This window comes from Pseudarthrobacter sp. P1, assembly GCF_050156935.1.
Classification (GTDB): domain Bacteria; phylum Actinomycetota; class Actinomycetes; order Actinomycetales; family Micrococcaceae; genus Specibacter.
The window spans coordinates 1-56,501 of sequence record NZ_CP189585.1; the positions used below are offsets into that span (position 1 = coordinate 1).

Sequence of the window (56,501 nt, forward strand, 5' to 3'; positions counted from 1 at the left end):
ATACAACAGTTTTTCGAGATACGGAGGTCGTGTCGTGGAGGATCGAAGGAATCGACGTCGTGCGGGGCCTCCCCGTGTCTTGGAAAGATGGCTCACCGTGGATCTGTCGTTTTCGAACTCGACCGCACTGAGAGTTCGAAGTCCTCTGCACCCCCACCCTGCCCGGAAGGGAACCCGCAGCGGGACGCGGCAGAAGATTTCACCCGCGAGTCGGCTCCTCGTCGTTGGCGACAGCCTCGATCCAATCCACAGCCTCGTCGGAAAGCTGGGGACCGTCTGCTGATTCGCCAGCCCACCACTCCGAATCGGTCGTGCCGCCCGTAACCGCCATGATGCCGGCGATTACATTCGGCGGCAGCGGCTCGCCGTTGTGCTCAATGAGCCAGTCGCGTGTTTCCGCATCGACCAGAGGCCACCACTCGAGGATGTTCATCAACGCAGTATTGCACCGACGAAATCGTGCGTACAGATTCCGCCGTAGGACGAACTCCGGCGGAGGCACCGGTTAACGAGCACAGCTTCCCCGTTAGCGACGCCCCAGAGGTGTCCCGTTGGGGATCCTCTACCGGGCGCTAGGCGCGCCGAGTCTAGGCGGCCGTCTGCTGGAGTGCAGCTGGGATATACGACAGGGTGTTGAACAGTGCCCAAGTTGCAAGTCCATAGCCGAGAACGAGGGCAACTATCGCCAGAGTGCGACCCTTTTCATTTTTCAGCTTGATCTGATTCAACGAGACATGTCCGGCTCCCACAGCAAAAACGGCAAGAACCCCGACGCCGAAGAACCAAATACCCGAAGCGGCGATGGCTGCCAGCACCACGGCTGCAATAGCTAGCTTGTTAATTCGGCCGGTGGCCAGCGGTGCCTTAGCGGTTGACATACTCACAGTTTCCCCATTTCGTAAGCGTCAATTTAGTCTAACTGCAGTACTGGGAGGGCCAACCGCACGCCCGATTGAGAACCCTCTACCCGGCGCCGCACCGGTCAACGGCAGTATTCTGGTGGGCAAAAGGTTCGGGTTCACCGGTCTTGCTGTTCAGGCTCAAAGGAGATGCCGAGATGGTTGAACGTCAGATGCTGACTGTTCCCAATCTTGTTGGGCAGCCTGTGCATATTGCACAAGAGATGGCGGCGAACATTGGGTTTGGTCTCGCAGCCGGGGACCCTGACGGGCCGGGGCTCCGTTCGCGTACGTGGCCGGGGGTGTTCTGGGTGACCTCCCAAGATCCGTACGCAGGGTCGGTCCTTGAGTCGGGGAGCCAAATTAGGATTACTTTCGTTCAGGACGGTCAAGCCCGAAGCGACGTGCCGGAGCAGACGGGCGGGCCGACCCCCTCATTGCAGAGTCATGCGGAGGCTGAGAAGGACGAGTGAGAGATGTCCGGTGAGGGATCCATTTCCGGACGCCACCAAACTCGTCGCGACGGAACCCGCGTTGCAGTTTCGCCCCCCACCGGTTCTACCTGCAGCTCGGGTTTGTCGGCTCCCATAGAGCCACTGCCGTTCATTAGCCGATCCGTGTCCCAATCAGTGACATCGCCGTGCGCCGGACGCGTTCCAAGCGCGCGCAGAAGCCTGCCGGCACTTGAGTTGGCAATTCGTTGATCGGGAACCAGCGGACGTCCTCGCTTTCATCACTCACGGAGATCTCGACATCTGGGGTGATGGCCGCAGCGAACCCCACATCCCAATGAGCGGTACATGAGAATCCCGCATGCAGATCGTGCCGGTCAAGATCCACGATCGCGGGAGAAAGTAGGACAAGGTCGCCAATTCCGGACTCCTCGCGGGCCTCCCTCTGTGCGGCTTCCGCCACCGATGCGTCCTTCGACTCGAAGTGACCGCCGAACTGCACCCAGAACTGCCCCTTGCGATGGAAACACAGGAGAACACGATCGAATGCAGGCGAAAACACGAAGCAGGACCCCGTGACATGCTCCGGGCCGCCATCTCGACGCAACGCGGCGTTCCCCGCTAAGTTCAGGAACCGCAGATACTCGTCTCGCGGTCCTGATTCAGGAAGTGCCCTGAGGCTAGTGAGCAGATTGGCAAGAGGCATCCTGCCATCTTGCCGCACGCGGCAACGAACAACTCAATGCCACGACGAAGGGACAGGTTTCGGCTGTCGAGCCGCGCCCGTTAGCCGGTCCTCCAACGGCGCAAGCGGCACTCAAAATTTCCAGATTGTGGATTTGATGGCTCCGTGGCGTTGTTCTGTGATCGCTCGGTGTCGCTAATTGCCGATGACCAGGATGCTTGCTGCAGCTTCAACGACGTCGTCGGTGATGGTGTCGAGCTGGTTGATCTTCAGTACCCGGTTGATCTGGGGGAAGAGCCGTTCGAGGAGTCGAAAGTTGCCGCGCGTGATTCTTTCGATGGCGGCGATGGCTTGGGCGTCGGTGAAGTCCTCTGGGTCGAGGGTTTTACCAAGGCGTTTCCAGTGGCGGTCTAGGACGAACAGGATCTCTTCTCGCCCGAGGGCGCGGTAACGGTGTGAGAACCCGAGTCGGCTGTAGAGCTGTGGGTAGTGGCGGAATCGTTCGTCTATGCCGGGCATGCCGATAAGGATCATTGCCAGATGAGTGCGGTCGTGCTGGTCTCGGAGGAGTTCGAGGGCGGTAGGAGTGAGGCGTTCGGCTTCATCGACGATGAGGAGCTCAACGAGCCGAGTGACATCCTTGCGCCTGACCGTCTTCGCCTCAGGCATGAGGGAGCTAAGGTGTTCGTCGGCGCAGATCCCGACTTTGTACTGCCAATGCTCGATGTCGTGCATGAGTTCTTTGGGTCGGCAGAGGACTTCGGGTGTGTAGAAGACGGTGCGGGATCGGTTCGCGAGGGCGTAGTGCTTCGCGTCGTGATCTCCCCTCGGCCCCCACTCGTTGATGTAGGGCTCAAGGGCATCCCAGTTGGCGTAGCGGCGGGCGGAATTCGTTTTCCCAACGCCAGCCGCGCCGTGGCAGATCCCGATGGTCTTTTCCTTCCGGACGGCATTCGCGAACTCGGTGAAGCGTCGGTGTTCCTTGGTGACGATGAATGCTTGATTCATCACTCGTCCTCTTCGTAGGTGCGAAGCTTTGGCCGCCGCTTTGTCGGTTCCGGGGTGCGAGCTTCATCGCGGGTGACGACCATCGGAATCCGATCGTTGATGACTCGGCGCAGTTGCTTGCGTCGGGCACGGCGTGCCGTTTCGATGTCCCGAAGACTGAGGCGAAGGTTCGGGTGGGCCTCGTCGATAGCGGTGCAGACAAAGGCATCCCGGTCGTAGACGCGGATCTCGGAGATATCGCGAGGGTCGTACCGGATGGTGATGGTGTGCCCGACGAACGAAGCGAGAGTTGGAGAGAGATAGCGCTGGCCTTGGAAGTGAATGCCGTCACGTTGCACGACCCGGTTCTTGGGAACAGTCAGGAGCAGCCCGTCGAGTTCCTCAAGACTCTCCGGCATCCGGGGCAGCCAACCGTCAGCGACCCACGCGTCCCGCGGCGACATCCCCAACTCGCTGTGGGGCCGGTCGTTGTAGGTGGCGATAAAGTCGCGGACCGCTCGATCAAGGCCTGGCAGATCAAGCACAGGGGCGGGTGAGCGCGCACCGGGTCCGAGGTGCCCGGGGAGGATGCTGAGGAGTTCGGTGTTTACTGTGCCGAAGAACCGCTCGACCTTCCCGCGGCCCTGGGGCCGGCCAACGGTGGAGTGGATGATCCTGATGTGCAGGGCGATTGCGGTGCGCTCGAGGTGGTGGCTGATGAAGTCGGAGCCGTGGTCCACGTGCAGGATGTCGGGGATCCCGCACATCGCCCAGGCAGGGTCGGTCTTGCGCCAGATCGCCTGTCGCAACGCGAGGGCCGTGTTCAGGGCTGACGGGGCGCCGGTGAAGACCATGTACCCGCAGATGGAGCGGGAGTAGTCGTCCATGACGGTGGTCAGCCAGGGTCGGTCAGGTTTCCCGTTGGCACCGACGATGAGGATGTCGAGTTCGGTGTGGTCGGACTGCCACGTCTGGTTGGGTCGTTCGGCGCGGCGACGGAACACGAGCTCGTGTTTGTCCCGATACGACACCGGCCCTTCGAGGGCGAGAGTGACCAGGGCCGGATCGAGGGCGCGAACGATCTGCCGAATGGCCGCGTAGCTTGGCGTCGGGAGCTCGCGTTGCTGCGCGTCGGCGACGGCGAGGCGGTGCAATGTTGCAAGAGCTGGGCGCGGCCGGGTCAGTGCCAACCGCTCGATGAACGCCACCGTCCCGGGGGCTGTTCGCCGGACACCTTTGTCGGCGCGGGGACGAGGATCAAGGGCGGCGTCGCCGCCCTTGCGGTAGAGCTGGTGCCACCGGTGCAACGTTCGGGCCGAAATACCGGTCTCCCTCGCCAGGACAGCGATCGGGATCTGGTCTTCGACATGCAGCCGAAGAACACGCCATCGCTCGATCGCGTCCACTGGACACCTACACTGTCGTGCTCTCGCGCGCCGCGAGGGCCTGCTGGTGGCGATACAACGTCGCGCGACTCTCACCCTACGAGCTTCGCCGCGTCCTCCGCGGTCCGACCCTTGGCCCTGGCTTCGGAGACAAGCTTAAGCTTGTCGGCGACGACGACGGGATCTGACAAGGGACGGCCGAACCGGGTGCCGCCTTTTCGGGCGGCCGTAATTCCAGCGTTCACTCTTTCAGTGATCAGCTCGCGTTCGTATTCGGCAAGCGTGGCGAGCATGTTCAGCATCAGACGGCCCGACGTCGTCGATGGGTCGATGCCGTCCGAGATGCTCTTCACCTGCACTTCCCGCTCCCGAAGCAGCTTCACCGTGTTCAACACGTCGATAAGGGACCGCCCGAGCCGATCGACCCTCCACACGACGACGGTATCGCCAGGCTTGGCGTACTCGAGGAGCTTCTTCATCCCCGGGCGCGAAATCGCGGTCCGGCTGCCAGAAGTGACATCGGCGAAAATGTCGCGCTCTTGGACGCCTGCTTTGACGAGCGCATCGACCTGAAGCTGCGCGTCTTGGCTCTTGGTGCTGACCCGTGTGTACCCGAGATGTCTCACAAGCCTATTCTGCCTCAAAAACCGCTAGAAGAGACCGAGGAGAGACGAATTTCGGCAAGACATGTTTACGAGACAAAGTGAGTGCCGGAAAGTCGCCACTTTTGTTCGGCCGTTTTCGCGCCGTCCGAGTGCCTTGGAAAGCTTTAGATTTCCAAGACGCACCTGGCCCTCATGCCGGGGTCCCGCCTCCCCAGGTCTGATGGCCTGTCTGTCGGCGTTCGGTGGTGCGAGGATGATCTGATGACGCCACATGGGGATGTACTTCTGGAAGGACCTCGGGGGCGTCGTGTGTGTCTTGAGCTGGCGATGGCGCTGGATCCGGAAGTCAGCACCTTGGTGTTCTGGCTGGGGTACGAGATGGACAGCGGGGCGGGGACCTCAAGGGTCCTGCTGACCCTGGGATCGTCCGGTGAGACCGCGGCGCCGGTCCCTGCTCCGTCGCTGGAGGAGCTGGCGGGAAGACTCGCTTCCCTGGACTTCACCGGCCTCGACAGCGGGCTGGTGCATGGGTCTCTTGAACGGTCGGTTGATACTGCACGGTATTGGCAGGGGCCCGATGGTGAGGATGTGCTTGCCGGTCTGCCGGCTATCACCGCGGCTCTGTCTCCGGTTGCTGAACAGCTGATGGCATTCCCTGACATCCAGTGGTGGGGGCAGTCCCGCCGGGTGGAGCAGTGGGCCATCGACTGGGACCCGGGGCAGGGTCCGGCGCCATGGCCGCAGGATCCCGGTCGCACGCTGAGGCAGTGGGGCCGCACGGAACGCGCCGAAGAAGCCCGGGCGGTGCGCGAGCTCCCGGACGATTTGCGCGCGAACGTCTCCGGATCGTGGTGGTCGCTCCCGCACGGGATGCTCCGCACCGTCGGGCACCTTCCGGCCGGGTTGGGTCTGGTGGAGGATTCCCTGGGCTGGGAGCAGGCGGTCACGGTTCCGGTGGGCGGAGCAGGCCGGATCCTTGAAATCCGTACGGCGGAGGACTGGTCTTCGTTGTGCTGGCGGTTCCCGCTGGAGGTCACTGCTTCTCGGCGGCACGACTGGTTCCGGGCCACCGGATACCAGGGCCGGTGGGTGATCCCGGATTGGGAACGCGTGGCAGACGAGTGGGATGCGGTGCATCTAACGGTCTTGGGGTATCTCAACGGCGCAACCCGGGCCTTGCCGGTGGATACGAACACGGCAACGGTCATCGCCGGCTGGGACCCGGACAGCACGCTCTGGCTCACAGACGCCGCACGCGAAACCGGCGGGCCCCGGCAAACCTGGCGTCGGGCCTCGAACCGCGGCCCCTGGACCCCGGTACCGGACTAGCCGCACATTGCTGGCAGTCTCCAGATGAGAAGACAGACCGCCGAATACCCCTGCGAATTCCGCGCCACTTAGCGGGTTCTGGCACGAATTTCGTGAATGGTGACGGATCGTAGCTGCGGGCGGTGTTCCCGCACCCGAACAAGGCGCTGATGAAGCAGGTGCGCCGTATGGACGGAACGGCTTGGGTCTTGGCCCGGACCTGCGCGAGCATCGCGTTCCCGTGGCCGAACTGCGGGGTGTTGTCGCGGCGGGCGCACAGCCGATACTGGCGCCGGACCGCGGACACCAGTCCCCGATTCACGAAATTCGTGCCAGAGCCACCTAGCGCTGCGATCCACAGGCCCGAGTTCGCAATGATGCAGGTCAGAAGCGGGCGTGTCCGGCGGAGGACCGGCTTACGGGCGCCCTCAATAGGGAGAGTCGTCCCGAGTTTGATCTGGAAGCTGCGAGCGTTGGACATACCCGGACTGTGATTGCGTCGGGAGCGCGGCGATTTCTCTGCCCGGTTAGCATGAGGCGCATGGCACATCTGGGACCAGTCGCGTGGCCGCCACGCCCCATCAAGACCGGGCGCCTCGTGCTCCGCGAGTCCGAGGCCAGGGACCGTGCGGGTCTCATCGAGCTGTTCAGTTCCCCGGACGTGGGCACCTACGTAGGCGGCGCTCAGCCACGCGAGGAACTCGAACGCACGGTGCCGGAGACGCCCGGACGACGTGCCGGGTTCTTCGTGGTCGAACTGGATGGAACGATGATCGGCATGGTCACGTTGGACCGGCGCGACGCCGAGCGCCCGGGCCACGTCCGTCCGGAGGCCGGTGAGGCCGAGCTTGGCTATATGTTCCTGCCGCACGCGTGGGGACGCGGATATGCCACCGAAGCGTGTGCCGCGGCACTCCAATGGTTCGCCAGCGCCCTCCCCGGCGAACCGGTAGTCCTCTCTCTGTTCTCAGAGCGCCAACGACCAATCAGTGCGCGTCGCGGCGAAGCTCGGGTTCACCGAGGCGGACCGCTTCGAGGAGTATGGCGCCCAACAGTGGTTCGGCTCGTGGCCGGCGACGACTGCAACCACTAAATCGGCCGCACTCAGCGATCGCTGGACGCTATGAGAACCTGATCGTGTAGCGTCCGACTTCGCCCCGGTCTGTCGTGACGATTCGATCCAGAACGCCTCCGCAACGTTCAATAGTCCTCACCGAGGGAATGTTGTCCACAAAACATGTCAGCAGCACTCGATTCATGCTGCGGGCCTTCGCCAGGCACAGCATTTCCCGGAGCGCGGCAGCGGCGAGGCCGCGGCCTCTGGCAGATGGCCGGAGGCCGTAGCCCACGTGTCCCAGCACCTCCACGTTCTGGGCGGATTTGTGGCGCAGAGCGATTCCCCCGAGGACTTCGCCGTCCTCGACGATCCACCGAAAGGTGCCGCCGTCGTAGCCAGGCGACGCTTCCTTGGCGAGGAGTCGATCGACGAACATGCGGAATCCTTCTGACGATCGGACGTCGTCGGTCTCCAGCAGACCGAAGCCATCCTCGTGGAGGCCCTCGCCCCATTCCTCGTGTGCCTCTAGCCACGCCGGATGCAGGGCAATCGAAGGACGGACGAGCAGAGACATAGTCCAACGCTACCGTCCACGCGCGGCACGGTGAGGGATCCCCAAACTGGACGGAAATGCCCCAAGACTGCCGGTCGTGCAAGAATCGCGGCATGGATGAGGATGAGCGGCAGACGAGGGAACAATTGATGATCCACGAGGCTCTGGTGCAGGCGATGGATCGGCGGGACGAGGTCTTCCAGGTGATTGAGGATTCAGAGGACATGGACGAAGCAATCCGTCGCGTGGGTCAACTGTTGGGCGTGGGAGAAGTGCGCAGCCGGGCAGTCCTCGACCTGCAGGCCAGAAGATTCACCCGCGACCAGCGTCAGGCCATCGCTTCCTATGCAGACGAACTTAGATCAAGGTTGCCCGATGGGCGCTGAACTGGTCGCGTGCGATCCGCTTACGGTTGATCGTCCTGGCCTCGCTCCCCAGCTTTCAGCGCCATGAAGTGCATTATGAACTCCGTGGCGGCGATTAGTCCGCGTCCGGCACGACGCACGCTCGACACGACTACCCGCGCAGCACCCTACGCGCCGCTGCCAAGTCCCTCTCCCTGTTGGGCCACGGACCATGGCAGCCCTGGCGTGCTAGACCCGCCCCCAAAGTGTCCGTTGAGGGATCCCCTTGCGGGCATGGGCCGCAGTGCAGACATGCGCACACAATGTTCATGGTCGCCACCCAATGCTTGGAGCGTAGCTAAAGGGACAATTCTACGATTTGGGTCACCTGTAATGAGGCGGGACAAAAGCTGCCTAGTCTCGTTGCACATGAACCATTAGGCGAATCATCGGAAGATGGGGCACCCTGGTCACCTCATGGCATCATGGCCACATGGGGGAACATCGGCAGGCCACCGCATCAGCGTCCAGAACTCTTCGCACGGGTAGCGCGCGACCGGTCGCAATCATGATCTGGGCAATCGCGGCCGCGCTCACAGCGTGGCTTGCGGTGTCGGGGAACTGGTCCGCGGAAGCGACAGTTGTCCCGTGGCTGGCACTGGCGGCCTGGTTGGTCTATGCGACACAGTGGCGGCCCTGCCTGGTGGTCCACGAATCCGGTTTCGATGTGGTCAACCTGCTGCGCACACACCGGATCCCGTTCGCTGCGATCACGGACGTCGAGATCCGCCACACCGTGGCCATCCGGGCCGGCGCCAGGAGGTACGTCAGCTGGGGTGCCCCACCCCGCCCAGCGCCTTCGGCGCCGGCATGGAACAGGTACGTGACTGGAAAAACCCGTCCGTACGGGATGTTCCCCTCAAACGAACGAATGACCCAGACCGGTCCGACCAGCACCGGTCGCGACGCCGTCGTCGGCACCTGGGAAAAGTCCCGGCATGCCGGTGCATCCACAACCGTCGCAACGGTAACCACGACGTGGAACTACGTGGCACTGATTCTCGGAATCCTCAGCCTTGCCTGGTGCGTGGTCTCCATAGCCCCATAGGCCACCACCGGTTGGCCGTCTACTTCTGGGATCCGGGCAGGTCCTCCTCCAACAGGCGGACTACCTTCACCCAATTGTGGCTGGGAACACAGTTGCTCAGCTCGGTCCACCCTCCGCCCGTCCAAGGTTCCCTCTACGACCAACCCACTAAGGTCGGACATCAAAACACCGACGAATACAGACCACTTGAATAACGGCCAGTACCAGTATCAGACCCCCAGGCTCCCGTGAGTTCAGCCAAATTGAGGGTTCATCGCCGGGAACCCAAGGGTTCGTTCCGCGCAGGATCAGGGTCGGACCCTTGGGTTCGCTCAAACCGAGGTGCTGGCCTCGAGGTGGGTTTGAAGCAGTTGCCGGGCAGATGATGCGTAGCGGATCGCGGTCTTCTCGTCCAAGCCGAACACGACTTCGAGGTGCAGCGGGTCGGGGCCGTGGATGAGGGCTTCCTCGAGTTGGCGGTCCACGCGCAGCCGCTCGAGGGTCGCGGTGTGGCCCTGCAGCATCCGGCTGGCCCACTTGGGGCTGGGCGGACCGGTTTCCGGTGCGGTCTGCTGGTTGATGAGCAGGTAGGGGTTGGCGGTGTTCGGCCAGCGGTTGCGCCGGTAGTGAAGCCAGGCCAGGAGAACACGGTGGGTGAGCTCGTCCAAGGGTCGGGCGCGGCCGGCGATGATGAGTCGGCGGTTGCCCAGATCGATGTCGTCGAGGCGAATGTCGAGGATGGCGCCAACCCGGGCGGCATGCACGGCAGCGAGGGCCAGCACCAGGCGCGCTGCCGGGGTCTGTGCGGCCGCGACGGCGTGATCGACGTCGGCGGGCTGGAGCGGTTGGATGACGCCGTACTCGTGTTGGCCGACCTTCATACGGCTGGTGGGATTGCGGAAGACCAGACCGTTTTTCTTGCAGAAGGTAACTGTTCAGGGGGTGGCGGGGATCCAGGGGTTCCCGCAGAAGAGGTCCCTGAGGGCACCACCGGCGTTTTTGCCCTGTTTCCGTGCGGTTCCGACGTAGGAGCGCACGGCCAGAAACGCTTCGGCGCCCTCCCATGACCGCCAGGATCCGGAGACCTTCTGCTGCAGCTTGACCATCCGGACGTCACGCTCCGCGTGGTTGTTATCGAAGCTGACGGTGAAGTCGTGGGCGAAGCGCAGGACATCGTCCTCGTAGGTGTCCAGGCGTTTGAGCAGGGAACGCACCGGGCCCATCGCGGGCCGGCCGCGCTTCCCGGTCGGTGGCGGGAGCGGATTCAGTCCCACCCCGCGGGCAATCAGGCGCCGGTACCGGCGCCGGTATCCGCGCAGCACCCACTTGTTCAGGCTGGTCTTGCCTGCCGCTTTGGCCCCGTCCACGGCCACGAGCATCTCCACCAACAAATCGGCCATCCGCAGCGGCCAGTCCTGCCCGCCGGCCTCGGCGATCCCGGCCAGTTCCCGGAGGTGGTGCGCGTTGCACAACCCATGCCGGACCGGGTAGCGGCGGTAGGCCGGAAGCCCGGCGTGCACCGCCACCCCGTTGAAGCCGTGCCCCAGGATCCCGCCGGCTTCAATGGACCCGCCGCTGCGTGCCGGGGCCAGATGCAAGAGCGTCACCGCCCCGGTGGAGGCCACATGCACCCAGGCCAGCTTCCCCTGAACCCGGGCCCCGGTCTCATCAAAGTGCGCCACCCCTGCGTGGCGCACCCGGGCCCTGGCCGCTTCCAGGAACGGTTCGAGCAGCTTCTTCGCCCGCGGTTGCAGGGAGGCCAGCCACCCGGTGGAGACCGGGGCACCGAAGGCGTCGGCCATCAGCTCGGCGGTGCGGGCCACCGGCAGGTGGTGCCGGCCCATCAGATAGATGAGTAATTCCAAGGGGTCAGTGGTCGTAGGCGGTCAGTGAGCGGCGGACGGCCTGCCCGGTGCGGTCGTTGTGCCAGATCGCCGCGGTCATGGCCATCAGGCGCTGGATGACGCGTGCGGCGACCCCGGCCGGGGTGCGCCCGCCGTGTTGTTCGAGATCGAGCTGGCCCTTGAGGGTGTCGTTGATGGATTCGATGACCTGGCGCAGGGGTTTGAAGAACCGGGCCCCGGGCCGGGGCTTTTCGCCCTTGCGGGCCGGGCGGAGGAGCTCGATCCCGGCCTCCTCCAGGACGGCCTCGAAGTCCCGGCCGTAGTAGTTCCTGTCCGCGATCACCGTCTGCCGGTGCCCGTCGGCCAGCACCCGGGCCATGGCGGGGGTGCCGGCGAGGATGTCCAGGAATGTTTGGCGTTCATCGGCCGTGGCCCCGGTCAGGGCATAGCCGGCCGGGAGGCCGTGGAGGGTGGCGACCAGGTGCAGGCGCAGCCCCAAAACCAGCGGGTGTGGGAGGGGCAGTACCCGTATTCGGCCCACCCCGCCAGCTCGGAGCGGCGGACCGTGTCCTTGGAGCGGGCGCATTCGACCGGGGTCGAATCAACCACCCACACGTCGTCGCAGCAGACGTCGCTGCGCTCCGCGATGACGCCGATGAGCCAGTTCATGGCCGGGACCAGGCGGCGCAGGCGCTTGTTGTACCCGGATTGGCCCGGCAGGTACGGGAACATCGGGCGCAGGGACGCGTGTGCGTACCGCAGCCACCTCGCCTCGGAGGTGTAGCCGAGCAGGGCCTGCATCAGCGCCAGCGTCATGAGTTCGGCATCGGTGATCTTCGGGCTGATGCCGATCCGGGGACGGTAGGGAATCCGTTCCGGATGGGCCTTCAACAGGTCGTCGGTGGCGGCAGAGAATGCCGTTGCAAGGGTGTCCAGATCGGCGTCCACGTGAGCCTCCAAGTTCGACGTTGGATGGATAACGCCGATTCTGGGCACCCTCGCATCATGCGTCAAGACGTGGCGACCTCCCGACACCCCTTGGAATTACTCATCTAGGCGCCCAGCCCCTGGATCCTTGGCCCGTAGCAGGTGGTGGCGGTGGCCTCGGCCGGGAAGGGCGCTTCGCACTGGTGCCCGCAGGAGCATTGGCGGGTGCGTGCCCGGTGCTCGGTGATGTGCAGCCGGATCGCGGGCAGGTCGAAGACCTGCCGGAACCGCTCTCCGGTCACCGGTCCCTGGGAAACATCCAGCCCGCAGCGCCCGCAGCGGTCCGGTTCGTGGATCGGCACCACATCGGCGGTATCGACCGGTTCCGGGCGCATCCCCGGATCCCCGGACTGCTTGCCCGGGGAACGGCCCGAGGGCCGGCGCAGGGACCGTGGCGGCGGTTTGGTGAACGCGTCGGTGCTCGGTGGTTTGGAGGAGTTCTGCGAGTTCTTTTTCAGGCGGCCTTCGAGGGTGGCGACCCTCGAGCGCAGGGAGCCGACCCCGGTTTTCAGGGCCGTGATCAGCGCGTCGGATTCTTCCAGCCGGGCCAGCAACGACCCGACCGTGGGAACAGCGGATGAATCGGACATGTGAACCAGCCAACCAGGGAAGGTGCCTACCTGCCTGCGAACCTCTTCAGAATCCACCCGGCGGACGCCTAAACCGCGTCAACACGCCACACGCCCCCTGAATAGTTACGAAAAACCGGGCTTGCACGGTCCTAGATGTTTGGATGCCCCGGTTGGGGGAATTGTAAGGGTGAGGCTCGAGGCGCCCCTGCCGCGCAGCCCGTGAAACAGACCGAAGAGGAAGGGCCTGTCGGCCCTCCGTGCTTTTCGTTCTCTGAAGGAGATAGCAATGGGTATCGCAGACAAGTTTGAGAACAAGGCCGAAGAACTCAAGGGCAACGCCAAGGAGAACGTTGGCGCTGCCACGGATGATCGGGGCCTTGAGGCGGAGGGCAAAGCGGACCAGGCCAAGGCCGGCATCAAGCAGGCTGGCGAGCATGTCAAGGACGCCGCGAAGGACGTCATAGACCGCTGATCCCGGCGGATACCACCTGGACGGTGCCTTGGGCCCGTCCTCACTCGACCTGAGAAGTCGACCCAAGAAGGAGTTAGTTCATGAGTTTCATTGCGTTCCTGGTGCTGGGACTGATCGTTGGTGCGATCGCGAAAGCCATCCTCCCAGGCCGTCAAAGCGGCGGCATCGTTATCACCATGCTCCTGGGCGTCGTGGGCGCCTTGCTCGGAGGATGGATCGGAGGAGCGATCTTCGGCGTCGGGCTTGAGAACTTGTGGAGCCTGCAAACGTGGCTTGTCGCGATCGTAGGATCGCTCGTTGTTTTGGGCATCTATGGTGCCGTTGTGCGACGCCGCGCCTGACACGACCTGACAAGACGGGACCGTTCACAACCACTTGGCACGAAGGCTTCGCGACGGCCAGTCGTGGCGTCAATTTCCGCCTCGCCGGGAGGTCCAGTGTCCTAGGGTGTGTCTCCTAATCAGTGGTTTTGCGGTTTGGCATGATTGATGGGTGCCTTCTCGCTATTCCGTGTTGTCCGATGCCCAGTGGGAGTCCATTGCCCCGTTGATGCCCGATTCGTCGGGGAAACCGGGCCGACCCTTCAACGACCACCGGCTGATGACCGAGGGCATCATCTACCGCTACCGGGCAGGGATCCCATGGCGTGATCTCCCTGCCTATTTCGGGTCGTGGAAGACCGTGTGGAAGCACCACCGCCGCAACGCCGCCAACGGGACCTGGGACAAGGTCCTGGCGGCGTTGCTGACCCGCGCGGACACGGCCGGGCTGATCAACTGGGAGGTCTCGATCGACTCCACGGTCAACCGTGCCCACCAGCACGGCACGAACCTGCCCCGCCACACAGGGGGACCTGTCGAATTACAGGAATCTGCTCGACGAGCCTGAGGACCATGCCATCGGCCGGTCCCGCGGCGGGCTGACCACCAAGATCCACGCCCTGGTGGATGGCAACATGCGTCCCCTGGTCCTGCTGCTGGGGCCGGGCCAGGGCGGGGACTCGCCGATGTTTGAGAACCTCATGGAGGCCCTGAAGGTAGAAAGGCCCGGTCCCGGCCGGGCCCGCACCCGCCCGGACCGGGCCATGGCCGACAAGGCCTATTCCTCCAAAGCAATCCGGGCGTACCTGCGCGGGCGGGGCATCGAGTGCGTTATCCCGGAAAAGGACGACCAGAAGGCCAACCGGAAACGCAAGGGCTCCGCCGGGGGACGCCCCGTCAGATACGACAGGGACGCCTACAAACGGCGCAATGTGGTCGAGCGCAGCTTCAACACCCTCAAGCAATGGCGGTCCCTGGCCACCCGCTACGACAAACTGGCCCTCACCTACCGCTCAGCGGCCGTCCTGCACGCCGTCGTCATCTGGAGCGCCGCATTGGGAGACACGCCCTAGGAGGGCGCTGAACAAGGGGCAATTCGGGGCCGCGGGTTTGGCTGTCGCACCTTTCCGGGGCCTTTGGCGGCCCGCTGGGGGTCTCCTTTCTGATCGCCGGAGATCTGGTTCGTGATTTTTGCGGGCCTTGTACCTCCGTTCGTGGCTCCCCGCGGCTGGGATTTGGCCCAGGACCGGGGTGGGGGCCCTTTCCGGGTCTTATCCCAGGGCCCAGGCCCCGTTGTGGCGGGTGAGGCCCAGTTTCAGGAGTCGCCGGAGGTTCAGCGCGGCGGTGCGGACCTGCAGCCAGGCGTTGTTCTTTTCAACTCCCCGGTATCTCAGGGCCCGGTTGCCTCCGGCGACCAGCCAGCCGATGGACCGTTCCACCAGGGGCCGGTGGGCCCGGTAGTCGTGCCGGAACCCGGGCTCGAGGGCGGCGGCCCGGTGGGCGCGCTGGCGGGCGTGGTGGACGGTGATGACGACCTTGCGCCCGCCCTTGGCCGTGGTGCATTTCTCCCGCAGCGGGCAGGCCTTGCAGGCGGTGCCGAAGTTCACGTTGCCTCTGGCGCTGATGGTGCGCACCTCACCTTTGGGGCAGGTGAGCGTGTTCTTTGCTTCGTCGTGGGTGAAGTCGTCCAGGTCGTAGCCGCCGGGCACTGCCGGGCGCAGCGGCCTGGGCTTGACCAGCCCCTGGTGCCCGGCCCCGTCGAGGTGTTCGAGCATGGGCCCGGAGCCGTAGGCCGAATCGCCAAGCATTTGGTAGTCAACCTCCGTATCCTTCATGGTCGGATCGGCGGCGGCCAGCCCGATTCCGGCCTCCGCGTCGCTGGAACCGGGGCCGGCGGCCCGGGTCATCACGGCGCTGGTGTAGAGCCCGGTTTCCGGTTCGGCAATGATGTGTCCCTTGAACCCGTCCATCATCACCGAGCGGGACTTGTGCGCGTGCCTGGCCTCGGGATCCACGATGGAGACCATCCGGTCCCGGGCGACCTTCCGGGCGATCCGCCACCGCCCGTCGGTGCCGTCGGAACCCTCGGCCGGCTCCACGTCCTGGCCCGAAACCAACGCCAGCAGCACGTAGGCCTGCGCCTGCGGCGAGTCTTCTTCCAGGGTGTCGGGATCCACCGCGCCAAGCAGGGCCAGGGCGTCGGTGACCAGCCCCGAGACCAGGGCGTCCTTCGCTTCCTTGTCGTCCCAGGCGATGTCCGGCTTGCCCACGTGCGAGTAATCGTAGGAGGTGGCATGGACCGCCATGAGCGTGGCCCCGTGCTCCATGGCCCTGCCGAAACGGCGGATCACGGCAATCAGCTGGGTGATGGTGTCCTGCCGGGCCACCGCATCGGCGAACACGGTCGAATCCACCGCCCGGCGGTGCCGGCCGGTGAGGACACCGGTCGCGGTGATGACCTGGGCGACGGCTTCGGTGATGCGGTGCGGGTTGCTGCTGCCGCGCAGGCGGTTGCGCCAATGCACCAGCGCCGTGGGATGGAACGCGGTCTCGGTCAGCCCGTACCCGCAGGCGGCCTTCCACCGCAGGTCAAAGGTCAAGGCTTCGGCGGCGGCCCGGTCCGAGAGACCCTCCAGGGCCTGCAGGACCAGGACGGTGCCGATGACCGCGGCCGGGATCGAGGGCCTGCCCCGGGTGGAGGGAAACAGGTCCTCCATCATCGAGTCCGGGAAAAGCTCCGAGCGGTGCCCGGCCAGAAACGCGTAGGCACTCCCCGGGGCCAACAGCTCCCCGGCCAGCGCCTCCACATCCAAATACCCGCGCTGGGCCTCTTCAATTCCTTGCATGCATCCAGTCTTAAGGACCAGGACCCGAAGTCCAGCAGGCGCGCCTTAAACCACCCAAATTGTTCAGCACAGTCCTAGCCCGGATTTTTCATCGGACGGCGGTCGGGGCGTTGGGTGCGGGTTTTGCCGTCCCGGCGGGCTGAATCGGATTTCGGGTGTGGCTGATGGACCCGGGGGCGCCGGGCTGTGCGCGGGCTTCCACTGTTCCCGTTGGTGTTCTTCTTTCCTGCTCGTTGGTTGACGGGGGGTTGCGGTGTCAGGCCCGCAGGAGGACCGCGGGGCGGTTCGCGGCTGCGGCGATCCGTTCAATGGCTTCGAGCAGGGCGCTGATCAGGGGTTGCTCCGGCGCGGCGGCGGGCAGCAGCAGGTGGTTCCGGCGGGCGCGGGTGATGATTTTCCCGGCGGTGGCGAAGAGCCGGTAGCGCCAGCGTTTGATGTCCCAGCCCCGTGCTTTGTGGCCGTCGGGCAGGGCGGTGAGCTGGAGCCAGGAGACCAGGTTCGCGGCCAGGACCGCGAGGTTGGCCCAGGCCTGGTTGGCAGCGAAATCGAAGAAGGGGAGCTTTCCGAGCCCGGTGTTCTTTAGGGTTTTGATGCGGTTCTCGGCCCGGCCGCGGGCCCGGTGCCGGGCATCCAGAAAAGGTCCGTGCCAGCGCGGGGAGTTCGTCAGAAACGCTGTCACACGGTGACCGTCGATGTCGAGCAGGGTCGGTGTCGCGCCGGGGTGCAGCGGTTCGGCGCGCAGGAAGATCTTCGTCCCCGGCGGGTAGTCATCGAGCGGGATCACCTGCGTGGCGTTGATGACCCAGGCGTCATCGCGTTCGACCCCGTCCTGGTCCAGGGCCGGTTGCCAGTATTTCTTGTCGTTGATCCAGTCGATCATGTGGGCCTTGCCGACCGGCACCGGGTACGAGGCGGAGAACTGCACGCCCCGCGAATGCAGGTACCAGAGGAACTTCCGGGACGCGCCGGCGCTGTCGGTGCGGACCAGGATCTTCTCCCCGTCCAGTTCCCCGGTCCCACCGTAGAGGGAGTCGGGCAGGACGGCGATGGCGGCCTCGAAGATGCGGATGTGGTCCTCGGCGTTGTTCGCCGTGGCCCCGCCGTGACGCAACAGTACCGCGAGTTCCTCCCCGGTGCCGCTGCCGGCACCGTAATCGAGGCTGGCGGTGAACGGGGCGAATCCGAACCCGCCCTTGTAGTTTCCGGTGGCCTGTTCCTTGTCCGAGTGCGAGGTCACCAAGGTGGCGTCGAGGTCGATGAGCAGCGGGTCCGCGGCCGTCGCCTTCACCGCCGGGCTGCGGTCTCCTGCGGCTTCCCATGCCCGGGTCCGCAGTTCCTTGGCCAGGGTCGAAAAGCCGTAATCGAAGACGTCCGGGTTCTTCACGGTGCGTTCGAAGAACCGGGAGACTGTTGCGTTCGAGGGCACGTTGCCGAACACGCCGGGCTGGGCGCGCAGGATGTCCAGGTCCGAGGCGTGCTCGCCGCCGGCGGCGAGCATCACCGCCAGCGACCCGAGCAGCCTCCCGGGCCGGTGTGAGGCCATCGCGGGGACGAACTGCCCGAGCCGGTCCTCGCACAGGTCCCGGAACCCGAGGGCGTCGATGAATGAGGTCAGGATCCGTCCCCCGGCATGGGAGACCAGCGACTGGCCGGTGAAAGTGACCGGGAGGGACGGGAAGACCTTGGTAGGCTGATGCATCGAAAAGGTGCTCCTTCAAGACACGGAAATAACGGCGTAGACACCCCTATTTTCCCTTGTCAGAGCACCTTTTCGTGTCTTAAACACACCCCTCAGCCCAACCCTGATGAAAACCCCGGGCTAGGGGGTGTGCCGGTGAATCGAGGGCGGAATTTCCGCACCGTACCTTATCTTCCCGGAAAATGTGGACGGGCCCGCCCCCCTGCCTTATCCAGTGGTGCCCTCCACCATTTCCCGGGGCTCGGTGAGGCGGCGCCCGAGACGGTCGAGCAACTGCTTGAGCAGCCGGGAAATCTGCATTTGGCTGACACCGAATTCCAGGGCGATCTGCCCCTGCGACATCTCTTGGACAAAGCGTAGATGGAGCAGCCGCCTGTCTTCCTCGCTCGCGTCGGAGAGGGCGGCTTCCAGGGATTGCTCTTGGTCGATGCGTTCATACCCGGGGTCCTCTTCGGCCAGGATGACGCCAAGACCTCGGCCCTCGACCCGCTCCGGCGGGTCATTGTGCTCGATCTGTTGGGCGACCATGGCCGCCTCCGCGAGCAGGGCCTGGGCGGTGTCCATAACCGATATGCCCGCCGCCGAACTCAGTTCGGCAGGTGAGGGGTCACGTCCCAGTCGCTGGGTGAGTTCGGGGCGCACTTGCCTGATCGTGAGCCGTACTTCCTGGATGGGCCGGGGTGGCCGCACCACCCAGGAGTGGTCCCTGAGATATCGTTTGAGTTCCCCGGTGATGGTCGGCACTGCATAGGCCATGAAGCCATGGCCCCTTGACTCGCGATACCCCCTGGCAGCCTTCACAAGCCCGAGCCTGGCTACCTGTTGCAAGTCCTCGGCCTCGCAGCCCGGGGCGCGGTAGCGGCGCGAGATGGCGTCGGCTACCCTCAGGAACTGGAGCACTAGCTGTTCAACGCTCTCGCCAGGTTCTGCAATTGCGGGTCCCGACGAGAGCGGGAGGCCGGAAGGAGCATGCTCAGGCGCGATGGCTCGGGCAACTGAATCCTGCACAGCCGTGCCGGGATTCGGGCCGCACAAAAGGGCAGATGCTCTGGCGTTGCCGTTCATTGCCGCCACATCCTTTCCCGGGATCCCGGTCTGTGGCTCCGCGCGTACTTCCAGTCGAGTCCGTCCGGCGGGCTCAGCGGGCAGCCTGGCCGATGACACCGAGCCGCTCAACAGGGATGAGGTATCCATCCCAGCGGCAGTCTTTGCCTGGAGGGAAAACCGCCCCGGCACCGAACGTCCTGTGGCGGTGCCGGCCGGAGGCTACAGCCCACACCACGCGTACCCGGGCCCCCTCGCGGGAAACAACGTATCCATGGATCTGGGCGCCGGCATCACTGACAACCACCTTTCGTGCCATTGACTTCATTCCCGTCGATGACCGGGCAAGAGCGGGGCAGGCCAGAGACGGTATGGCTTGTTGTGTGGCCGTAGCCCTCATTTCTGGACCGCCAGGTCTTCAGGGGAGCAGGGGGCTGTCAATGGCCTCGGGGGGTTTGGGGTGCCCGGGAATTTGGGTGCGAGTTGGTTCCGGTGCAGGGCCGCCACAATGGCTTGCTCGCGCCGGGCTAGGGCCGCGATCCGTCCGGGGTTGGCGGCGTTTCTGTGCTCGTCCTCGGACAGGGCCAGTTGCACGATCAGTTCCCGAACGGTTGCCTGGCCGAGGTCATCATCCTCCGGCGCGACACCGTCCGTGGGTTGGGTTGAATTCATCCCCGTAGCCTAGTTCCCCTAAGGGTGAACTTCTTCACCCCTAGGGGTGAAAATGCGTGCCCTATAGTGAGGGAATGGAATGCCTTCGCATCGCACTGGTGGATGACTATGAAATCGTGCTTCGGGGGCTGGAGATGATGCTCCGGTCCTACGGGAATACCCTGGAGGTCGTCGAACTCGACCTCAATCGCAATGTGGACAAGCCCGTAGATATCACCCTCTACGATACGTTTGCAGCGACCCCGGGAGACCGAGAGGACGTGCACGAACTGGCAACAAATCCCCTTGCCGGCAAGGTGGTTGTCTATTCGTGGGACCTCGAGGAAACCCGGGTCAAGGCTGCGCTGGCCAACGGAGCCAGTGGGTATCTGTCGAAAGGTCTTCCCGCGGCCCGCCTGGTCCGCGCGCTCCACGACATTCACCGGGGCGAAGGCCAGGTTTTCCACGCACCCGGCGGCCAGGCGAAAACGAGCCTCGGTGACTGGCCTGGCCGTGAAGAGGGCCTGACCCAACGGGAGGCTGAAGTGCTCGCACTCATCACCCAAGGCCTCAGCAACGCCGAGATCGCCGAGAGGACCCAGCTATCAGTCAACACCGTCAAGACGTTCATCCGTAGCTGCTACCGCCGCATTGATGTCACCAACCGCTCCAACGCCATCCTCTGGGGCCTCGAGCACGGATTCTTTCCAGACCACAAACGGGTCCGACCGCGACAGTGAGAAGGCCATGCAGGAGCGCCGGCACGGCATCCTGGCCACCTGGCACAACCACACCACCAACACCGTCGCCGTCAGCCGAGACGTCCCCTACGGGGAGACCCACGAACGATGCCAGGAACCAGAGCGCATCTAGCCGGCCGCCCGGGTTGTGACTATCGGTTCAAAATGACGGTTCCTTCACAGCTCGATTTGGCGGTTTCGGCGCCGCGTAAGCCGGTCCCCCACCGCGCCACCTTCCGGCCACTCCCCCACCCCGAAAAATCTGTCGTTTTCAGAATTCGATTGCACAGGCACCCGCGGAATTCCGGGTTGTGCAGACGAGTGTTCACACGAAGGTTTCAGAAGTCCTCTGCACGGAACCCCATTCTGCTCAAGAGTCCCGCGCACAAACCATCACTCTTCCGTAGGCGTCTGCTGTTAGCTGCAACTTTAAACTGACCGTAGACGGCATTTTGGATTGACCGTTCCGGCAGGTTCAAGCGGTCATCGCAACGCCTTGATGATTGAAGGATGTTGATGACTGATTGCGCCGATCGTTTTCCGAGCGTCTCGTTGTCGAGGAGAGGGACTGCCCCGGCTTTAGTTGACTCGGCTGCGGCTACTTCGGCGGCTCAGTGGTGTCTACTTTGAGGTACTGGTAGAGGGTTTCCCGGCGGATGCCAAATTCGCGGGCTAGGCCCAATGCCGTTTACTTTGTAATTTTGCGGGTTTTCTTGAGTGGCCAGTTGGACATTTTGCGTTTGACGGCGCGGGGGTTGGTGCGTTGCCGGCGTGGGGGCAGGAGTTCGTGGAGGATTTCCCGGCAGAAGATGGTGAAGGCTTCAGCCAGTGTGTGAGGGGGAAAAAGCCGGGCGCGCGGCGAGGGAACGCCGTGCTGCCCGGAGGGTCCTTGTGAAAGAGAAGCGCAGGTGGTCTTCGTCGAATTCTGCCGCGACGGTGCCGATGAGGGACCGGATCGCGTAGTGCGCACAGAGATGGCCGTAGATTTCCTGGAGCACCCCGTCGGGTGTTTTGGACCGGAGCACGATGCCGGGGCCGCGCTGGTGGGTTTTGAGTTCATCGAAGCTGGATTCTATTTCCCAGCGGCGGGCATAGAGGCCGGCCAGGTCGTCGGCCGGTGCGGTGGCCGGGTCCAGGATCGTGGTGATCAACAGGAACTTGCTCACGTCATCCCCGGCAAGGGCCTCGTTCCCCATGGTGGCCTTGGCCCCGGTGGTGGCTTCGTATTCGATGACGCGGACCGGGATCCCGTTGCTGTCCTTGGCCCGGTCCTTGCCGGACGAATATACCTTTGAGAGGTAGGAGCCGTCGGGGTAGTCCTCCAGCGGCGGCAGGGCGCTGTTGGCTTTCATCCGCCACAGCAAAGCCGCCCCCGTGGCGGCACTGTCTTTCCACGCCGTATAGGAGAAGAACCCGCGGTCGGCCATGGCCAGCATGTCCTTGGCCAGGTCCGCGAGCAGGGCCGGATACAGGTCGTGCTCGGAGGTGTCGCAACGGGAGGCCACCGCGGAGAAAACCGCGTGGGTGCCGCATTCGACCAGGCCCAGCACCCTCGCCTGCGGGAAGGCGCTCTTGAAGTCCGTGTTTGTCCCCGGCCGGCCGTAGGCGCGCTCGTTCGCCGGGGTGTCGGCAAGATCCAGGGTGGTCCCGTCCACGGACACCAGCCGCCATTCCTTGTAGAACCCGGCCCCTCCCGGGGCTGCGAATGGCTTCGCGACCTCGGCGAACAACTCCACCATCACCGCGGGGCCGAGCCGGGTCCTCGCCTTGTAGATCGCTGCCTTCGTCGGCATCGTCCACTCACGGAACCGGCCGCTCAGCCACTCCATCCCGGCCAGCAACGACCGCATGACTTCCTCGTAGGAACCGGTGGAGAACAACGCCAGCGCCATGACGTAATAGACCATCAACCGGGACGGCAGCAACCGGTTCCGCTGCTCCAGGGCCCCCGTCCGCCCGATCACCGCGTCCACCACCTCGGCCGGGAAAACCCGCGTCAACACACCAAGAGAAACGTGGTCGCTCAACCGCTCGGGACCCTCCGGGGTCACCCATCCACTACGCGCCATCCCGAAACATTAACACAAACCATCTAAGTAAACGGCATTGGGGCTAGGCCGGTCTTCTGCTCCCCCGCGCCGGCCCGCTTGCGCAGCTCGGCTGCCTTCTCGGGCGAGAGTGCTTTCCTGCGCCCGCGGTAGGCACCCCGGGCCTTGGCCAAGGCGATGCCTTCGCGCTGGCGTTCCCCGATCAGCGCCCGCTCGAACTCGGCGAAGGCGCCCATGACGGAGAGCATCAGCTGTGCCAGCGGGGAATCCTCCCCCGTAAACACCAGGTGTTCCTTGAGGAACTCGACCCGCACACCCTTGGCGGTGAGCCTTTGCACCAGCGACCGGAGGTCATCCAGGTTTCGGGCGAGCCGGTCCATGCTGTGCACGAGGAGGGTGTCCCCGTCCCGGAGGAAGCGCAGGAGCTCCTCGAGCTGCGGGCGCTTCGTATCCTTGCCCGAGGCCTTGTCGGTGAAGATCCTGTCCAGTTGAACACCCTCGAGCTGGCGCCCGGTGCGCTGGTCCAGCGTACTCACCCGTACATACCCGATGCGCTGACCCGTCACATGGACCACCACCCTTCAACCAGAACCTTCGACTGTCAGGTTGACCTCTAAGACCCCGAACTCTAGGTGTCAAGAAAACCCGAAAGTCACCCTAACTTGACACTGCAGAAAAATTCCATCCTGACGTCAGGTTGAGGTATGCCCCAACCTCGCGATCTCCCCGCCCGTGAGCCACGTTCCCCGGACCTCACTCAAGGGCCGTGTCCGCTAAAACGTTGAGCGGGCCTGGTCCTACAGCGTTGTCGCGCAGGGCACGAATAGTTCGAAATCGAATATGCACCTGTACCAGTAGTCAGTCCCAGGTACGTTCTGCCATTCACTTGAGAGAGCTGGACCGGCCAGGACCCTGTCAGTCGAAAAACGGAATGGCGCTTCACGACTCGAGCTAGTGCTGTGGCCGTAAAGGTTGACGGTGTTTGGGATGGTGCCACGCTGGAGGCATGGCTGATTGCAGCCCGCCCGTCGTGGCCCAATACGCCGTCATGGATTCGGCGCTGACGCATCCCAAGAACCGGGAACGGGGCTGGCTGCGGCTGGACTTTGTTTCGTCGGCAGCCATATCCATTGTCCCCGGCCTGGTCGGGCACCTGCGCGCACAGTTCCGGGGATAAGTGCCACAGTGCTCCTGCACGAGCCCCTGGTAGTTGCCGTGGCTTCCGGCCACCGGCCGGCCACCCGGACCCATGTCGCCCTGAACGATTTCAAGGGCGAGGCATTCATCGCCTTTCCACGAAGCCGCACGTCATCGCTCTTTGACCACATTTCTGCGCTGCCGCATGCCGTCGGAGCGGACTTCGACATCCCACAGGAAGCCGTCAAGTTCCACCATTCTGCCCCCGGTTGCCGCCCATCTGAGCATCGCCGGCGTGCCCGATTCCATGCGCGCGGTCGCCATACCGGGACAGATCTACCTCCATATCGCCGACCCCAAGGCCACCTCCACGGTCACCCTGATCTCTGCCACCGATACGTCAGACTCCCTGCCCTTGGCAAAAATCACGGAGGCCTTTGAAGAGAAGTCCCCCGCCACCTGAGCCGGCCCCGGCCAAGGGGCGCACACCGGCTAGTCCCTGGACGATGAGCAGCTGCCCACGTTATGGGAACTCTGAAACTTCTGGATTCGAAAGGTCACGAATGGGGCGAATGGCCGTAAAAGTGTAAGAAAAGTCACTTATGGTAGACTGTCGACAATCGACTGTTTTCGTTTGAAGGGTTTGTGTCATGGGCAAGTTGGAGAGAATCTCGATGAAGGACCGCCTTGCCACGGAGCTTCGCCGGAAGATTCTGGCAGGGGCCCTTCCGCCCCATTTCCGCCTCACTGAGCAGGACCTTGCGGATGAGTACGGAGTAAGCCGCGCGGTGGTGCGGGAAACCATGTTGGTGTTGGAACTGCAGGGACTCATCGTCTCGACACCGTACAAGGGTTCCGAGGTGGCCTCAATTTCCCGTACCGAGGTAGCCGGGCTGCTCCTCCCCATACGCATCCACATTGAGCAGTATGCGCTCAAGGAGGGCATGCCGCTTTTCGACGCGGACACGTTTGAATCCTTTGAGCGCGTCCTGGCCGCGATGGAACAAGCGATTCATCACAAGGACATCGAAGCGTTCAACGAGGCCGACATGCAGTTCCACGCGATCATTGTCGACGCCTGTCCGACCGACTCCGCGCGCGGCATTTGGGACTCCATCCATCCGCGCATCAGGATGCATTTCGCCCTCCAAACAGGACGTACCGGCGCCCTCGCGGAATTCCTCGAAGACCACAGGCACCTTGTTGACGTGTTTCGAACGGGAGACGTACCTGCCAGCGTCGCCGCCATCGAATCCCACATCATCGAAACGAATACACCCCATCTGGGATTGCTCGATGAAACCCACTAGCTGCACCCCCACAAAAATTTTCACTGACAAAGGAGCCAGGATGATTGAGACAGAGGCCGCCAACACGGCGCAAAGCAGCATGCAACCACCGAGACCTCGCGTCGATAAGGTACTCGTCATTGGTGCGATCATCGTGGTTGCGATTGTCGTGACCGCCCTGCTGCTGTGGCCCAGCCAGGCGCAGTCCTCGGCAAGCGCCCTGTTTGACGGATCCACCCGGATTTTCGGGGCGCCCGTTCAGGTCCTCGGCTTGGGGTGCTTCCTGCTGGCAGTCCTTCTGGCCGTCTCCAAGTTCGGACGAATCAAGCTCGGGGAAGGCAAGCCCGCGTATTCGACCTCCAGCTGGCTTTTCATGTTCATTGCCGCAGGCCTGGGATCAGCCACCATGTATTGGGCCTTCATGGAATGGGCGTACTACTACCAAACGCCCGGACTGAATATTCAACCGGAGTCCCGCGAGGCCCTGGATGTGAGCATGTCCTACACCTTCTTCCATTGGGGTCCCATCCCGTGGGCCATGTACGTCGTCGCTGGGATTTCAATGGCCTACTACTTCCACGTCCGGAAGGGCAAGCGCCTCAGCTACGCGGGCAACATCGAGGCTGTGACCAAGAAGGTCAAGGCCGACGGCGTCGGCGGGCGCATCATTGACCTGCTGTTCCTCTTTGGCACCTTTGGCGGACTGATCCTGACCGTCACTGTGACGGTCAACACCGTCTCCGCCGGGGTCGCCGGGCTGCTGGGCATTGAGAACGCCTTCTGGCTGAAGGCCCTCATCCTCACCGTGTCCACCGTGGTGTACGGACTGAGCTCCTTCGTTGGCATCGACAAGGGATTGCAGAAACTGGCCAAAACCGCGATCGTGGCCGCCTTCGTTTTTGCCGCCGTGGTGTTCCTGATTGGCCCGTCCGAATTCATCATGGGCAATGTCGTGAACGCCGCCGGGCTGGAGGCCCAAAACTTCCTCCACATGAGCCTGTTCACCGACCCGAACGGCGGCGGCTCGTTCGCACGCGACTGGACAGTCTTCTACTGGCTCTACTGGATTTCCTATCTCCCCGGCGTCGCCATCTTCATCACCCGCGTCTCCAAGGGACGCACCATCCGACAGACCGTCCTTGGCCTGATGGTGGGTGGATGTGCAGGCACCATGTTCTTCTTCGGCATTCTCTCCAGCTACGCCATCCACCAGATGAACCACGGGACGGTCAACGCCCCACAGGTCCTGGCTGGCAAGGGCGGCGACACTGCGGTCGCCGAGCTGCTGAACACCCTGCCCTTCGGGGGGTTCTTCTCCATTGTGTACTTCCTGATCATGCTAGTCTTCCTCGCCTCGCACATGGACGCCACCTCGTTCACCGTCGCTGCCGTCAGCACCCGGAACCTGCCGCACGGTACCGATCCGGCACGCAGTCTCCGCCTGTTCTGGGTGGTCATGTTGGCTGCCGTTCCGATGGCCATGCTGGCCATCAACGCCGACCTGGGCACGCTGAAGACAGGATTGACCTTGACGGCAGTGCCCTTCCTCTTCTTGCTGGTCGTGCAAGTCTGGGGACTCATCCGCTGGCTGCGGGAAGACTCAAACCGCATCGACATGAAAACGGGGCTGCTGCGCCCTGTCAGTGCCAACCGGTCAGACGTAACAGTGGCCCCGAAGGGATTGGTCTAACCATGAAGATTATCGACGTCGAGGCAATCTGGTTGCGGGTACCCACATTCAGTGAGAGATGCGAATGGGGCGAGGACGCCTTTCTGGTCAAGGTCCACACCGACACCGGGCTGACCGGCATTGGCGAATCCGACAGTGCCCCGGCCGTACTCAAGGCCATGGTCGAAACCCCATCGTCGCATTCGACAAGTCGTGGACTGCGGGAAATCCTGCTGGGGGAAAACCCCCTGGACATTGACCGGCTATGGCGGAAGATGTACCACGAGTCCTCCTACATGGGCCGGCGCGGGGCAGCGATCCATGCCATCAGCGCGATCGACATCGCCTTGTGGGATATCGCTTCCCAGCACTACGGGGTGCCGATCCATACGCTTCTGGGCGGCAAGGTCCGCGACGAGATTGCCGCCTACGGCACCTTCATTCCCAAGGACAGGCCAGCTGAAAATAAAAAGCTTGTCGAGGGGCTTCTCGAGTCCGGATTCACCGCCCTAAAGCTGGGTGGAGGGCTGTTCGGCACCGACCCGGACCATGACCATGAGGTCATGCGGGTTGTCCGTGACACAGCAGGCGAGGACACCGGGCTCGCCATCGACCTGGTGTACCAGTGGAAGAACTACCGCTACGCCAAGACACAGTGCGAGCGGATGGGAGAATTCAACCTGGACTGGATCGAGGAGCCGCTGCCTAGCGATGACCATCTGGGGCTGCGCCGGTTGGCGGAAAACTCAGGGACCCGGATATCCGGCGGCGAAGGCCTCTCGACGGTGGCTGAATTTTCCGAATTCATCCGCGACTCACGACCCGACATCATCCAGCCCGACATCACCCGGTGCGGGGGTATCAGCGAGATCCGGAAAATCCACGGCATCGCCACGGGCTTTAGCACCGAGCTTGTCCCCCATGGTTTCAGCACCGGCATCCTCATGGCCGCCACCGTGCAGTTTTTGGCCAGCATCCCGGGCGGAGACCTCATCGAGTTCTCCCAAAGCACCAGTCCCCTGTCCCTGGAACTGGTCACCAACCCCATCACCTTGGTCGACGGCAAGGTCCCGGTACCGGATGTACCCGGTCTTGGCGTTGACCTGGATGAGGACCTCATTGCGAAATATCGGGTGGAAATGTCCGTGGGAAGCCCTGTATGAAGTCCCTGAGGATCGACTCGGTGGACGTGTTTGTCCTGGCAAATCCCGAGGCAAGGTACAGGACGTCGGCCCACTACGACGAGCTACAGATCACCAACACGGTGGTGCGCATCAACTCGGGCGACGCGTTCGGCGTCGGAGGGGCCATCTCCTGGACCGAAGGCGGGGTGGACACGGCCTTGGGAAGGGCCATCGAACATGTTGGAAGCGCCCTCATCGGCCAGAATGCGCTCAACCGGGGATACCTCCACGAGGTGATGTCCAACAGGTGCGCCTCCATGCTGCCTTTTTCCCTGGCGCCGCTGGACATCGCCTTGTGGGACTTGGCCGGCAAGACGTTCGATGTGCCCCTGTACCAACTGCTGGGCGGCCATCGCGATGAAATTCCCGCCTATGCGAGCACCCCCTTTCTCGAGACCATTGAGGAATACCTGGACATGGTCACCCAGTATCTGGCCCAGGGCTACCAAGCCATCAAATTCCACACCTGGTGCTACCCCGACAAGGACCTCGAGTTGGTCAACGCCGTCGCGGAAAAATTCGGCGGGCTGGATATTGCCTGGATGCTCGATGTTGAAGGCCGCTACACCCGCCAGGACGCCCTGCGTGTCGGCCGCCGGCTAGAAGAACTCGGATACATCTGGTTCGAGGCACCCCTCCCCGACAACGATTTGGAAGGCTATCGCTGGCTGCGCAGCAAGCTGGACATTGAAATCATCCCGGCCGGAAATGAGCTGGTGACGCTGGGCCTGGTTCAGGCCGGCATGTCCATGGGAAGCTGGGACCACGCCCGAATCGATGCAACCCTCGCCGGTGGAATCACCGGAGCCCAACGCATCATGTCTGCCGCCCAAGCACACTCTATGAATGTCGAATTGCAGTCATGGGGCTATACCCTCTCCCAGGCCGCAAACCTCCACCTCATGCTCGCGTTCCCCAATTGCCGATACTTTGAACAGGCCATGCCATTGGAGCCAATGGAGTACGCGGCGCTAGACGTGATTCGCATAGATGCCAACGGACTCGTAAGGGCATCGGACAAGCCTGGCCTAGGCGTCGACCTGGATTGGGAACTGATCGAAAAGCAGGCCCTGGTCAAATACACGCTCCGATGACACCACAGCCGTCCCGCTGAAAACGGGGCCCTGCCACGAGTTGGCAGGACCCCACCACGCCTTCCCGTGCAAATCCCTGCGAATCCACGCCCCGCCACGAGACCTCCTCGTATCCAAAGACGAGGAAAATATGCACTTGGCGCATAGCCTCGGGCGGTAGCGCACGTCTGCATTGTTGGTGTGTAATCTCGCTACATCGTGGACAGTGAATCTCACCTCTTCGTGGACACCGGGTCTCAATACTTTGTACACAGCTACCGGCACTGGTATGCCGGCCGCGCGCCGAGACTGCGCCGGGACATTGGTGTGCCGGCGGTGGTGGATGTCAGGTTGGGCGGGGTCAGGCGGCGAGGGTGACGGTGTAGCCGAGGGCTTCGAGTTGGTGGATGTGGGTGAGTGTCCTGGTCTGCGGGTTGAGGTTCCTGGTGAAGTAGCCGGCACCGAGATCGATGAAATGTGCCAGGGGGCTTTGCAGCAGGTGCCAGATGATGGTGAGAATGGAGCGGCCGACCGCGACGATCGCCCGGGACTTGCCCCGCCGCCGGGCGATCCGGCGGTAGCGTTCGCCCAGGAACGTGTGGGTTTTGCCGGCGGCGACGGCGGCCTCGCCGAGGGCCCGGGCCAGGTAGCCGTTGCCGTGCCCGGTCGAGCCGTGGCCGGTGATCTTGCCCGCCGAGGAGCTGATGCCGGGGGAAAACTTCGCCCAGGAACACAGGTGCCCCGAGGTGGGGAACCGGGTCATGTCGACCCCTATTTCGGCAATGATCGCGGCGGCTGCGACCGGGCCGATGCCCGGTATCTCATCCAGGACCGCCGACTGGGCGGTGAACGGGGCCAGTGCGGCCCCGATCTGCTCATCGATGGCGGCGATATCGGTCTCGATGCCGTCGACCCGGTCCAGCATCCGCGCCAGCAGGAACCGGTGGTGGTCATCGACGAACCCGGTGAACGCCTCTTCGAGCTCGGTGATCTTCGTCCGCATCCGGGTGTGCGCCATCTGTGCCAGGACCCTCGGGTCCCGTTCCCCGTTGATGAGCGCGGCCATCATTTCCCGCCCGGAGACCCCGAAGATGTCCGAGGCGACGGAGGAGAGTTTGATGCACGCGTCCTCGAGAAGCTTTTCGACCCGGTTCTTCTCCGCCGTCCGTGTCCCGACCAGGTCGGTCCGGTACCGGGTCAGGTCCCGCAACTGCCGGATCTCCAACGGCGGGACGAAGCTGGGGCGCAGCATCTGCCGTTCGGCGACCTTGCACAGCCAGACCGCGTCGAACACGCCGGTCTTGGGCCGGCCGGGCAGGTGTTTGACGTCCCGGGCGTTCACGACCCAGGGCTGCAGGCCGTGGGCCTCCAGCAGGTAGTACACGGGCTTCCAGTAATCGCTGGTCGCCTCCATCACGACCCGCTCGATCCCCAGGTCCACCAGGTGGTTCGCCAGTTCTGCCAGCGAGCGGGTCATCGTCGACTGCGTGGACACCTCCTGCAACCGTTTCTGCGGAGCCCCCGCCGAGGGGATCCGCACACAACAAACCAGCTCGGCCTTGCCGATATCCAGGCCGGCGACCCTGGCAATGATCTGTTCCTCGTCCCGTGATTCGACCAACATGGCCACCCTCATCTCCCTGCTGCACACACCGCTTATTACCTGGGTGGCCCCCCGTGGGGGCCGCATGGGAAAAGGGAAACTAATCCGCGTGCTCGCCCGGGGGCGGCAACAGTGAAGGGCCCACAACGCGGCTCCCAACGCCCCGCTGCTCAACGGCCTCAAGGAACCATAGTTACAGTTGGTTTTAGGTCGGCGTCAACAGATTTAGCCGGCAATGGCGGGCGTCCAGGGGTTGCCGTTGTGGAGCATGGCCATGGCGGCGAACGCGGATTGGCCTTGCTTGCGGGCCGTGGAGAGGTAGGAGCGCAGCTGGCAGAACGCCTCGGCCCCGGCCGCGGTGCGCAGCCCGCCGGCGATCTTCATCCTGATCTTCAGTGGCCGGATGTCTTGTTCGGAGCCGTTGTTGGTGAACGGCACGCGCAGGTCCGTGGCGAACCGGAGGACCTCCTCACGGTGGGTGTCCAACCTGTCAAGCAGGTTCACGTGTTTGGGTCTGCGTTTGGCGTGCTTCCCGGGGTGGTCGTCGGGGTTGGCCGCCCACCCGGCGACGATAAGGCCGTTGTAGCGGCGCCAGTAGGTGGCCAGCAGGGCGGGGGCGAAGCCGTCCGCACCCATCTCGCGGGCACGGTTCGTGGTGCGGTTGATCTCGGCCAATAACCTGTCCAGTGGCACGGCCCAGTCCTGTTGCCCGGCGACCTCGGCGGCGGCAACCAGTTCACGTCCCAGGTGCGCCCCGCACACCGCATGGGTGACATCAAAACGCCAGTACGGGGCCCAGAAATCCGTGACGAGCACGGTTTCCGCAGACAGGGCCGGGAGCACTCCGGCCTCGGTCATGGCCTCAAACCCGCGTCTGGGCGAGACGGTGTATCGGGTCAGGGCATCGGTGCGGGCCGCGTGCACCCAGGCCAGGGAACCACCGACCCGGATGCCGGTCTCATCCGCCCCGAGCACCGGTGCGCCGCAGAGTCCATCACGAAGAACCCGATCGAAGCCATCCAGGCCGGCGGCCGCGTCCGCGTACCAGCGGGCCAAGGACCCCTGGCTGATCGGGGCGCCGACCAGTTCGGTGAGCAGCACCGCGGTGCGTTCCAAGGGAAGATACTGGGCCGCCAGCAGGTAGGTGGCCAGCCCGCGCACCCGGGGCCCGTACTGGGCCGGTGCTCCGATCCCGGTCGGGGCCTCGGCCATCGTGACCCGCCCGCACCCGCAGCGGCGGTGCTCAATCCGGTGCTCCACCACCCGCAGCGCGATCCGGGGCAGGTCGAAGACCTGCCGGGCCTCGGTGGAGACGACCGGCGCGCCAGCCAGGGATTTGCCGCAGCCGGCACACGCCGCCGGTACATGGACGAGGACCTCATCCGGGGACGCAACCTGGGCTAGGGTGTGGCCGTCATGGCCGGGCTGCCCGCCCGGGGAACGATCCGTGCGCTCCCGCCGGGATCGCGGTGCCGGTTTCTCGTAGCCCTCGCTGCCGGGTGGTTTGTGCGAATTACGCGGCGCCTGCCCCAGCCGGGACTCCAACACCGCCACCCGCTCCATCAGCGCCTGATTGAGTCGCTGCAACTCGGCCACCTGTGCCCGGTGCGACTCCTGCATCTCGGCCACAATGGATCGCAGCTGGGCATTCTCAGCAGCAAGTTCCTCGTACGATGGCAACAAGCTCACACCACCAGCATCACCAGCCGCGTCCTCAAGTCAACGAGGCGCGCCGCAAACCAGCTGAGCAGTTACAACCGCTCAAGGTGAAGAGAGTAACCTTCTCGATGGCCCAAGCAATAGTCTTGCTGTAAGGAAATCGCCCTGTCGGGCCGGAACCGGAAGACTGGAGTGTTTGCTATGCGGGTATCCTCAGAAGACCGAAAAGAACAATTGATTACAGCGACCATTGAAATTATGCGTCGTGAGGGCATTCAGGCTGCGACTATTCGGGCTATAGCCAAAGAGGCTAATGCCCCATTGGCTACGGCACATTATTGCTTTAGCAATAAAGAAGAGCTTATGGAGGCGGCCGCCGAGGCTTGGTTTAAGAACTTACGCCGCTTTTCCAGCGATGTCCCGGAGCATTTTGGACTTCGTAAGGCTGTGGAGCAAGTGGCCGAAGGCTACTGGCGTGCACTAGAGGAGGAGCCCGCAAGCATACTTGCTGAGATCGAACTCATCCTGTGGGCAACTCGCAACGTCGCTGTCAGCCCGCTGGCCGCGAAAATTTATCCCGCCTATGAAGTAGAGCTGGGAAATATATTCTCTTCCGCAGCCAAAATCCGTGGCGAGCAATGCCACATAAGTTTCGATACGCTGGTTAGGTGCTTTCTTATGATCTTCGACGGGGCGGCCATTCAATGCATGACCGCCCCGGAGGCGATCGATCACCGCGGTCAGTTCTTCATGATGGTTGATGCACTTCTGATCAAGGCCGGCGTCTAAAGGGGTTCCTCTGCCACCAGGATTTTGCCTCGTAGCAATACCTCCAGGATGCTGAGCCGTTGCCGAATAGGAATGTAAGCCGGCCCCGGCGGCGGGCCCCAGTGAGCAGAGTGCGTGCAGGAAACCGCGGTTTCCTGCACGCGAGTACGGGACCGGTCCGGTGCCGCGCCAGCCGTTGCGGCGCAGGTGTCATTTTCTTAAGTCGTCTGTACCATTTCATGCGGCAGGATGGCCCTCGTGCAGAGGACTCCCGACGGTGATGATGGTAGTAGGCCGTCTGCACCAAACGTATTCTCTTCATCGAGGGTATGACACCGCCATCGGCACTAGATGAGTAAGTCCTAACCCGGATTTTTCATCGGACGGCGGTCGGGGCGTTGGGTGCGGGTTTTGCCGTCCCGGCGGGCTGAATCGGATTTCGGGTGTGGCTGATGGACCCGGGGGCGCCGGGCTGTGCGCGGGCTTCCACTGTTCCCGTTGGTGTTCTTCTTTCCTGCTCGTTGGTTGACGGGGGGTTGCGGTGTCAGGCCCGCAGGAGGACCGCGGGGCGGTTCGCGGCTGCGGCGATCCGTTCAATGGCTTCGTGAACCGCACTGGGTTTTGTAGAGACTCGGTTTATGCAGTCTGCGATGACAGAATACACGCTTTTTGATGGTTGGTTTCATATTCCATTGGCGGGATGTCGCCGATCCCGGTATGCAACCGTTCGGAGTTGTACCAGGTGACCCAGCGCGCCGTTTCGGTCTCGACCTGCTGGCATGATTTCCATGTCGTGCGCCTGTTCCGGTCGATCAGCTCGGTCTTGTACAGACCGATTGTTGACTCCATCAGGGCGTTGTCGTACGCGTCACCCACGGTGCCGATGGAGCCTGCCATCCCGGCGGCGGCGAGCTGGTCCGTGAGCATCACGGAGGTGTACTGGCTGCCGGCATCCGAGTGGTGGATGAGCCCCTCCGGGGTGAACCCCGTCAGCGTCCTCCTGCGCACCGAGAGCGCCTGCGCCAGGGCGTCGGTGACCAAGACCGTCTCCTTGGACGTGGAGACCTTCCAGCCCAGGATCCGCCGCGATGCGGCATCCGTGACGAACGACACATAACAGAACCCTGCGTAGGTCCATACGTACGTGAAATCGGCGACCCAGATCCGGTCCGGGACGCCTGTGTCCCAGCGGCGGTTGACCCGGTCCGGGAACCGGGCCGCCGTGTCGTCCCGGCGCGTGGTGAACGTCTTGCGCCCGCCGCGCAACACCCCGTACAACCCGGCACGGCGCATGAGCCGGGCGACCTGGTCGCGGCCGACACGGTGGCCGTCACGGAGGAGTTTCTTCCACATTTTATGCACTCCATACACTGAGAAATTGGCGGCATGAATGGTCTGGATGACGTCGGTCATCAACTGGTCCGAGACCGCCCGTTTGGACGGGCCGCGGCGGGTCGCCGCGTAGTAGGTCGAGGGGGCAATTTTGCAGCCGTGCTCGGTGAGCACGGTGCAGATTGGTTCGACGCCCCATCGCAGGCCTTTGGTGTCTTTACGCCCCTTGTGGGCCGCAATGAAGGCAACTATCTGGTGTGTGGCCGGTCGATCTCGGCCGCGAAGAAAGCCGAGGCCGCCTTCAAAATGGAATTGGCCCGGCGCAGTTCGGCGTTCTCCCGGCGCAGCTTCTTGACCTCTTCGCTTTCGGCGATTGTTGACCCGGCCCGGGTGCCGTTTTCGATCTCATGCTGGGCAATCCAGGGCCTCATGGACTGCTCGCTGATCCCCACCAACCCACTGACATGCCGCCTCGAAGCAGCCCCTGACTCGGCAGGCATTTCGCCCCGTCGCTCCAGGTACAGGCGCACCACACGGGCCTTGGTTTCCTCGTCAAACTTCTTGCCACTGGCCATGACTCTATTCTCCCTGTGAGGTTGGAGTCTCCACCAAACCCAGTGCGGTTCATCGAGCAGGGCGCTGATCAGGGGTTGCTCCGGCGCGGCGGCGGGCAGCAGCAGGTGGTTCCGGCGGGCGCGGGTGATGATTTTCCCGGCGGTGGCGAAGAGCCGGTAGCGCCAGCGTTTGATGTCCCAGCCCCGTGCTTTGTGGCCGTCGGGCAGGGCGGTGAGCTGGAGCCAGGAGACCAGGTTCGCGGCCAGGACCGCGAGGTTGGCCCAGGCCTGGTTGGCAGCGAAATCGAAGAAGGGGAGCTTTCCGAGCCCGGTGTTCTTTAGGGTTTTGATGCGGTTCTCGGCCCGGCCGCGGGCCCGGTGCCGGGCATCCAGAAAAGGTCCGTGCCAGCGCGGGGAGTTCGTCAGAAACGCTGTCACACGGTGACCGTCGATGTCGAGCAGGGTCGGTGTCGCGCCGGGGTGCAGCGGTTCGGCGCGCAGGAAGATCTTCGTCCCCGGCGGGTAGTCATCGAGCGGGATCACCTGCGTGGCGTTGATGACCCAGGCGTCATCGCGTTCGACCCCGTCCTGGTCCAGGGCCGGTTGCCAGTATTTCTTGTCGTTGATCCAGTCGATCATGTGGGCCTTGCCGACCGGCACCGGGTACGAGGCGGAGAACTGCACGCCCCGCGAATGCAGGTACCAGAGGAACTTCCGGGACGCGCCGGCGCTGTCGGTGCGGACCAGGATCTTCTCCCCGTCCAGTTCCCCGGTCCCACCGTAGAGGGAGTCGGGCAGGACGGCGATGGCGGCCTCGAAGATGCGGATGTGGTCCTCGGCGTTGTTCGCCGTGGCCCCGCCGTGACGCAACAGTACCGCGAGTTCCTCCCCGGTGCCGCTGCCGGCACCGTAATCGAGGCTGGCGGTGAACGGGGCGAATCCGAACCCGCCCTTGTAGTTTCCGGTGGCCTGTTCCTTGTCCGAGTGCGAGGTCACCAAGGTGGCGTCGAGGTCGATGAGCAGCGGGTCCGCGGCCGTCGCCTTCACCGCCGGGCTGCGGTCTCCTGCGGCTTCCCATGCCCGGGTCCGCAGTTCCTTGGCCAGGGTCGAAAAGCCGTAATCGAAGACGTCCGGGTTCTTCACGGTGCGTTCGAAGAACCGGGAGACTGTTGCGTTCGAGGGCACGTTGCCGAACACGCCGGGCTGGGCGCGCAGGATGTCCAGGTCCGAGGCGTGCTCGCCGCCGGCGGCGAGCATCACCGCCAGCGACCCGAGCAGCCTCCCGGGCCGGTGTGAGGCCATCGCGGGGACGAACTGCCCGAGCCGGTCCTCGCACAGGTCCCGGAACCCGAGGGCGTCGATGAATGAGGTCAGGATCCGTCCCCCGGCATGGGAGACCAGCGACTGGCCGGTGAAAGTGACCGGGAGGGACGGGAAGACCTTGGTAGGCTGATGCATCGAAAAGGTGCTCCTTCAAGACACGGAAATAACGGCGTAGACACCCCTATTTTCCCTTGTCAGAGCACCTTTTCGTGTCTTAAACACACCCCTCAGCCCAACCCTGATGAAAACCCCGGGCTAATGCCAGAAAGGGCACGGGGCTTTTAAAGCAGGTCCTGGTGTTAGGGCTCGTGAGTTATTAACCTTGGGTGTCGCTGTTTGGCCGTAGTGTTTTGGTATGGCCATTGCAGCGGGTGTCGAAGAAGTGTTGAAGGCGAAGTTCCAGACGTTGTTCCCGCATCTGGATGAACGGCAGCGACGTTTGGCACTGGCCGCCGAGGCCCGGTCGTTGGGCCATGGCGGGATAGCGGCCGTGGCCCGGGCTGCCGGCATCAGCACTGTGACCGTGGCCAAGGGTGTTGCGGAGCTCAGGGCTCCGGTCATGGTCTGGTGGCGGGTTTGGAAGTTCGTTGACTTTCGGGGGTTTTGAGCGGCTTGGGGGATGTTAATTTTACCTGTTTTGCGATAAAACAGAGTTAGTATTTTATCGTCTATCGAGGGGTGAAATGATGGTTTTCATGACTGCTCAACGTCCCCTGCCGGTGGCGATGGATCCTGTTGCCGTGCCGGTGGGCTTGGCGGTGTCCTTGGTGGAGAACGACCGGGGCGGGGAAGTCTATATCCGCGGGCAGCTCTGTGACGTGTGGGATGCCGAAGATGCTGCGGCACGCCGGTGGGCGGCAGTGAAATTGGTGCGTCTGGGCGCGGCCTCGCAGGCGCAGATCGCGGCAGCTTTCGGAGTTTCCTCGGTGGCGGTGTGGAAATGGGTCCAGCTGGCAGCCACCGGTGGTGTTACCGCCCTGGTGGCGGAGAAGAAAGGCCCCAAGCGCCCCTCCCAGCTGGTCACTGCCACGATCGAGCGCATCGTGGCCCTACGCGCACAAAACCAGTCACTGCGGACCATCGGCGAGACGGTGGGAGTCTCCGAGTTCAGTGTCCGCCGCGCCCTGAAACTCGTTGCCGGGCAGGGCGCCAACGCCGCGGAAACACCCGCCGCCGGTGAACCTGAAACCCAGGAACCAACACCAGCACAGCAGCCTGAACTGCCGCTCCGGCCGGCCCCGGCACCCCGCGCTGCGGAGCGTGCCGCCGCCGGCTTGCCCGGGTGCGCGGTCCCGGTGTTTGCCCCGGCAGCACACATCCGGCATGCCGGGCTGTTCTTGGCCTTCCCCGCCTTGGAAACCACCGGCCTGCTCTCCTGCGCGAAGGATGTCTACGGGTCCTTGCCGAATGGTTTCTACGGCCTGGAAACGATCCTGATCGATAGCGTGCTCCGGGCCTTGGCCGGGGAAGCCCGGGCCGAGGGCGCGACGCGTTTTGACCCGGAAGAACTTGGGCGGGTGTTGGGATTGGACCGGGCCCCGGAAGTGAAAACCATCCGCCGCCGGATCAGCCACCTCGCCGAGACGGGCAAAGCCGCCGAACTGATCGCCGCCCTGGCCGCCCACCACCTGGCCGGCACGGGCCCGGGCGGGGACAACCTGGCCGCGGTCCTCTATGTTGACGGGCATGTGCGCGCCTACCAGGGACGCAAGAAGATCGGAAAGCGGTACTCCACGAGGTTGAAGTTCCCGGTCCCTGCGACCGAGGAAACCTGGGTCACCGGCGCCCACGGCGCCCCCGTGTTCGTCGTCATGGCCGCCCCCGGTGCATCCCTTGCCGCGGAACTGCGCGACCTCCTACCCGAACTACGTATAGCGGTGGGTGACGAGCGGCGGGTGCTGGTTGGTTTTGACCGCGGCGGCCGGTCACCGGCCTTGTTCAAACACATGGACGCTTCGGGTTTTGATGTGCTGACCTGGCGCAAAGGCGCCACGGAAGACATCAAGGAAGAGCTGTTCGCCGAGGTGTCCCACACCCACGATCATGGTGAAGAGAAGACCTGGAAAGTGGCTGACACGCTCGTTGACCTTCCCCTGAACGCCACCAGGACGACCGGGGAGGTCTTCCAGATCCGCCAGCTCAGCCGGGTTGTGGCCACCACCGGCGGGGGCACGAGGCAAATCCACATCCTCACCACCGATCGCGGCCTTCCCGCCGGGGAGGTGGTGTATCGGATGGGGAACCGGTGGCGGCAGGAGAACCAGTTCCGTTACGCCCGCATGCACTTCGACCTTGACTCCCACGACTCCTACGCCAGCACCGAGGACGACGAGGACCGGATGGTGCCGAACCTGGCCAAGGCCAAGGCGTACCAAAAAGTCGTTGCCGCCAGGAATGCCCATGCCGAGGCCGCCGCCATCGCCGATATCAACCTGTTGGAGCTGAAAACCCCGCCAGAAGGAAGCAAGGAACTGATCGTCACGGTCACCAGTGCCATGCACAACCAGGCCATGGCACCACTCCGGGAAGCGGAGAACGCGCTGATCGCAGCCGAGAAGGCCCACAAGGGAATCCCTGCCACGCTCCGCCTCGGAGAACTCAACCCGGGCCAGCAGGTCCTGGATACCGAGGTGAAGCTGATCCATACCGGCATCCGGATGGCCGCCTACAACACCGCGATGACCATCGCGAGGGAGATCCGCACCAACACCGGCTACCGGCGCGCCACCCAGGAAGCCCACACCCTCATGCGCCAACTGTTCAACCAGTCCGGCGACATCGACCCCACCACCCCCGGCCACCTCACCATCAGACTGGATCCGCTGCCAACCAAGGCCAAGACCGCGGCCGCCGCCGAGTTGTGCGAGCACCTCACCGCCACCGAAACCCGCTACCCCGGCACCGATCTCATCCTCAAATACACCATCAAAAACCGGGCTCAATCCTAAAAGCATTAAATCGCCATGACCGGAGTCCTGGAGCTTGAGGCGGGCACCGCGCCGCTGGGCCGCACCCGCCGGCCCGGGGGCGGTCGCAAACCCAGTGCCTTGACCGACCCCGGGCTGCTTGAGGCACTGCTGGCCATGGTGGAGCCCGAGGAGCGCGGGGACCCGATCCCACCGTTGTGCTGGACCACCAAGTCCTTGCGGACGTTGGCCGAAGAACTCACCCGCACCGGCCACCGCGTCTCAACCTGGACCGTATCGAACCTGCTGCACGAGCAGGGCTTCTCGCTGCAGGGCAACGCGAAACAGGTCGAGGGTGCCGCCCACGAGGACCGGGACGCCCAGTTCAGATACTTGAACGCCCAGAGCACCGACCACATCAAAGCCGGGCAGCCGGTGATCAGCGTGGACACGAAGAAGAAGTTGCGACACGAGGTCGCACGCGACGAGTGAACTCGCAGATAGGAGGGCCGTCTCTGGTCGGTGTGTAGTTTCGGGTCAGTGCTCATTGATCCGTGCCCGCTCTGACGTGCGTCGCTGGTAACGGCGGGGTGCGAAGCTCAGGGTTCAAGCCCAAGGGTCCCCGTTCCATCCGGGGGCCACAGGCAGGGCAAGACCGGACGGGTGAATTGCGTGAACCTCCTTTGATGTCTCGTTATCGTGAGCCTCGTTGATGGGTTGTTTGAACGGGGTGCAGGGGCTATGCGGTGGTAGTGGGCTGCTCTGGGGATTTCGGACAGTGGTACCCCTGAAATGATGGGGACTACCGGAATGAGGAATCACCAGAATGTCATCAACCCGTCGCAGGTTTAGTCAGGAATTCAAGGATGAACTGTGCCGCGAAGTCATCGACTCGTCCAAGCCCATCAAATCCGTCGCCACCGAATACGGCGTGGGCGCCGAGACGTTGCGCAATTGGCTGAAGAAGTACAGGCAAGCCCACGGTGGCATTGAGACGGAGGCGGAGTTGAACGTCTCCGAACGTGCCCGGCTCAAGGAACTGGAACGTGAGAACCAGGAACTGAAGGCGGAGGCCGCGTTCCTAAAAAAGCGGCCGCATACTTCGTGCGGGAGCCACGGTAGTGGCGAAGCATGAATTCATCGATTCCTACGCGGCCACCGAGAAGGCGCCGGCGGTGTTGAAGATGTGCCGGTGGTTGGAGGTCTCCCGCTCGGGGGTTCTACCACTGGCGCTCCCGCCCGGTCTCGGCCACCGCAGCCCGCAGGACGGCACTGACCGCCCGTGTACGGCATTTCTTTGAGGAATCCGAGGGGACCTACGGGTACCGCCGGATCCACGCCGACCTGTCGGCCCAGGAGACCGAGTGTTCCCCGGAACTGGTGCGCCAAATCATGAGGCAAGAAGGCCTGGTTCCGTGCCAGCCGCGGCCCTTCAGGACCGCCACGGTCGCCGATGCAGAAGCGGCAGCCGCAATGCCGGACCTGGTCCGCCGGGACTTCACCGCCGACCGGCCTGGCATCAAATTCGTCGGAGACATCACGTACATCCATACGTGGCAGGGCTTCATCTACCTGGCCACGGTCATCGACTGCTATTCCAAGAAAGTCGTTGGTTGGGCCATCGATGACCACATGCGCTCCGAACTAGTGGAACGGGCCCTGCGCAACGCCGCAGCCACGACACGAATCGAGCCGAACGCGATCTGGCATTCAGACCGCGGGAGCGTTTACACCTCAGCCTCGTTCAGGGCCCTGGTCGCCAGCTTGGGGATGCGTTCATCCATGGGGAAAACCGGCATTTGCTGGGACAACAGCCAGGCAGAAACTTTCTTCTCGGCCCTGAAAAACGAGCGCGTGTACCGCACGACGTACGCCACGAAGGACCGGGCCCGTAGTGACATCATCCGCTACATCGAGGGGTTCGACAACAGCCGCAGACGCCATTCGGCACTCGATTACCGGCGACCGAATGAAGTCCACTACAGTTACCAGCAGCCGGCCGCGGCAGCGTAGAAAAACCACTAATCCGCTGTCCGAAAACTCCTAAGCAGCCCAGTAGAGCGGCAGGCGCTGGCCGGGGATTTTTTGTCGGTCAGGTGAGCACCGCCGCCCTCGGGGTACAGGAGGCACCCAACCCGGTCGTAACTCGTACGTGTGGAACGTGGTAACCCCGACAGGGTCCGGCGCGGAGGCGTGTCCGGTAGGTCGACCGTGAGGAACGCTGAATTCCCCGGCGGGGATGGGATGACCCGAGAAGCAAAAGCCGGTGGGCCGAAAGGCCACAGGAAACCAAGATCGATAGCTGGTTCTTCCGCCAGTGGTCTTGGATAACTGGCCGGATAGGGCTTTGTTTGCCCGGCCCGAAAGGGCGCTGACGCGGGTCAGGTGAGCTTGTGGAAAGACTAACGATGCTGACACTGGAACCGAAGGGACAAGTTGGGCGTCATGACGATGCAGGAACCGGCTTTGTCCGGTGAGGGTGCCGTGATGGTGAACGGACCGGAGGGCGGGATCCTCGACTGGGAGGCTATTGATTGGCACACCGCCGAGGATGACGTACGGCGTTTACGACAGCGGATTTTCACGGCATCGCAGGCAGGGGACCTCAAAAGGGTCCGTAATTTACAGAAGTTGATGCTCCGGTCCCGGGCGAACACGCTTGTTGGTGTTCGACGGGTGACGGAGCTCAATGCTGGCCGCAAGACGGCGGGCATCGACGGTCTGGTGGCGGTGGTTGCTCCGGTCAAGGCTGAATTGGCAGACTGGGTGCAGCACCGCTCCGGAACGTGGAAAGCCCGTCCGGTCAAGCGGGTGTATATTCCCAAGGCCAATAAAAAGCGCCGCCCGCTCGGTATCCCGGTGATCGTTGACCGCGTGCTTCAAGCATGTGTGGCCAACGCGCTGGAACCCGAGTGGGAAGCACGGTTCGAGCCGAAATCCTATGGGTTTCGTCCCGGCCGTGGTTGCCATGACGCGATCGAGGCCATCTTCCATGTCGCCCGGGGTGCAAACCCTCGGCGGCGGTGGGTGCTGGATGCAGATTTGGCGGCGGCGTTCGACCATATCGACCATGACCACTTGCTTCGGCAGCTTGGCACGTTCCCAGCCAGGGGACTGATCGCCGGGTGGCTCAAGGCTGGGATGGTCGAAAACGGCCGGTTTGCCCCGACCGAGGAGGGAACTCCGCAGGGCGGGGTGATTAGCCCGTTGCTGCTTAACGTGGCCTTGCATGGAATGGAAAGTGCCGCTGGGGTTCGGCGCCTACTAGCCGGTATTCATGCCGGTGAAATCTTGTCGAACTCCCCGGTGTTGATCAGGTACGCCGATGATCTGGTGGCCCTATGCCATAGTAAGGATGAGGCCGAACAGGTCAAGGCACGACTTGTCCGATGGCTGGCACCCAGAGGTCTGGCCTTCAACGAGGACAAGACGCACATCGTCACCCTCGAGGAAGGCTTTGACTTTCTGGGGTTTACCGCCCGCCGACAATCGGGCAAGCTGCTGATCAAACCGAGCAAGGCGGCACTGAAACGGATTCGGGAAAGGCTGCGCACCGAGATGCGTGCCCTGCGAGGGGCCAACGCGGCCTTGGTGCTCATTCGGCTCAACCCCATCATCAGGGGCTGGGCTGCCTATTACCGAACAGGGGTGTCCAGCGAGGCATTCGCCGCACTGGACACGCTACTGTGGCGGCTCACCTATAAGTGGGCCAAGTATGGTCACGCGAACAAGTCGAAGCACTGGATAACCACTCGGTATTTTGGTGCGTTCAACAGGTCTAGGCGTGACCGGTGGGTGTTTGGCGACCGCGACAGCGGTGCCTACCTCACCAAATTCGCTTGGACCGGTATCGTCCGACACCGGATGGTCAGGGGCGCTTCATCTCCGGACGATCCTGCCCTGGCCCAGTACTGGGCCGACCGGCGGCGTCGAGGGGTTCCCCCGCCCATGGACCAGCTCGGCTTGCGCCTGTTGAGGGCACAGGCCGGACGCTGTCCACTATGCGGGGATTTGCTCCTCCACGCCGATCATCCACCGCAAACCCCGCGCGAGTGGGAACAGTGGGTTCGTGCCACCGGCAAGGCATTGCGCAAGCAGGGCCTTACCTACCGGAAGCACGACGGGTCAGGCGAGACCAGCAGCCTCCGTCTCATACACACCCGGTGTCGCGGTGGCCTGTCGGCCACGGCGACACCGGGCTAGCAATTCTGTCCCGCCAACGAGCCTTTGGGGCTTGCTTGAGCCGGATGCGCGGAAACGTGCACGTCCGGTTCTGAGGGGGGCCGGGCGCAGCAATGCGTCCGGCCTACCCGGCGAACTTCTCGGGCTGTTTTCCAACGCCGGCACGACGTGGCGCCCGGCCGGAGACCCGGTGCGGGTCACCGTACATGACTTCCCCGACCCGGCACTGGGCAAGGCCAACCCCCACGGCGTGTATGGGCTGCGGCAAACTCGGCCGGATCCGGCAATGGATCGAATCCGTCTTTGACACCCTCAAGGGCCAACTCGGTCTCGAACAGCACGGCGGGCGCACCCTCGAAGGCGTCTACGCCCGCGTCGCCGCCAGGCTTCTGGCCCTCGCCGCCGGCATCTGGCACAACTGGCGCATCAACGCACCCCGCAAACGCTCACTGACCGCCTACGGCCACTAAATCCAAGAGGACTTAATCATCTAGTGTAGTGTCTCCAAAATAGTTCATGGCTTGGGTGTTAAGCTTGGGTCATGTCGAATCACGCCCCCGCATTGGCCCTTGGTGACGTCCAGCGCGAGGTCCTGGCGGCCCTGTCCAGGTCGCAGGTTGCCTCGCACCGGGAGGTGCAGCGGGCGCAGGTGCTGCTGATGGCGTCCGAGGGTCTGGCCAATGAGTGGATTGCCCGGGTGGTGGGCGTGAACCCGGGCACGGTGCGTGCCTGGCGTGCCCGCTTTGCCCAGGACGGGCTGGTGAAGTTCGGTGCGGTGCGTGCCGGGCGCGGCCGGAAGCCGGTGATCCCGGAAGCGAAGATCGCCGAGATCGTGTGGCTGACGCAGAACACCAGGCCGGCGGCGGAAACACACTGGTCGGTGCGTTCCATGGCCGCCCGCGTCGGTGTCTCCCCGGCCCAGGTGCAGCGGATCTGGGCCGCCCGGGGGCTCAAGCCCCACCTGGTCAAGACGTTCAAGCCCTCCAACGATCCGAACTTCGACGAGAAGCTCATTGACGTGTGCGGGCTGTACCTGAACCCGCCGGAGAACGCGATCGTGCTGTGCATGGACGAGAAGACTTCCATCCAGGCCCTGGACCGCACCCAGCCGTCCCTGCCCATGGTCAAGGGCCGCGGGGAAACCATGACACACGACTACAAGCGCAACGGGACCACCACGCTCTTCGCCGCCCTGGAGGTCGCCACGGGCAAGGTGCTGGGAACGTGCGTGCCCAAGCACCGCCACAATGAATTCCTTGATTTCCTGAAGACCCTTGAGAAGGAAGTCCCGAAGGGCTTGGAGATCCATCTGATCATCGACAACTACGCGACCCACAAGCATGCCAACGTCAAGGCCTGGCTCCAGAAGCATCCGCGGTTCCACCTGCACTTCACACCGACGTCCTCGTCCTGGCTGAACCTGGTCGAAGGCTGGTTCCGGGACCTGACGGAGAAGGCCCTGCGCCGCGGAGTCTTCCACTCCGTGCCGGACCTCATCGAAAAAATCGAGGACTACATCCGCGCCAACAACGAAAACCCCAAGCCGCTGATCTGGACCGCGACCGCCGAATCCATCCTTGAAAAAGTCAACCGCGGCCGCGTCGCACTTCAAGCCACCAAACAAAACTGAGACACCACACTAGTGCGTGTCTACGGCCTCAACCTCGGACTTGTCGCCGCTCCACTGGGTGTGGAACGTGCCTTCGGTGTCCACGCGGTTGTACGTGTGGGCGCCGAAGAGGTCGCGCAGACCCTGGGTCAAGGCCGCGGGCAGGCGCGTGCGGCGCAGGCCGTCGTAGTACGCCAGCGAGGAGGAGAACACCGGAACCGGGATGCCCAGCTGGACGGCGGTGGAGACCACGCGGCGCCAGGCCGGCAGTGCACCGGCAATGGCCTCGGCAAAGGCCGGGGCGAACAAAAGGTTGGCCGGCTTGTCCTGGGCCGCGTAGGCCTTGGTGATGTCCTTGAGCAGCTCGGCGCGGATGATGCAGCCGCCGCGCCACAGGCCGGCAATCTCGTCCAGCTTCAGGTCCCAGCCGTACTCCTTGGCGGAGGCGGTGAGCATGTCCAGGCCCTGGGCGTAGCTGACCAGCTTGGAGGCGAACAGCGCCTGGCGCACGTCCTCGACAAAGGTCTCATCCAGCTTGACGTCAACCTCGTGGCCGGCCAGGACTTCCTGGGCGATGGCACGCTGGCCGCGCTGGCTGGAGAGGCCGCGGGCGAAGACGGACTCGGCAATGGCCGAGGTGGGCGAACCCAGGTCCAGGGCGGACTGCACGGTCCAACGCCCGGTGCCCTTCTGGCCCGCGGAGTCCACAATGACGTCGACCAGCGGCTTGCCGGTCTTGGCGTCCACGTGGCCGAGCACCTCGGCGGTGATTTCGATCAGGAACGAGGCGAGCTCGCCCTTGTTCCACTCGGTGAAGATCTCTGCCTGCGCGGCGGGCTCGAGGCCGGCACCGGTGCGCAGGAGGTCGTAGGCCTCGCCAATGACCTGCATGTCGGCATATTCGATGCCGTTGTGGACCATCTTGACGAAGTGGCCGGCACCGTCGGTGCCGACCCAGGCGCAGCAGGGCTTGCCGTCGACCTGGGCGGCGATCTTTTCCAGCAGCGGGCCCAGCGCGTCGTAGGACTCCTTGGAACCACCGGGCATGATGGACGGGCCCAGCAGGGCGCCCTCCTCGCCACCGGAGACGCCGATGCCCACGAAGTGCAGGTCCTTGGCGGCCAGGGCGGCCTCGCGGCGGCGGGTGTCCTCGTAGTGCGAGTTGCCGGCGTCGATGACGATGTCGCCCGGCTCCAGCAGGGGTTCCAGCTGCTCAATGACGGAGTCCACGGGGGCTCCGGCCTTGACCATGATCAGCACGCGGCGGGGCTTCTCCAGCGAGCCGACCAGTTCCGCCAGGGTTTCCGTACGGACGAAGCTGCCTTCGTGTCCGTAGTTTTCCAGCAAGGAATCGGTTTTGGCGGCCGAGCGGTTGTGCAGGGCCACGGTGAAGCCATTGCGGGCCAGGTTGCGGGCCAGGTTTGCACCCATGACGGCCAAGCCGGTTACGCCGATTTGCGCGGACATCAAAACTCCAAAGTGTTGTAGGTAGAGCAATGGCTTTCACGGTCTGGCGCATTGGCGCCGACCGCGCTAATTGATCAGTGACAAGAGGTCGCGGTGACGTTCAAGCTCCGCATTGCCAGTGACTGTCACACGGCTGTCCTGGTGCACTCTGAAAGTACCAAGGCTGCGGACTGTTTCGCCGAAGACCTCATCGGGGTCAAGACGGCGCAGTTCCTCGACCAGGCAGTCCTGCAGGGTACGGCGGGGCAGGGAGATCCGGTGTGCGGGCTGGCCCGGCTGGGTCAGTTCGGCGACGGCGTGTCCGGGCCGGAACAGCCGAATGTCACCGGAGGCCCGGGTTAGCCGGACGCCCCGGATCCCGGTGCCTGCGGGGTGCCCGACGATGGTGACAGGGGCGTCGAGGGCGCGCTGCAGCCAGGAGGCCAGCAGGATCGTGCTGGGTGAGTCGGTGGCGCCCTCGACGGCGACGGCGGTGACCGGTGAAGTGTCCGCCTGGTCCAGGACCGAGGCGAGCTGGATCCGCCAATTGGTCAGGCGGGTCCAGGCCAGGTCGGTGTCGCCTGCCTTGTAGGTGGCACCAATGTGCTGGAGCGCCTCGCGCGGGCTGGGCTCGTTGGCCGAGTCCGTGATCCGGCGGTGCGCAATGCGACCGATCGAGGAGGTGCTCGCGGACTCCGGCACCCCGTGCGGCCACCAGGCCACGATCGGCGCATCGGGCAGCAGCAGGGCCGAGACGAGGGACTCGCTCTCGGTGGCCAGCTCGCCGTAGCCGCGCAGCACGATGACCTCGGAGGCACCGGCGTCCCCGCCCACGCGGATTTGCCCATCGAGCCGGGTGGGCTCCTGGGCGCTGCCGGCCGCCAGCACAATGATGCGGCAGGGGTGTTCGCGGCTGGCCAGGTTGGCGGCCGCAATGGCCTCCTCCTCAAAGCCGGCCTTGGTAATGACCACCAGGGTCAGCACACGGCCCAGCGTGACCACCCCGCCCTGCTCACGCAAGGTGACGATCTTCTTGGTGACCTTGGAGGTTGTAGTGCTTGGGAGATCAATAATCACGGCCTTCGCCAGGTCCTTCCATCGCGGGTGAGCAGTTCATCGGCCGAGGCCGGGCCCCAGCTGCCGGGTGCGTAGGACTCGGGCTGCACGCCCTCCGCCGCCCAGAATTCCTCGAACGGGTCAAGGATCTTCCAGGACAGCTCCACCTCCTGGTGGCGCGGGAACAGCGGCGGCTCGCCCAGGAGCACATCCAGGATCAGCCGCTCGTAGGCCTCGGGGCTGGACTCGGTGAAGGCATGGCCGTAGCCGAAGTCCATCGTGACGTCGCGGACCTCCATCTGCGTGCCCGGGACCTTGGAGCCGAAGCGGATGGTGACACCCTCGTCCGGCTGGACGCGGATGACGACGGCGTTCTGGCCGAAGTCATCTTCGTTGTGGTCCGTGAAGAGCAGGTTGGGGGCACGCTTGAAGACGACGGCGATCTCCGTCACGCGCCGGCCCAGGCGTTTGCCCGCGCGCAGGTAGAACGGCACGCCGGACCAGCGCCGGGTGTTGATGTCCAGGCGGACGGCCGCATAGGTCTCGGTGGTGGAATCGGCCGGAATGCCCTCTTCCTGAAGGTACCCCAGCACCTGCTCGCCACCTTGCCAGCCGCCGCCGAACTGGCCGCGGGCCGAATGCGTGGACAAATCCGCCGGCAGCTTGACGGCTGCCAGCACCTTTTCCTTCTCCGCCCGCAGGTCCTCGGCGTTGAAGGAGATGGGCTCCTCCATCGCGGTCAGGGCCAGCAGTTGGAGCAGGTGGTTCTGGATGACGTCGCGGGCCGCACCCACGCCGTCGTAGTAGCCGGCGCGGCCGCCGGTGCCGATGTCCTCGGCCATGGTGATCTGCACGTGGTCCACGTAGTTGGCGTTCCACAGCGGCTCGAAGAACTGGTTGGCAAAGCGCAGTGCCAGAATGTTCTGCACCGTTTCCTTGCCCAGGTAGTGGTCGATGCGGAACACCGAATCCGGCGGGAAGACGGATTCGACAATGTCGTTCAGCGCCCGGGCCGATTCGAGGTTGTGCCCGAACGGCTTCTCGATGACCACACGGCGCCAGCTGGTGCCATCGGCCTGTGCCAGCCCGTGCTCGGAGAGCTGCTTGCAGACCAGTTCAAAGGCCTTCGGCGGGATGGAGAGGTAGAAGGCGTGGTTGCCGCGCGTGCCGCGCTGCTCGTCGAGCGCCTCGATGGTCGCCTTGAGCCGCTCGAACGCCGCATCGTCGTCGAACTCGCCCTGGACAAAACGGATGCCCTCGGCCAGCTGCGCCCAGACCTTTTCGTCAAAGGGGGTGCGGCAATGGGCCATGACGGCCTCCTTGACCTCGGCCGCGAAGTCCTGGTCCGCCCACTGCCGGCGGGCGAAGCCCACCAGCGCAAAGCTGGGCGGCAGCAGGCCGCGGTTGGCCAGGTCGTAGACGGCCGGCATCAGCTTCTTGCGCGAGAGGTCTCCCGTGACGCCGAAAAGGACCAGCGACGACGGGCCCGCCACCCGGGACAGCCGGCGGTCCCGGCCGTCCCGGAGCGGGTTGCGCCCGGACTTCAAATCCGCATCAACGTACGTTACAGACATTTTGGCCTTCTATTGTGAGACCGGTGACAGTCCGGCAGTGCGGCCGTCGACCGACGGCCACGAGAGTGTCTGCTCCCAGGTTTCCCCGAAGGGAACCGTGTCGCTGAGCGCGAGCGTGTACCGGCGGGGGTCATGGCGGGTGACCAGAATGCCGGCGGACCGCTTGGCTATCGCTACCTGGCGGAGAACTGCCTCTGCATCGTCGAGCAACTCGTAGAGTCGACCAGGCTTGGTAACGAGGACTTCCAAATGCTCGGGGGCTTGACCGTGCATGATAAACAGCTTCCTTTCCAGGATTTTGGTTCCCCTCGGTGGGATGTGGTGTGTCTTAGATCGAATTCAGCATGACGGGATCATCATGAACCATCAGGCGGCGGCAGCCTGTGCCCTTTGATTCATGGCGCAGTCGATCCGTCGAACCTGTACTGCCCGCGGTGGCGTTCCTCCGCGGGCAGTACAGATAGGAAATTCCGCGGTTGCTGGCCCCTGAATTTGCAGAGCCGCAACCCGAGGTGGCGCCCGCGGCCCTTGTTCAAGGGTGCAGGCGCCACCGTCAATCGGGGACTAGACGATGGAGCCGCGGAGCAGCTTGGCTGCCAGGGCCGGGTCGTCTGCACCGTAGATGGCACCGCCGGCGACAGCTACATCGGCACCGGCGTGCTGGACGGCGGCAATCGTCTTGATGCTCACGCCGCCGGCCACGGAGAACGGAACGCGGGCTTCTGCACCGGCGCGGAGCAGACCGGTCAGGTCGAAGCCGGGCTTGGCCTGCTCGTCCAGACCGGCGTGCATCTCGACGAACTTCGCACCCAGGGCGCGGACTTCCTTGGCACGGGTGACCTTGTCTGCCACGCCGATGAGGTCGACGACGACGCCCTTGTTGTGGGCCTTGGCTGCCTTGACGGCACCGGCAATGGTGGAGTCATCAGCGGCACCGAGCACGGTGACCAGGTCGGCGCCGGCCTTGAAGGCGATGTCGGCTTCGAGCTCTCCGGCGTCCATGGTCTTCAGGTCAGCAAAGACAATCTTGTCCGGGTGGGCCGCCTTGATGGCGGTAATGACTGACAGCCCTTCGCTCTTGATCAAGGGGGTGCCGAGTTCGATGATGTCAACGTATTCGGCAACCTGTCCGGCCAGTTCGAGGGCGGCTTCGGTGGTGAGCAGGTCGATAGCAACTTGGAGCTTCATGATGTTTCTTCTTTCTGTAGGGAACTGCGGTGGGTGTGAAAAGGCGGGTGTGGAAAGTTGGGGCCTCGGTTATTCGAGGTTGGCGTGCCTGAGCCAGAGCTCTTCGGCCGGTGCATCGGTGTTGTCCCACAGCGACTGGAAGATGGCCTCGGTGGCCAAGAACAGCACCTGCTCGAAGAGGGACCCGGAGTACTGGCGGGAAACGTTGGAGCCGTGGTCGGTCTTCTGGGCAGCGGGGATGATCACCAGCGCGTCGGCGAGTCGGGCGAGCGGCGAGTCCGCGTTCGTGGTGAACGCGGCAATGCGTGCTCCGGCCTTCACCGCGGTTTCCGCCGACTTGACCACTCCGGAGGTCGTTCCCGATCCGGAGGCCACCAGAAGCAGGTCCCCGGAGCTGATGGCGGGAGTGGTGGTGTCACCGGCGATGTGGACGGTCAGGCCCAGGTGCATCAGCCTCATTGCGGCCATGCGCAGGACCAGCCCGCTGCGGCCAGCTCCGGCGAAGAACACTCGGCTGTTCGGGCCCAGGAGGCCTGCCAGAGTGGCGATCTCGTGTTCGTCGATTTTGGCAGCCGTGTCCGCGATCTCATCCCTGACGAGGGACAGGTTGCGGACAATGTCATCTGTGGTGCTGTAGACGCGTTCCGTCGTATTTGCTGTCGGATTCACGATTTGTCCCTTTCGATTCGGTGTTCGGCCTGTAGCGGCTGAACGAGGCTTTCTGGCTGATATCCATAATCCCGAGACAAACGGGCGGGGGTAACACTGTTTTCTGACGGTTCTGACTACCCTTTGGGATAGGGCTGAGGTTCCCGCCCCGAGTCGACCGCCAGGATGGGCACGGCCGCAGGTTGTGACCACGAGGGGGAATCTGCCAGGTTCGGTTGCGGGGCCGCGCCAGAGTCTCGCCGTCGGTCTCGACATTTGCCGGGGAGGGCTCGATGGGCGTTGTCACTGGCCGTCCCCTCACTTGGTTCAGGCGTCCGGGAATCCCAGGATGACCCTGCCGCTCGTGGCGGGATCTTTGGCCGCTGGGCGACTGGTTCGGTGGCAGGGCATGCATGACCTGCAGCTCGATGACGAGCGACTGGTTGGCCGGGGCCGTGATGACTTCGTCCCGTTCCTCATCGAAGCGGAAGGCACGGACGAAGCCGGTCTTCTGCGGTGTTGCCATCGATGCAGGGATGGGCTGCCTGCCGGCCGGCAGGAGGCCGACCGTGACGGGGAGGGGCCCTTCCATGATTTACAGCGCGGAGGGCGGAGGCCCGGACCACTTAAAGCCGTAGCAATGAAGGATTTATGTGCATAGACTCAGGTGAACAAGCTAAGTCCTGTAAATACTTCCCGGACTGGTGAGTATTGACCCGACCCGTAGCCCATTTCGGAGCGCAGACTTTTGGCCTCGCCGACCTTATTCCACTCGCAGATATATCGGTCCCTGCCGGAAATCGAGAGGGCCGATGCGATTGTCGACAGAATTTCTACGGCCATCGCACTCGGGCTGCTCAAAGTAGGTGAACGCTTGCCCCCGGAAGCGGCGCTCTCGGAGATGTTTGGAGTTGGCGGTGCGACCCTTCGCGAAGCTTTGGCGGCACTGCGCGGGCAGGGAGTCGTCGAGACTCGCAGAGGCCGGAGCGGGGGAACCTTCGTCGTCAGCCAGCCTCGAACCCAGACCGACGTCATCCGGGATTGGTTTCTCTCGACGTCTATTTCGGAAATACGCGACATCGGAGACGAACATTCCGCTATAGCCGCCACGACCATCCGCCTGGCATGTGAGCGCGCGGAAGCGCACGACTTCGATCGGCTTCAGGAACTTGCGCGGGCATTGGTGCTGGCCACGACGCCCGAAGCGCGTGCACCTGCTGACAGCCGCTTTCATATCGAGTTGGCGGTTTCCGCGCAATCACCGAGACTTGCCGCTGCTGAAATCCGGCTTCAGGAAGAAACTGTTCAACAGTTGTGGACCCCCCTCACTGTGGCGTTTGACCCCGAACAGGCAACCGCTGAACACTTGGAACTGGTCCGGGCCGTGGCCCAGGACCACCCCGAGAAGGCCCAGAAACTAGTACTTGAGCACATCAGGCGAAACATTTTCCACCTGATTGACACGAAACTCACCCTCGGATATTCCCAATCAATTCAGGATGACCAATGAACCCCAGCACCGAAGTCGTACACGCTGCCGCTGCCCTCACTTCGTGGATCGGCGGTGTCTGCACCAAGACCGAGAATCTCTCTCGAAACGTGGCCTCGCTGCTTGAACGAAATCTCGCCGGCAAGTCCAAAGTCGGTAAAGGTTCGCTGAACGGGCTGGACGAACTCGCACGGGAGTTCCTGACAAAGAACAGTTTTGCTGTCGGCGCCGGGACCTTCTTCGCCGCCGAATCCGTTGAGGAGGGCGGCCACGCTTTGGAATGGTGGTTCCGCAAGGAATCTAATGTCCTGGAAAGGCTTCATCTCGACCTGACGCCAGGCAGCAATCGATATTACGACTACGAGAAGCTGCCGTTCTTCTCTACCGCTGCTTCCACAGGTGAGCAAACCCTTTGGGGCCCGTACATCGACTATCTCGGCTTCGAGGAATACATCCTTACATTCGCGGCACCTTTTTCTGTCCATGGACACTTCACCGGGGTTTCGGGGTGCGACATTCGGATCAAGGATCTGGAACCGCTCATCATGCCAAACCTGCGCAGCATCCCAGGCGATGCCGCCCTCATTAACGCCAGCAACCGTGTCATTCTCGGCAATTCCGGGATGTACCTGGTCGGTGAGCGGGTGAAATCCGGATCCGCAAACCAGCATCGGATGGCTCTGGACGTCCCCCATTTGGGGCTCTCACTGATCTACACCACCTAGTGTAGTGTCTCCAAAATAGTTCATGGCTTGGGTGTTAAGCTTGGGTCATGTCGAATCACGCCCCCGCATTGGCCCTTGGTGACGTCCAGCGCGAGGTCCTGGCGGCCCTGTCCAGGTCGCAGGTTGCCTCGCACCGGGAGGTGCAGCGGGCGCAGGTGCTGCTGATGGCGTCCGAGGGTCTGGCCAATGAGTGGATTGCCCGGGTGGTGGGCGTGAACCCGGGCACGGTGCGTGCCTGGCGTGCCCGCTTTGCCCAGGACGGGCTGGTGAAGTTCGGTGCGGTGCGTGCCGGGCGCGGCCGGAAGCCGGTGATCCCGGAAGCGAAGATCGCCGAGATCGTGTGGCTGACGCAGAACACCAGGCCGGCGGCGGAAACACACTGGTCGGTGCGTTCCATGGCCGCCCGCGTCGGTGTCTCCCCGGCCCAGGTGCAGCGGATCTGGGCCGCCCGGGGGCTCAAGCCCCACCTGGTCAAGACGTTCAAGCCCTCCAACGATCCGAACTTCGACGAGAAGCTCATTGACGTGTGCGGGCTGTACCTGAACCCGCCGGAGAACGCGATCGTGCTGTGCATGGACGAGAAGACTTCCATCCAGGCCCTGGACCGCACCCAGCCGTCCCTGCCCATGGTCAAGGGCCGCGGGGAAACCATGACACACGACTACAAGCGCAACGGGACCACCACGCTCTTCGCCGCCCTGGAGGTCGCCACGGGCAAGGTGCTGGGAACGTGCGTGCCCAAGCACCGCCACAATGAATTCCTTGATTTCCTGAAGACCATTGAGAAGGAAGTCCCGAAGGGCTTGGAGATCCATCTGATCATCGACAACTACGCGACCCACAAGCATGCCAACGTCAAGGCCTGGCTCCAGAAGCATCCGCGGTTCCACCTGCACTTCACACCGACGTCCTCGTCCTGGCTGAACCTGGTCGAAGGCTGGTTCCGGGACCTGACGGAGAAGGCCCTGCGCCGCGGAGTCTTCCACTCCGTGCCGGACCTCATCGAAAAAATCGAGGACTACATCCGCGCCAACAACGAAAACCCCAAGCCGCTGATCTGGACCGCGACCGCCGAATCCATCCTTGAAAAAGTCAACCGCGGCCGCGTCGCACTTCAAGCCACCAAACAAAACTGAGACACCACACTAGCCTCTGATCTCCTGAAGCCGTCAGGGGATCATGTTGAAGTCCCCGCACCGATGATCTAGTAGATCGTCGTGGCTAAGGTGCGCAGTTGGAGGGATGATGTTCCTGGCGGGTTCTTCCCCGACCGCCCGCCGGGAGCGAGACCACGATGTCCAGGACGAAGTCGCGGCCGGTGGCGCTCAGCCCGGCGGAGCGGCAGCTGCTGACGGCTCTGACCCGCACGGGCTCGCATCCGGCCCAGCAGGTTCGCCGGGCCAGGATCCTGCTCGAGCTGGACGAGAACAGCCCCGGCCGCCACGGGCCGGTTCCCGCCCAGACGGTGGTGGCCGAGCGGGCCGGCGTTGCCGTTGACACGGTCGTTAAGGTCTCCAAGGCCTACGCAGGGCGCGGCGGCGACGTGGCCGCCACGATCACCCGGAAGAAGCGGGCCACGCCGCCGGTGGCCCCGACCGTCACCGGCGAGGTCGAAGCCCGCCTGATCGCGCTGGCCTGTTCCGCCCCTCCCGAGGGCAGGGACCGGTGGAGCCTGCGCCTGCTGGAGAAGCACGTCGCGCTCATCGAGGACATCCCCGACCTGGACCACTCCACCATCGGCAGGGTGTTAAAAAAACGCAACTTCGCCCCCACCTGAAGCAGTGCTGGACCATCCCGCCGCACGCCAACGGGGAGTTCGCCGCCCGGAGGGAAGACGTCCTGGACGTCTACCCCACACCCTTCGACCCGGATCGGCCGGTGGTGTGCATGGACGAGAAGCCCTACCAGCTCCTCGCCCACGCCCGGGACCCGATCCCGGCCGCGCCCGGGCGCGACCGCAAGGAGGACTCGGAGTACGTCCGGTGCGGGACGTGTTCGATCTTCGTGTGGGTCGAGCCCCTGGCCGGCTGGCGGCACGTGGACGCCCAATCCCGCCTGTGTGTGATCGACTATCTGTAGGCCGTTTCAGCCGAGAATATGGGCCACGTTGGTGGCTCGTTTCAGGCCAAAAGAGCGGTAAGAATCAGGCCAGTCATTTCATCCCGGAATCAGGTTTCGGGGGCTGGTTTGGAGATAGAGATCACCCGGTGGTTCGGGCCCCGCCTTGAGTGTCAGGGACATGGGCCCGCCACCCCCAGATAGGTTCCTTACGGCGCTGCCATTGCGAAGCGTATGCGCCGGAAGGGCTGGAAAGCAGATGACGGTACCCATGTCCGTACAAGAAAATATCAGACGACTCGACTCCCAGGGAGTCCCCGTGCGGGAGATCGCCCGCAGGCTGGGAGTCAGCCGGACCTCGGCGGCCAAGTACGCCGAGCAGCAGGACTTCTCCCCGGCGCCGCCGGCACCGCTGGCCAGGCCGGGTGCCTCGGTCCTGGCCGGGTTCGAGCACATCATTGAGCGGTGGCTCATCGAGGATGCGCGCCGGAACCGCAAGCAGCGGCACACGGTCAAGCGGATCTTTGACAGGCTCGTGGAAGAGCATGGGTTCACCGGCACCTATTCACCGGTCCAGCGGCACGTGAAGAAATGGTTGGCCGCCAACCGGCAGCCCGGCGAGGGGTTCACCGAACTGGTCTGGCCTGCCGGCACCGTGCAGGTCGACTTCGGTCAGGCCGAGGCCATCATTGCCGGGATCCGGCAGGTCCTGCACATCCTCGTGGTGACCTTCCCGTTCTCGAACATGCGCTTCGTCCAGGCATACCGCGGCGAGACCGCTGAATGCGTTGCCCACGGGCTGCGGACCGTGTTCGAGCACATTCGGGCTGCGCCGCGGCACATGGTCTTTGACAACGCGACGGGCATCGGAAACCGGGTGGGAACCAGGGTGACCGAGACGAAGCTGTTTGGCGCCTTCAAACTCCATTACCGGTCCCAGTCCCGCTATTGCAATCCATACTCGGGCCACGAGAAGGGCAACGTGGAGAACGCGGTGGGGTTCCTGCGCCGGAACTTCATGGTCCCCGAGCCGGAGGCCGCCACCTTGGAGGGGCTCAACAAGGTCCTCATGGCGCGCTGCGATGCGTTGGCCACCACAGTGCACTACCGCAAGGGCCTGCCCCTGGGTGAGCTGTTCGCCCAGGACGTGGCCGCCTCCATGGAACTGCCGGGGATCGGTTTCGATGCCGTGCGCTACGAATCGCGCAAGGCCGACAAGACCGGGAACCTGCTCATTGACGGGAACACGTACGCCGCCGGGCCCGTCTTCCACGGGCGGATGCTCACGGTGGGGTTGGGACACGACGTGGTGCAGATCCTTGACGAGCATTCCGAACCCGTCCGCACGTTCCCACGCGTCTTCGGGAAGCAGGCCGAGACGGTCTTCGACCCGGCTTCCCTGGTGCCGCTGCTCGTGACGAAGCCCGGGGCGTGGTCCCATTCC

The 56,501-nt window shown here is 63.9% G+C and carries 48 protein-coding genes and 11 pseudogenes (1 of these 59 running past the window's edge); 32 read left to right on the top strand and 27 right to left on the bottom strand.

The window, feature by feature from the left end; all coding sequences use genetic code 11:
* Positions 1-199: 199 nt before the first annotated feature.
* Both ACQCSX_RS20845 and ACQCSX_RS20850 read right to left on the bottom strand, forming a co-directional pair.
* Positions 200-433 (bottom strand): hypothetical protein, encoded by a 234-nt coding sequence (locus ACQCSX_RS20845; protein WP_427019197.1) that lies wholly within the window; start codon positions 431-433, stop codon positions 200-202.
* A gap of 154 nt (positions 434-587) precedes the next feature.
* Positions 588-878, bottom strand: a complete 291-nt coding sequence (locus ACQCSX_RS20850; protein WP_427019198.1) for a DUF4190 domain-containing protein — start codon at positions 876-878, stop codon at positions 588-590.
* Positions 879-1,072: 194 nt separating this feature from the next.
* Between ACQCSX_RS20850 and ACQCSX_RS20855 the strand changes: the two genes are divergently transcribed.
* Positions 1,073-1,372 (top strand): PASTA domain-containing protein, encoded by a 300-nt coding sequence (locus ACQCSX_RS20855; protein ID WP_427019269.1) that lies wholly within the window; start codon positions 1,073-1,075, stop codon positions 1,370-1,372.
* A 133-nt stretch (positions 1,373-1,505) separates the two neighbouring features.
* Here ACQCSX_RS20855 and ACQCSX_RS20860 read toward each other — a convergent pair whose 3' ends face one another.
* The 4 genes and pseudogenes from ACQCSX_RS20860 to ACQCSX_RS20875 form a co-directional block, all read right to left on the bottom strand.
* Positions 1,506-2,057: an NUDIX hydrolase gene (locus ACQCSX_RS20860; RefSeq protein WP_427019199.1), complete on the bottom strand. Its 552-nt coding sequence runs from the start codon at positions 2,055-2,057 to the stop codon at positions 1,506-1,508.
* A 174-nt stretch (positions 2,058-2,231) separates the two neighbouring features.
* Positions 2,232-3,044, bottom strand: a complete 813-nt coding sequence (locus tag ACQCSX_RS20865) for an AAA family ATPase (protein ID WP_427019200.1) — start codon at positions 3,042-3,044, stop codon at positions 2,232-2,234.
* Complete coding sequence (locus ACQCSX_RS20870) at positions 3,044-4,429, bottom strand: Mu transposase C-terminal domain-containing protein (protein WP_427019201.1); 1,386 nt, start codon at positions 4,427-4,429, stop codon at positions 3,044-3,046. The genes ACQCSX_RS20865 and ACQCSX_RS20870 overlap by 1 nt, the downstream gene beginning before the upstream one ends.
* 7 nt (positions 4,430-4,436) lie before the next feature.
* Positions 4,437-5,034 (bottom strand): annotated as a pseudogene (locus ACQCSX_RS20875) (recombinase family protein).
* A gap of 306 nt (positions 5,035-5,340) precedes the next feature.
* On the opposite strand from ACQCSX_RS20875, the gene ACQCSX_RS20880 reads away from it, so the two are divergent.
* Together ACQCSX_RS20880 and ACQCSX_RS20885 are read left to right on the top strand one after the other, a co-directional pair.
* Positions 5,341-6,342: a hypothetical protein gene (locus tag ACQCSX_RS20880; protein ID WP_427019202.1), complete on the top strand. Its 1,002-nt coding sequence runs from the start codon at positions 5,341-5,343 to the stop codon at positions 6,340-6,342.
* A 520-nt stretch (positions 6,343-6,862) separates the two neighbouring features.
* Positions 6,863-7,448: pseudogene (locus tag ACQCSX_RS20885) on the top strand (GNAT family N-acetyltransferase).
* On the opposite strand, the gene ACQCSX_RS20890 reads toward ACQCSX_RS20885, so the two are convergent.
* A complete protein-coding gene (locus tag ACQCSX_RS20890) occupies positions 7,443-7,952 on the bottom strand; it encodes a GNAT family N-acetyltransferase (protein WP_427019203.1) in 510 nt (169 codons plus the stop codon). The pseudogene ACQCSX_RS20885 and the gene ACQCSX_RS20890 overlap by 6 nt on opposite strands.
* A 92-nt stretch (positions 7,953-8,044) precedes the next feature.
* On the opposite strand from ACQCSX_RS20890, the gene ACQCSX_RS20895 reads away from it, so the two are divergent.
* Positions 8,045-8,317 (top strand): DNA gyrase subunit A, encoded by a 273-nt coding sequence (locus ACQCSX_RS20895; protein WP_427019204.1) that lies wholly within the window; start codon positions 8,045-8,047, stop codon positions 8,315-8,317.
* A 526-nt stretch (positions 8,318-8,843) separates the two neighbouring features.
* On the top strand, positions 8,844-9,383 hold the full coding sequence (locus ACQCSX_RS20900; RefSeq protein ID WP_427019205.1) for a PH domain-containing protein: 540 nt from the start codon (positions 8,844-8,846) through the stop codon (positions 9,381-9,383).
* Positions 9,384-9,694: 311 nt separating this feature from the next.
* On the opposite strand, the gene ACQCSX_RS20905 is transcribed toward ACQCSX_RS20900, so the two are convergent.
* The 4 genes and pseudogenes from ACQCSX_RS20905 to ACQCSX_RS20920 all read right to left on the bottom strand — a co-directional run bounded on the left by ACQCSX_RS20905 (position 9,695) and on the right by ACQCSX_RS20920 (position 12,783).
* Positions 9,695-10,243, bottom strand: a complete 549-nt coding sequence (locus tag ACQCSX_RS20905; RefSeq protein WP_427019206.1) for a hypothetical protein — start codon at positions 10,241-10,243, stop codon at positions 9,695-9,697.
* Positions 10,244-10,297: 54 nt separating this feature from the next.
* The gene (tnpC, locus tag ACQCSX_RS20910; protein ID WP_427019207.1) at positions 10,298-11,227 is read right to left on the bottom strand and encodes an IS66 family transposase; all 930 of its coding nucleotides are present in this window, start codon (positions 11,225-11,227) and stop codon (positions 10,298-10,300) included.
* Between the two features lie 4 nt (positions 11,228-11,231).
* Positions 11,232-12,154 (bottom strand): annotated as a pseudogene (locus ACQCSX_RS20915) (IS982 family transposase).
* 104 nt (positions 12,155-12,258) lie between these two features.
* Positions 12,259-12,783 carry a DUF6444 domain-containing protein gene (locus ACQCSX_RS20920; RefSeq protein WP_427019208.1) on the bottom strand — a complete coding sequence of 175 codons (525 nt, stop codon included), beginning with the start codon at positions 12,781-12,783 and terminating at the stop codon, positions 12,259-12,261.
* 268 nt (positions 12,784-13,051) lie between these two features.
* Between ACQCSX_RS20920 and ACQCSX_RS20925 the strand changes: the two genes are divergently transcribed.
* The 3 genes from ACQCSX_RS20925 (at position 13,052) to ACQCSX_RS20935 (ending at position 14,630) form a co-directional block, all read left to right on the top strand.
* On the top strand, positions 13,052-13,237 hold the full coding sequence (locus tag ACQCSX_RS20925; protein ID WP_427019209.1) for a CsbD family protein: 186 nt from the start codon (positions 13,052-13,054) through the stop codon (positions 13,235-13,237).
* A gap of 80 nt (positions 13,238-13,317) precedes the next feature.
* Complete coding sequence (locus ACQCSX_RS20930) at positions 13,318-13,578, top strand: GlsB/YeaQ/YmgE family stress response membrane protein (RefSeq protein WP_427019210.1); 261 nt, start codon at positions 13,318-13,320, stop codon at positions 13,576-13,578.
* 208 nt (positions 13,579-13,786) lie between these two features.
* A protein-coding gene (locus ACQCSX_RS20935) for an IS5 family transposase (RefSeq protein WP_427019270.1) occupies positions 13,787-14,630 on the top strand; the annotation gives its coding sequence in 2 pieces (ribosomal slippage) (positions 13,787-14,122 and positions 14,124-14,630; 843 coding nt in all).
* 198 nt (positions 14,631-14,828) lie between these two features.
* Here the strand turns inward: ACQCSX_RS20935 and ACQCSX_RS20940 are convergent.
* The 3 genes from ACQCSX_RS20940 to ACQCSX_RS20950 form a co-directional block, all read right to left on the bottom strand.
* Positions 14,829-16,403 carry an IS1182 family transposase gene (locus ACQCSX_RS20940; protein WP_427015623.1) on the bottom strand — a complete coding sequence of 525 codons (1,575 nt, stop codon included), beginning with the start codon at positions 16,401-16,403 and terminating at the stop codon, positions 14,829-14,831.
* A gap of 256 nt (positions 16,404-16,659) precedes the next feature.
* The gene (locus ACQCSX_RS20945) at positions 16,660-18,102 is read right to left on the bottom strand and encodes an IS1380 family transposase (protein ID WP_427015697.1); all 1,443 of its coding nucleotides are present in this window, start codon (positions 18,100-18,102) and stop codon (positions 16,660-16,662) included.
* Positions 18,103-18,309: 207 nt separating this feature from the next.
* Positions 18,310-19,296 (bottom strand): sigma-70 family RNA polymerase sigma factor, encoded by a 987-nt coding sequence (locus tag ACQCSX_RS20950; RefSeq protein ID WP_427019211.1) that lies wholly within the window; start codon positions 19,294-19,296, stop codon positions 18,310-18,312.
* 620 nt (positions 19,297-19,916) lie between these two features.
* Between ACQCSX_RS20950 and ACQCSX_RS20955 the strand changes: the two genes are divergently transcribed.
* Together ACQCSX_RS20955 and ACQCSX_RS20960 are read left to right on the top strand one after the other, a co-directional pair.
* A complete protein-coding gene (locus ACQCSX_RS20955; protein ID WP_427019212.1) occupies positions 19,917-20,537 on the top strand; it encodes a DNA-binding response regulator in 621 nt (206 codons plus the stop codon).
* 7 nt (positions 20,538-20,544) lie between these two features.
* On the top strand, positions 20,545-20,670 hold the full coding sequence (locus tag ACQCSX_RS20960; protein WP_427019213.1) for a hypothetical protein: 126 nt from the start codon (positions 20,545-20,547) through the stop codon (positions 20,668-20,670).
* A 688-nt stretch (positions 20,671-21,358) separates the two neighbouring features.
* On the opposite strand, the gene ACQCSX_RS20965 is transcribed toward ACQCSX_RS20960, so the two are convergent.
* Positions 21,359-22,606 (bottom strand): IS4 family transposase, encoded by a 1,248-nt coding sequence (locus ACQCSX_RS20965; RefSeq protein ID WP_427019214.1) that lies wholly within the window; start codon positions 22,604-22,606, stop codon positions 21,359-21,361.
* 23 nt (positions 22,607-22,629) lie between these two features.
* The gene (locus ACQCSX_RS20970) at positions 22,630-23,151 is read right to left on the bottom strand and encodes a recombinase family protein (RefSeq protein WP_427019215.1); all 522 of its coding nucleotides are present in this window, start codon (positions 23,149-23,151) and stop codon (positions 22,630-22,632) included.
* A gap of 440 nt (positions 23,152-23,591) precedes the next feature.
* Between ACQCSX_RS20970 and ACQCSX_RS20975 the strand changes: the two genes are divergently transcribed.
* The 7 genes and pseudogenes from ACQCSX_RS20975 to ACQCSX_RS21005 all read left to right on the top strand — a co-directional run bounded on the left by ACQCSX_RS20975 (position 23,592) and on the right by ACQCSX_RS21005 (position 28,958).
* Positions 23,592-23,762: a hypothetical protein gene (locus tag ACQCSX_RS20975; RefSeq protein WP_427019216.1), complete on the top strand. Its 171-nt coding sequence runs from the start codon at positions 23,592-23,594 to the stop codon at positions 23,760-23,762.
* A 38-nt stretch (positions 23,763-23,800) separates the two neighbouring features.
* A pseudogene (locus ACQCSX_RS20980) lies at positions 23,801-23,902 on the top strand (hypothetical protein); the annotation flags it as partial.
* A 115-nt stretch (positions 23,903-24,017) separates the two neighbouring features.
* Positions 24,018-24,185, top strand: a complete 168-nt coding sequence (locus tag ACQCSX_RS20985) for a hypothetical protein (protein WP_427019283.1) — start codon at positions 24,018-24,020, stop codon at positions 24,183-24,185.
* A 187-nt stretch (positions 24,186-24,372) separates the two neighbouring features.
* On the top strand, positions 24,373-25,032 hold the full coding sequence (locus tag ACQCSX_RS20990) for a GntR family transcriptional regulator (protein WP_427019217.1): 660 nt from the start codon (positions 24,373-24,375) through the stop codon (positions 25,030-25,032).
* Positions 25,033-25,072: 40 nt separating this feature from the next.
* Positions 25,073-26,701 (top strand): BCCT family transporter, encoded by a 1,629-nt coding sequence (locus ACQCSX_RS20995; protein ID WP_427019218.1) that lies wholly within the window; start codon positions 25,073-25,075, stop codon positions 26,699-26,701.
* Between the two features lie 2 nt (positions 26,702-26,703).
* Positions 26,704-27,843: a mandelate racemase/muconate lactonizing enzyme family protein gene (locus ACQCSX_RS21000; protein ID WP_427019219.1), complete on the top strand. Its 1,140-nt coding sequence runs from the start codon at positions 26,704-26,706 to the stop codon at positions 27,841-27,843.
* A 20-nt stretch (positions 27,844-27,863) separates the two neighbouring features.
* Positions 27,864-28,958, top strand: a complete 1,095-nt coding sequence (locus tag ACQCSX_RS21005) for an enolase C-terminal domain-like protein (RefSeq protein WP_427019220.1) — start codon at positions 27,864-27,866, stop codon at positions 28,956-28,958.
* A 340-nt stretch (positions 28,959-29,298) separates the two neighbouring features.
* Here the strand turns inward: ACQCSX_RS21005 and ACQCSX_RS21010 are convergent, their stop codons facing one another.
* Positions 29,299-30,561, bottom strand: coding sequence for an IS110 family transposase (locus tag ACQCSX_RS21010; protein ID WP_427019221.1), 1,263 nt, complete (start codon positions 30,559-30,561; stop codon positions 29,299-29,301).
* A 204-nt stretch (positions 30,562-30,765) separates the two neighbouring features.
* A complete protein-coding gene (gene tnpC, locus ACQCSX_RS21015) occupies positions 30,766-32,229 on the bottom strand; it encodes an IS66 family transposase (protein ID WP_427019222.1) in 1,464 nt (487 codons plus the stop codon).
* 171 nt (positions 32,230-32,400) lie between these two features.
* Here tnpC (ACQCSX_RS21015) and ACQCSX_RS21020 point away from each other — a divergent pair, with 171 nt between their 5' ends.
* The gene (locus ACQCSX_RS21020; RefSeq protein ID WP_427019271.1) at positions 32,401-32,988 is read left to right on the top strand and encodes a TetR/AcrR family transcriptional regulator; all 588 of its coding nucleotides are present in this window, start codon (positions 32,401-32,403) and stop codon (positions 32,986-32,988) included.
* Between the two features lie 81 nt (positions 32,989-33,069).
* Here the strand turns inward: ACQCSX_RS21020 and ACQCSX_RS21025 are convergent.
* The 3 pseudogenes from ACQCSX_RS21025 to ACQCSX_RS21035 all read right to left on the bottom strand — a co-directional run.
* Positions 33,070-33,174: pseudogene (locus tag ACQCSX_RS21025) on the bottom strand (DUF3151 family protein); the annotation flags it as partial.
* A gap of 429 nt (positions 33,175-33,603) precedes the next feature.
* Positions 33,604-34,874 (bottom strand): annotated as a pseudogene (locus ACQCSX_RS21030) (IS3 family transposase).
* A 57-nt stretch (positions 34,875-34,931) separates the two neighbouring features.
* Positions 34,932-36,311, bottom strand: a pseudogene (locus tag ACQCSX_RS21035) (IS1380 family transposase); the annotation flags it as partial.
* Between the two features lie 220 nt (positions 36,312-36,531).
* Here ACQCSX_RS21035 and ACQCSX_RS21040 point away from each other — a divergent pair.
* The 8 genes and pseudogenes from ACQCSX_RS21040 to ACQCSX_RS21075 all read left to right on the top strand — a co-directional run.
* Positions 36,532-36,729, top strand: a pseudogene (locus tag ACQCSX_RS21040) (ISAzo13 family transposase); the annotation flags it as partial.
* 142 nt (positions 36,730-36,871) lie between these two features.
* Positions 36,872-39,124: a putative transposase gene (locus tag ACQCSX_RS21045; protein ID WP_427016419.1), complete on the top strand. Its 2,253-nt coding sequence runs from the start codon at positions 36,872-36,874 to the stop codon at positions 39,122-39,124.
* A gap of 21 nt (positions 39,125-39,145) precedes the next feature.
* A pseudogene (locus ACQCSX_RS21050) lies at positions 39,146-39,544 on the top strand (ISAzo13-like element transposase-related protein); the annotation flags it as partial.
* A 364-nt stretch (positions 39,545-39,908) separates the two neighbouring features.
* Positions 39,909-41,095, top strand: a pseudogene (locus ACQCSX_RS21055) (IS3 family transposase).
* Between the two features lie 432 nt (positions 41,096-41,527).
* Complete coding sequence (gene ltrA / locus ACQCSX_RS21060; protein ID WP_427019223.1) at positions 41,528-43,285, top strand: group II intron reverse transcriptase/maturase; 1,758 nt, start codon at positions 41,528-41,530, stop codon at positions 43,283-43,285.
* A 169-nt stretch (positions 43,286-43,454) separates the two neighbouring features.
* Positions 43,455-43,571, top strand: coding sequence for a hypothetical protein (locus ACQCSX_RS21065; protein WP_427019272.1), 117 nt, complete (start codon positions 43,455-43,457; stop codon positions 43,569-43,571).
* A pseudogene (locus tag ACQCSX_RS21070) lies at positions 43,528-43,734 on the top strand (IS982 family transposase); the annotation flags it as partial. The gene ACQCSX_RS21065 and the pseudogene ACQCSX_RS21070, both read left to right, overlap by 44 nt.
* 71 nt (positions 43,735-43,805) lie before the next feature.
* On the top strand, positions 43,806-44,894 hold the full coding sequence (locus ACQCSX_RS21075; protein ID WP_427016420.1) for an IS630 family transposase: 1,089 nt from the start codon (positions 43,806-43,808) through the stop codon (positions 44,892-44,894).
* Between the two features lie 9 nt (positions 44,895-44,903).
* On the opposite strand, the gene gndA is transcribed toward ACQCSX_RS21075, so the two are convergent.
* From gndA to hxlB, 6 genes are all read right to left on the bottom strand, one after another.
* A complete protein-coding gene (gndA, locus tag ACQCSX_RS21080; protein ID WP_427018313.1) occupies positions 44,904-46,340 on the bottom strand; it encodes an NADP-dependent phosphogluconate dehydrogenase in 1,437 nt (478 codons plus the stop codon).
* Between the two features lie 66 nt (positions 46,341-46,406).
* A complete protein-coding gene (locus tag ACQCSX_RS21085; RefSeq protein ID WP_427019224.1) occupies positions 46,407-47,396 on the bottom strand; it encodes a glucose-6-phosphate dehydrogenase assembly protein OpcA in 990 nt (329 codons plus the stop codon).
* Positions 47,393-48,949 carry a glucose-6-phosphate dehydrogenase gene (zwf, locus tag ACQCSX_RS21090; RefSeq protein ID WP_427019225.1) on the bottom strand — a complete coding sequence of 519 codons (1,557 nt, stop codon included), beginning with the start codon at positions 48,947-48,949 and terminating at the stop codon, positions 47,393-47,395. The genes ACQCSX_RS21085 and zwf overlap by 4 nt, the downstream gene beginning before the upstream one ends.
* A 9-nt stretch (positions 48,950-48,958) precedes the next feature.
* Positions 48,959-49,159, bottom strand: coding sequence for a hypothetical protein (locus ACQCSX_RS21095; protein WP_427019226.1), 201 nt, complete (start codon positions 49,157-49,159; stop codon positions 48,959-48,961).
* Positions 49,160-49,513: 354 nt separating this feature from the next.
* A complete protein-coding gene (gene hxlA / locus ACQCSX_RS21100) occupies positions 49,514-50,137 on the bottom strand; it encodes a 3-hexulose-6-phosphate synthase (protein WP_427019227.1) in 624 nt (207 codons plus the stop codon).
* Positions 50,138-50,206: 69 nt separating this feature from the next.
* Complete coding sequence (gene hxlB / locus ACQCSX_RS21105) at positions 50,207-50,806, bottom strand: 6-phospho-3-hexuloisomerase (protein ID WP_427019228.1); 600 nt, start codon at positions 50,804-50,806, stop codon at positions 50,207-50,209.
* 727 nt (positions 50,807-51,533) lie between these two features.
* Between hxlB and ACQCSX_RS21110 the strand changes: the two genes are divergently transcribed.
* From ACQCSX_RS21110 to istA, 6 genes are all read left to right on the top strand, one after another.
* Positions 51,534-52,295, top strand: coding sequence for a FadR/GntR family transcriptional regulator (locus tag ACQCSX_RS21110; RefSeq protein ID WP_427019229.1), 762 nt, complete (start codon positions 51,534-51,536; stop codon positions 52,293-52,295).
* Entirely contained in the window at positions 52,292-52,999 is a 708-nt protein-coding gene (locus ACQCSX_RS21115) for a cache domain-containing protein (protein WP_427019230.1), read from the top strand. Before ACQCSX_RS21110 ends, ACQCSX_RS21115 begins: the two co-directional genes overlap by 4 nt.
* A 47-nt stretch (positions 53,000-53,046) precedes the next feature.
* Positions 53,047-54,135: an IS630 family transposase gene (locus tag ACQCSX_RS21120; RefSeq protein WP_427019231.1), complete on the top strand. Its 1,089-nt coding sequence runs from the start codon at positions 53,047-53,049 to the stop codon at positions 54,133-54,135.
* Between the two features lie 158 nt (positions 54,136-54,293).
* A complete protein-coding gene (locus ACQCSX_RS21125; protein WP_427019232.1) occupies positions 54,294-54,776 on the top strand; it encodes a helix-turn-helix domain-containing protein in 483 nt (160 codons plus the stop codon).
* A 110-nt stretch (positions 54,777-54,886) separates the two neighbouring features.
* Positions 54,887-55,078 carry a hypothetical protein gene (locus ACQCSX_RS21130; protein ID WP_427019233.1) on the top strand — a complete coding sequence of 64 codons (192 nt, stop codon included), beginning with the start codon at positions 54,887-54,889 and terminating at the stop codon, positions 55,076-55,078.
* Between the two features lie 250 nt (positions 55,079-55,328).
* A protein-coding gene (gene istA / locus ACQCSX_RS21135) for an IS21 family transposase (protein ID WP_427016398.1) crosses the window boundary here: on the top strand, positions 55,329-56,501 show its 5' portion. It continues 294 nt past the right edge of the window; the window shows 1,173 of its 1,467 coding nt (coding positions 1-1,173); the start codon lies at positions 55,329-55,331; its stop codon lies off the right edge, out of view.

Excerpts from the sequence above, each read along its gene's own strand:
- ACQCSX_RS20890 (WP_427019203.1), bottom strand. The coding sequence starts at position 7,952 with ATGTCTCTGCTCGTCCGTCCTTCGATTGCCCTGCATCCGGCGTGGCTA.
- ACQCSX_RS20930 (WP_427019210.1), top strand. The coding sequence starts at position 13,318 with ATGAGTTTCATTGCGTTCCTGGTGCTGGGACTGATCGTTGGTGCGATC.
- ACQCSX_RS20900 (WP_427019205.1), top strand. The coding sequence starts at position 8,844 with ATGATCTGGGCAATCGCGGCCGCGCTCACAGCGTGGCTTGCGGTGTCG.
- ACQCSX_RS20865 (WP_427019200.1), bottom strand. The coding sequence starts at position 3,044 with ATGAATCAAGCATTCATCGTCACCAAGGAACACCGACGCTTCACCGAG.
- ACQCSX_RS20850 (WP_427019198.1), bottom strand. The coding sequence starts at position 878 with ATGTCAACCGCTAAGGCACCGCTGGCCACCGGCCGAATTAACAAGCTA.
- ACQCSX_RS20965 (WP_427019214.1), bottom strand. The coding sequence starts at position 22,606 with ATGGCGCGTAGTGGATGGGTGACCCCGGAGGGTCCCGAGCGGTTGAGC.
- ACQCSX_RS21045 (WP_427016419.1), top strand. The coding sequence starts at position 36,872 with ATGACTGCTCAACGTCCCCTGCCGGTGGCGATGGATCCTGTTGCCGTG.
- ACQCSX_RS20860 (WP_427019199.1), bottom strand. The coding sequence starts at position 2,057 with ATGCCTCTTGCCAATCTGCTCACTAGCCTCAGGGCACTTCCTGAATCA.
- ACQCSX_RS20925 (WP_427019209.1), top strand. The coding sequence starts at position 13,052 with ATGGGTATCGCAGACAAGTTTGAGAACAAGGCCGAAGAACTCAAGGGC.
- ACQCSX_RS21000 (WP_427019219.1), top strand. The coding sequence starts at position 26,704 with ATGAAGATTATCGACGTCGAGGCAATCTGGTTGCGGGTACCCACATTC.
- ACQCSX_RS20880 (WP_427019202.1), top strand. The coding sequence starts at position 5,341 with ATGGCGCTGGATCCGGAAGTCAGCACCTTGGTGTTCTGGCTGGGGTAC.
- ACQCSX_RS20845 (WP_427019197.1), bottom strand. The coding sequence starts at position 433 with ATGAACATCCTCGAGTGGTGGCCTCTGGTCGATGCGGAAACACGCGAC.
- ACQCSX_RS20940 (WP_427015623.1), bottom strand. The coding sequence starts at position 16,403 with ATGCAAGGAATTGAAGAGGCCCAGCGCGGGTATTTGGATGTGGAGGCG.
- ACQCSX_RS20920 (WP_427019208.1), bottom strand. The coding sequence starts at position 12,783 with ATGTCCGATTCATCCGCTGTTCCCACGGTCGGGTCGTTGCTGGCCCGG.
- ACQCSX_RS21130 (WP_427019233.1), top strand. The coding sequence starts at position 54,887 with ATGGACGAGAAGCCCTACCAGCTCCTCGCCCACGCCCGGGACCCGATC.
- ACQCSX_RS21120 (WP_427019231.1), top strand. The coding sequence starts at position 53,047 with ATGTCGAATCACGCCCCCGCATTGGCCCTTGGTGACGTCCAGCGCGAG.
- ACQCSX_RS20975 (WP_427019216.1), top strand. The coding sequence starts at position 23,592 with ATGGCTGATTGCAGCCCGCCCGTCGTGGCCCAATACGCCGTCATGGAT.
- ACQCSX_RS20895 (WP_427019204.1), top strand. The coding sequence starts at position 8,045 with ATGGATGAGGATGAGCGGCAGACGAGGGAACAATTGATGATCCACGAG.
- gndA (WP_427018313.1), bottom strand. The coding sequence starts at position 46,340 with ATGTCCGCGCAAATCGGCGTAACCGGCTTGGCCGTCATGGGTGCAAAC.
- ACQCSX_RS21020 (WP_427019271.1), top strand. The coding sequence starts at position 32,401 with ATGCGGGTATCCTCAGAAGACCGAAAAGAACAATTGATTACAGCGACC.
- ACQCSX_RS21125 (WP_427019232.1), top strand. The coding sequence starts at position 54,294 with ATGTCCAGGACGAAGTCGCGGCCGGTGGCGCTCAGCCCGGCGGAGCGG.
- ACQCSX_RS20905 (WP_427019206.1), bottom strand. The coding sequence starts at position 10,243 with ATGAAGGTCGGCCAACACGAGTACGGCGTCATCCAACCGCTCCAGCCC.
- zwf (WP_427019225.1), bottom strand. The coding sequence starts at position 48,949 with ATGTCTGTAACGTACGTTGATGCGGATTTGAAGTCCGGGCGCAACCCG.
- ACQCSX_RS21115 (WP_427019230.1), top strand. The coding sequence starts at position 52,292 with ATGAACCCCAGCACCGAAGTCGTACACGCTGCCGCTGCCCTCACTTCG.
- ACQCSX_RS20945 (WP_427015697.1), bottom strand. The coding sequence starts at position 18,102 with ATGCATCAGCCTACCAAGGTCTTCCCGTCCCTCCCGGTCACTTTCACC.
- hxlA (WP_427019227.1), bottom strand. The coding sequence starts at position 50,137 with ATGAAGCTCCAAGTTGCTATCGACCTGCTCACCACCGAAGCCGCCCTC.
- ACQCSX_RS20950 (WP_427019211.1), bottom strand. The coding sequence starts at position 19,296 with ATGGATACCTCATCCCTGTTGAGCGGCTCGGTGTCATCGGCCAGGCTG.
- ACQCSX_RS20855 (WP_427019269.1), top strand. The coding sequence starts at position 1,073 with ATGCTGACTGTTCCCAATCTTGTTGGGCAGCCTGTGCATATTGCACAA.
- ACQCSX_RS20995 (WP_427019218.1), top strand. The coding sequence starts at position 25,073 with ATGATTGAGACAGAGGCCGCCAACACGGCGCAAAGCAGCATGCAACCA.
- ACQCSX_RS20960 (WP_427019213.1), top strand. The coding sequence starts at position 20,545 with ATGCAGGAGCGCCGGCACGGCATCCTGGCCACCTGGCACAACCACACC.
- ltrA (WP_427019223.1), top strand. The coding sequence starts at position 41,528 with ATGACGATGCAGGAACCGGCTTTGTCCGGTGAGGGTGCCGTGATGGTG.
- ACQCSX_RS20990 (WP_427019217.1), top strand. The coding sequence starts at position 24,373 with ATGGGCAAGTTGGAGAGAATCTCGATGAAGGACCGCCTTGCCACGGAG.
- ACQCSX_RS21010 (WP_427019221.1), bottom strand. The coding sequence starts at position 30,561 with ATGTTGGTCGAATCACGGGACGAGGAACAGATCATTGCCAGGGTCGCC.
- ACQCSX_RS21075 (WP_427016420.1), top strand. The coding sequence starts at position 43,806 with ATGTCGAATCACGCCCCCGCATTGGCCCTTGGTGACGTCCAGCGCGAG.